Origin of the sequence: Rhodococcus sp. HNM0569 (assembly GCF_012726205.1) — a bacterium.
Taxonomy (GTDB): domain Bacteria; phylum Actinomycetota; class Actinomycetes; order Mycobacteriales; family Mycobacteriaceae; genus Rhodococcus_F.
Window position 1 is genome coordinate 1 of sequence record NZ_JAASAE010000019.1, and the last position, 56,071, is coordinate 56,071.

A 56,071-nucleotide genomic window follows, 5' to 3' on the forward strand; every position below is an offset into this window, starting at 1 on the left:
CCGTCACATCGTGACCACCAGGCCGTGACATCGGGCCCACCGGGCCGTGACATCGTGACCACCAGGCCGTGACATCGCGCCTGCCGAGCGCGGCACCGCGGCCGGGAAGCCGGGAGGTCACGCCCGGTTCCCTACCGCATGTCGGTGGGTCGTCGTACTCTCGGGGAATGAGCGTGGCTCCGTCCCTTGCCGACGACGAGTTCTTGTCCCGCGCAGAACCTTATCGGCGCGAACTACTTGCCCATTGCTACCGCATGATGGGTTCGATCCACGACGCCGAGGACCAGTTGCAGGAAACCCTCTTGCGCGGCTGGAAAGGCTACGGGTCGTACCGTCAGCAGGCGTCACTGCGCACGTGGCTGCACCGCATCGCCACCAACACGTGCCTCACAGCGCTCGAGAGCCGCTCCAAACGGCCGCTGCCGAGTGGCCTCGGGGCACCCGACAGCGACCCCGACGCGGACCTCGTCGAGCGCCACGAGATTCCGTGGCTCGGTCCGGTGCCGTCGCGCATGCTCGAATGGGACGACGACCCGGGTGCCGTCGTGTCGTCACGAGAGACTGTTCGCTTGGCATTCGTCGCTGCGCTGCAACATCTTCCACCACGCCAGCGTGCGGTGCTCATCCTGCGCGACGTGCTGCAGTGGAGGGCGTCCGAGGTAGCCGACGCCGTCGGCTCGTCGGTGCCCGCGGTCAACAGCCTGCTGCAACGCGCGCGCACTCAGCTCGAGCGGGTGGCGCCCACCGAGTCCGACGTCGTCGAACCGAACAGCGACACCGAACGCGCCCAACTCGCACGGTGGGTCGAGGCGTTCGAGTCGTACGATCTCGACGCGATCGTGTCGATGTTCACCGACCGCGCGGTGTGGGAGATGCCGCCGTTCGACGGCTGGTACGTCGGCGGCCCGGCGATCGGGCGGCTCATCGGTGGCAACTGCCCCGCCGAGCGAGCCGGCGACATGCGACTGCTTCCCACGTCGGCCAACGGCCAGCCCGCATTCGGTCTGTACATGATCGATCACAGCTGCACAGGCACCGGCGACACCACCCGCCCCGCCGTACACCGCGCCTTCCAGCTGCAGGTTCTGAATCTCACCGAGCACGGAGTCGATCACGCGGTCGCGTTCTTCGAGCCCGGCCTGTTCGCGCAGTTCGGGCTACCCGAGACCCTGCCACCGACTTCGCCGAACGACGGCTGACGCGCGGCTCGTCAGGCGCCGGGCGAGGTGTCGCGCAGAGAGCGCGCGACCGCATCGTCGTGCTCGACGTAGCCGCGCGCTGCCTCACGCACCTGTTGTTCGAGTTCTTCCGCATAGACGCGGGCGGCGCGCAACAGCCCGGCAGCCGAGGCCGCATTCGGCACCTCGTCGCCGCCCACTGCAAGCGCGCGTACCAAACGGGCGAGCTGCCGCGCACATTCGAGATCGGGGTCCGATTCTCCCACGCCCAGAGGAAGGTTCGCGAGCTCACGAGCCCGCGCTTCGAGATCCTGCAGATCGGCGGCGAGCGTGTGGCACGCGTCCACGACGGCCGCTGCCGCCGCGTCGTCGAACTCGAGAGCTCCTCGCCCCGGATCGTCCCCCAGCGTCATGTCGTTCCCCCTGTCCGTGAGTCCCCCGCCGGACCGTTCCCCCGGCCTGTGCCGTCGAATGTACCTTCCGGGACCGCCCTCGCCTCTATCGGACGCTTGTCCGGTGGTGCGGCCGGCTCCTTCCGTGTAGAAATAGCTCCCGGTGAATCCGTCTCCGCGCTCGGCCGCCCGGCCGGGTCGTGACAGCGCCCCCGTTCAGACCCGAGCGGGTTGCCGGCGCCGGTCGCCACACTCGAACTCCACTCGGCACCCGTGTGCCCGCTCCTGCTCTCCCGGACCCGAAGGATCTTCATGCGCCTGCCCATGTCTCCGCTCGACGCGATGTTCCTCGTGGGCGAATCGCGCCGTCATCCGCTGCACGTGGGCGCGGTCCAGTTGTTCACGCCGCCCGACGGTGCCGACGCACACGACATCCGTGTCCTGCTCACCGACGCGGCTCGCGATCCGAACCAGGTTCTTGCACCGGCACTTTCACGGAGTCCGTACCGGTCACCGCGCACGTGGGGGCAGTGGGCGTGGCGGAGCGACGACGCGGACCCGGACGACCACGTGCGCGCCGAGGCGCTGCCCGGGCCCGGCACACGTCGACAGCTGTTCGAACTGTGCGCGTGGCTGCACAGCGCTCCACTCGACCGCACCCGGCCGCTGTGGGAGATGCACCTGATCGAGGGACTGGCCGACGGCCGGCTGGCGGTGTACACGAAACTGCATCACGCGGTCGCCGACGGCGTCGGGGCGATGCGGATGCTGCGGGGCGCGCTCAGCGAGGACCCGGACGACCGGGCCGTGCCCGCGCCGTGGCAGGCACGGCCCGCGCGACGGCGTACGCCCACGCAGACTCAGGCGCACTTCGACGTCGTGCACGCTGCGCGTGCGGGTTTCGCCGAACTCGCAGGCATGGTGCCCGCGCTCGCGTCGACATTGGGTCGCAGCATTCGCGAGTCGGGTAGCGCGGTGTCGTTCTCGGCTCCGCAGACGATGTTCAACGTGTCGATCGGCAGCGCACGACGGTTCACGGCACGCTCGTGGCCGCTCGAACGGTTACGCCTGGTCGCGAAGGCCTCCGGGACGACGGTCAACGACGTCGTGCTCGCGATGTCGTCGGGCGCGCTGCGCCGGTACCTGCTCACCCGCGGCGCGCTACCCGACCGCCCCCTCGTCGCGATGGTGCCGGTGTCTCTGCGTTCGCAGATCGCGGGCGACGGCAATGCGATCGGCGTCCTGATGTGCAATCTGGCAACACATTCCGACGACGCGCAGACGCGGCTGACCACGATCGCCGACTGCATGAGGGACGGCAAGGACGCGCTCTCGCACATGAGCCCGACGCAGGTGCTCGCGATGAGCGCGCTGGGTGCCGCACCGGTGGGCGCGAGCATGCTGTTCGGTCACAACACCGTTGTACGGCCGCCGTTCAACCTGATCGTCTCGAACGTGACGGGCTCGGACGTGCCGCTGTACTGGAACGGCGCCCGCCTCGACGCGCTGTATCCGATGTCGGTGCCGGTGGACGGGCAGGCGCTGAACATCACCTGCACGAGCCACGACGACGAGCTGTTCTTCGGTGTCACCGCGTGCAGGCGCGCGGTGCCCGATCTACCGTCCGTGATCGGCCATTTCGACACGGAGCTGTCGGCACTCGAACGCGCCGCGGGTGTCTGAGCGTCAGACCGTGGGCACCGCTGCGCGCTGCCGCAGTACGAGCCCGATGCTGCAATTGCCGCCGTCGGGATCCGGGGTGACGTCGACGGCGAAGCGGGCGCCGAGCGCCGTCTCCGCGTTGTCGAGTGCGCGCTGGATCAACCCGCGCTGGATGCCGCGCACCACTTCGGGGTTGCGCCGCGCGGTCTCGACGAGCGGGCACGTACACAGGGTGAGCGTGTGCGTGCCGAACGCGCTCATCGCCGATTGCACCTGGAAGCCGAGCCGTTCGAGCACCGCGATGACATAGGCCGCCGCATCCGGGCCTGCGGCGTCGACGGCCCCGAGCCGGTCGGCCCAGTCGCGTCCGGCATCCTCGGCCTTGCGTTCGCGTTCGGCTTCGGTGCCGCCGAGTTGCGCGGCCATGAGTGCGACGAGGTCGGCGTAGGACGGCTCGCGGATCGCCTCGTAGCCGATACGGGGCCTGCCCACGCCCGCAGCGTCGAGACGACAAGTACGCGCGAGGCCTTCCTCGACGAGTCCGCCGAGGTGGAAGCGCACGGTGGTGACGTGCAGATCGAGCTGCGCCGCCAGGTGCTGGGCGTCGAGCGGGGCGGTGGCGGCGCGCAACAGCTCGAGCACACGATCACGCTGCTTCACTCGCCGCGGCATGGGCCCTCCTGACCACTCCACCCCACCCACCGGTTAGGGTCACCTTATTAAGAGGAACAAAATCCTCTATAGTCGTCGCCATGACTGCGCTGCCCGACGACTCTCCCACGGTACGACCGCCCCGAAAGGGCCTCGGAACTGTGGCTACCCTTGCTTTGTCCGTCACCGCCGCCGCGTCCGTCGTGATCGCGGGGGCCGCCGTGGTGGTCGCGGTCGAGGTGCGCGCGGACGAGCCGGTGGCCGCCGCGTCGAGCACGACCGATTCGTCGACCATCCCGGCCGCGCTGCAGGCCCTCGCCGCCGATCGCGGCGCCGAGGCCGCACCCGTTACCGATCCCGCCGCGCCCGCCGGCCCCGGCGATCCCGCAGCACCTGTTCCCGCGAACCCTGCCGCACCCGGCCCGCTGCCTGCCGAGGGCCTCGCCCCCGGTGCCGCCGCGCCCGCGGTTCCCGGCGTGACGGCTCCGGACGCAGACACCGGGCAGGGCGCACCCGCCGCGCAGTCGATCCCGGCCCCGACCGCGTCCGAACTGACGTCCGTGCTGCACTCGGCGGTCGATCCGTCGCATTCTCCCGCGCAGCGACAGTCGCACGTCGAGCGCGGCGACGAGGCCGGTGCGGTCCTCGACCAGATCAGCACGCGCGCGGGCACGATGATGGCCGTCGTCCACCCGCAGGTGATCGACCCGGTGTCGGTCGACGGCGCCACCGCGTCGGGCCGCCTGCAGGTCACCTTCGCCGGATCGGCAGGCCCCGAGACGCCGCTGCGCTTGTCCTTCACCTACGTCGACGGCGGGTGGAAGCTGTCGGCCCGCAGCGTGTGCGATGTCGCGTCGTTCAACGGGTTCTCGTGTCCCCCGGGCTATGCCCGATAGTGGTGCGACCGACAGCGGCACGGGCGCTACGCCTTCCGGTGGCACGAGCACTGGGCCCGACGGTGGCACGAGCGCTGGGCGCGAAGACGCCGGTCCACCGTGTGACGACTGCCCGCACGGCCACGTCGACGACGAGCGCACACGCGACGAGCGCGAGTGCCCACGCGTACAACTCGGGTGTCTGCAACAGGGTGCGGGTCTGCGCGATCGCGGCGCCGACACCGTCGGGGGCCGACAGCAACTCGGCCATGACGGCGATCCGCACCGAACCCGACGCGACGGCACCGGTGGCGGCGAGGATCGGCGGCGCGACGGACGGCACGGTCACGAACGCGAGCCTGCGGGTGCGGCCGAGTTGCAGTCCGGCGCCCAGTTCGAGCAGATGCGGGTCGATGCCGCGCAGCGCCGCCGTTGTGGCCGCCGCGACGAGCGGCACCATGACCGTCGCGCACACGATCACCGTGATCACCGGATCGCTGCCGAGCCACAACACGAGGCACACGATCAGCACGATCGGCGGGAGCCCTTGCAGCAGAGCACGAACGGGCGCGAGCATGCCGTCGGCGAAGGCGAACCGCGAGGCGGCCGCACCGATCACGATCCCGATCACCAGCGCGGCGAACGTCGCGAGCGCCGCGCGCGCGAGCGTCAGGCTCAATTCCTCGGCGAGCGAGCCGTCCCGCGTGATGCGCCACAGCGCGTCGACGGTGCGGGCCGGGCTCGGCATCACGGCGGGAGACTGACCGCGTGAGAGCAGGTACCACGCCCCGACGAGCGCCGCAAGACACACGACGACGCCGAGCACGAAAGCCGGTGAGCGCTTTTTCCTGCCGAAGTGCTGCGTCATGCCGCGGTGCTGCCGAGATAGAACCCGTCGGGTGGCACCGACCCGCCCACCGACTCCGGCACCGTGTCGAGCAGCGAACCGTACAGCCGCTCCACGTCGGGTCGGGTGTCCTTCGCCGGCAGGTACGTCGGCCGCAGACCGGGCAGCACCTTCGCGACGACGTCCTCGGGCACCGGCACGCGTTCGGCGATCGCCCGGGCGCCGGCAGCAGGATCGGACACGACGCCCATCACCGACGTCACGAACGACGACTGCAGTGCCCCGACGAGGTCGGGGTACTGACGCACGAGTTCGCCGCGCACCACGAAGCCCGCGAACGGGAGCGTCGCAGAACCCGTGTGCTCGACCCAGAGGTCTTGCAGGCTCGCGGCTTTCACTGTCGATGGGGCGGTCTGCGACACGACCGTCGACAGGTGCTCGGGCAGCACCGCGTACTGCATCGAGCCGTCAGCGAGGCCGGTCGCGATCTCGAGGGGCGTCGGGTGGTACGCGAGCGTCACGTCCGGGTTCTCGCCTTCGTAGGTCAGTCCCGCGGCACCCAGCAACTGACGCGTGACGAGGTCGACGACGTCGTTCTCGAACGGCACGTGCACGGTCTGCCCGCGCAGACTCTCCAGAGTCGTGCCCGCCGGGCCCATCAGGTGGACGATGTTGCCGCTCACCGCACCGACGAGCGCGAGGTCGATGCCCTGCGCACACAGGTTGGCGGCGATGTTGATCGGCATCGCGGCGACGTCGTAGCGACCGGTGATGAAGTTGGTACGCAACTCTTCCGGCGTGCTCGCGGTCGTGAGCGAGGTGTCCGTGATGCCGACTGAATCGAGTCGGGTGAGCGGAGCGGCCATCGCGACATTGTTCGCGACCCCCACGTTCAAGCGGTCGGGAACCCCGGAGTGGGCGTCGGATGCGGGAGCGGTGTCCCCGCACCCGGACGCACCGCCGCCGGCCGAATCACACGCCGTCACCGCGGCGCCGATGACGCCGGCCGCGACCGTTACCGCAGCAATACGGAGGAGACCATGACGCGACAGGAGGCGACGGGGAGCGTGCAGGAAGCGGATGTTCACGAAAGTCCTTTGCTCGAGTTCGACGGGGTGACGCTGACCCGCGGGGACAAGGTGATCGCCGAGGACGTCTCGTTCCGGCTGCATCCGGGCGAGATCCTCGTCGTGTCGGGTCCGTCCGGACTCGGCAAGACGACGCTGCTGCACACCGCCGCAGGCCTGCTCACCCCCGCGATCGGCACGGTACGACGGCGAATCGCACGACAGGGCATGGTGTTCCAGGAACCACGCCTGTTGCCGTGGTTGTCGGTGCATCGCAATGTACGACTCGGCGCGCCTGGGCGCGGCGTGTGGTCGCGCACCCCGTCGGCGGCGGTGGAGCACGCGCTCGACAAAGTCGGTCTCGCCGGGACCGCGACGATGCCGCCGTATCGCCTCTCGGGCGGCATGCAGCGCCGCGCCGCGCTCGCCCGTGCGCTGTACGGGAACCCGTCGATGGTGTTCGCCGACGAGCCGTTCGCGCATCTCGACTCGGCGGCGGCGCAGCTCGCCGCGGGCGCGCTCGCGCGGGCGGCGCGGGCCGGGGCCGGAGTGATGACCACCGCGCACGAGGTCGGGGACGGTTTCCCACTCATGGGGAATTACCGTACATTATTCCTCTAAAGGTAAGGCTAACCAGAATCGAGGGCGAACGATGGCGGACACCGACCGGGGCGACGAGCCGCAGAACCTCCCGCTCGCGGGGCGAGACGCGGCCCATCTGCCGGGCCACTGGCTCCTGGCGCGCCTCGGCAAGCGCGTGCTGCGCCCCGGCGGCAAGCAGCTCACCGAGAGGATGCTCACCGATGCGCGGCTGTCCGGCTCCGACGTCGTCGAACTCGCACCCGGCCTGGGGCGCACGGCCCGGTCGATCGTCGAACTCGGCCCACGGAGCTACGTGGGCGTCGAGTCCGACTCGGATGCAAGCGCCTTGACACGCAAGGTGATCGGCGACGCAGGCACCGTCGTCGACGGCGAGGCCGCCGCCACCGGTCTGGGCGACGCGAGCGCCGACGTCGTGATCGGCGAGGCGATGCTCACGATGCAGACGGACAAGCACAAGGCCGAGATCGCTGCCGAGGCGCTGCGCGTCCTCCGCCCCGGCGGCCGATATGCGATCCACGAACTCGCGATCGAACCCGACGACGTGCCCGACGAGATCAAGACCGAGATCCGCAAGGCCCTCGCGCGGTCGATCAAGGTCAACGCGCGCCCACTCACCGCAGCCGAATGGCGGATGCTCTTCGAGGACAACGGCTTCGAGATCGAATCGGTGTCCTTCGCGCCGATGAAGCTCCTCGACCCCAAGCGCATCCTCGCGGACGAGGGTCCGCTCGGCACGCTGCGCTTCGTGCGCAATGTGCTGCGCGATTCCGACGCGCGCGCCCGCGTCCTGACCATGCGCAAGACGTTCACCAAGTATCGCGACCACCTCGTCGCCATCGAGATCATCGCGACGAAGAAGGCGGCATGAGCGATCTGACGTTCGTCGACGGTCTCGACGTCCTGGATCCCACAGACGGCGACGGCCCGCACATCCAACGGCTCGCGGCCGGCTCCGGCGTCACGGTGGTGCGCCTCGGGTTCACCGCAGGTCAGGTGATGGACCGCCACCGCGCCCGGGTGCCGATCATGGTGCAGGGCGTCGTCGGCCGCGTCGAGTTCTCCACCGCGTCGTCGACGCAGACTCTCGTGCCGGGCACCGCGGTGCTCGTCGACGCGGAGGTCGAACACCGGCTGGAGGCTACCGCCGACTCGGTTCTCACACTGCTCGTGCTGCGCTGAATCCGGCTCGCCCTCACCAACTCTCCTTGCGCCGCAACGCGCGGGCCAGCTGAGGCTGGGTCAGGGCGGGCGACTCGAGCGGTGTGCGCTGCCCGTCGGCGCGGATGCCGTCGATCAACATCCCGAACACGCGGCGCCACACCTCCGGGGACACGTCGGTGCCGAAGTCGACCGCGGCCTGGATCGTGAACGACAGCACGCCCAAGTCGGTACTGGAGAAGTCCCGACGCACCGAGCCGTCGGCCTTCGCGTGTTCGACGAGACGCCCCGTCAACTCGTGCACCTCTTCGTCGAGAGCCTCGACGCGGCGGATCATCTCGTCCGGCAGGTGCAGGTGGCCGTGCGCCGACGACGTCCGGCCCGCCGCGAGGAGATCGCGCAGCGCGCGGTCGTCGGCCATCATCTGCGTCGTCACAGCGAGGAAGTGCACGATGCCGTCGAGCGGCCGCGCGAACTCCAGCGCCGTGCGTGCTTCGGCCACGACGTCCTCGAGCCGCGCGTCGAACAGTGTCGCGACCAGTTCCTCCTTGCTCGCGAACCGCCGGTACACGGTGCCGACGCCCACCCCGGCCTCCGCGGCGACGTCGGCGAGTTTCGCGTCGAGCCCGCGTTCGGCGAACACCTTGCGGGCCGCCGCGAGGATGCGGTCGAGGTTGGCCTGGGCGTCGCTGCGCAGCATGTCGCACAGTGTATCGAACCGGAACCAGTCATTCCGCTTGTGCTATCGTCTTCCGGAACCATCGATTCCGCTTCGCTGCCGCTGCACGTCCGCGCTGCGCCGACGCGGCACGCACATCCCGCCCGGAAAGAGGCACCCCTCCGCCGATGACCACTCTCACGTCGACAGCCCCCACCGCCGATCCCGGCCACGCCCGCCGCTGGTGGATCCTCGCGATCCTCGGCATCGCGCAGCTCATGGTGGTGCTCGACGCCACCATCGTGAACATCGCCCTTCCCGTCGCACAGCACGCGCTCGGGTTCGACGACGGCGGGCGCCAATGGGTCGTCACCGCGTACTCGCTCGCATTCGGCAGCCTTCTGCTGATCGGTGGGCGCGTCGGCGACATGTTCGGCCGCAAGAACGCTTTCGTGATCGGCCTCGTCGGCTTCGCGCTCGCGTCCGCAGTCGGCGGCTGGGCGCCGTCGTTCGACGTGCTCGTCGCGGCCCGCGCCTTTCAGGGCATCTTCGCTGCGCTGCTCGCACCCGCCGCGATGTCCCTGCTCACCGTCACGTTCGCGCACACTCCCGACCGCAGCAAGGCATTCGGCATCTTCGGCGCGATCGCCGGTGCGGGCGCCGCGATCGGATTGCTGCTCGGCGGCGTGCTCACCGAATACCTGTCGTGGCGTTGGTGCCTGTACGTCAACGTGGTCTTCGCGGCGGTCTCGCTCGTCGGCGCGCTCGTCCTGCTGCCACGACATGTGAAGGAGGAGCACGGCCAGCGGGCCGACTGGCTCGGCGCGCTCGTCGTCACCGTCGGCCTGTTCTTCCTGGTGTTCGGCTTCTCGCACTCGGAATCGAACGGCTGGGCGGACACCGTCACCATCGCGTCGCTCGTCGTCGGTGTCGTGCTGCTCGTGGTGTTCGTGTTCGTGCAGCGCGCGGTGGCTCAGCCGCTGTTGCCGCTGCGCATCGTGCTCGACCGGCTGCGTGGCACGTCCTATCTCGCGATGCTGATCTCGGCTGTCGGCCTGTTCGGCGCGTCGCTGTTCCTGCCGTTCTACATGCAGCAGACCCTCGGGTTCAGCCCGGTCGTCACGGGTGTCGCCTTCCTGCCCATGTCGATCGCGATCGCCGTCACGGCAGCGGTCACCGGTTCGATCCTCGTGACACGGCTGAGCCCGAAGATCGTCGTCACCGCCGGCATGCTGTTCGGTGCCGCAGGCATGGTGTACCTCACCAGGATCGGGGTCGACACCGGTTACGTCGCGAGCGTTCTCCCCGGCTTGCTGATGCTCGGCGTCGGCCTCGGCCTGGTCTTCGCGAACGGCTTCGGTTTCGCGACCATCGGTGTGCGCAACGAGGATTCGGGAGTCGCGTCCGCAACGGTCAACACCGCACAGCAGATCGGCGGCTCGATCGGCATCGCACTGCTCAGCAGCATGTCCGCCGCCGCGGCGAGCACATTCGCGTCCGATCACGCACCGTCACCCGACGTCGCCGCGGCCGCAGCGGTCGCCGGGTTCCAGACCGCCTTCTGGTGGGGCGCCGGGTTCTTCCTGGTCGGCGCGCTCGTCGCGGCCGTGGGTTACCGGAACCGCATCCCCCAGCAGAACGTCGACGACGCCCCGGTCATGGCTCACTGATGCCGCGCCCGGCGAGCCGGTCGAAGAAGCCGACCACCTCGCCGGGTCGGATGTGGTCGTCCGACACGTGCCCGCCGCGCACACGCACGAGGTCGACCGGCAGGCCCGCGGTGCGCACCGCAGCGACCCAGGGTCCCGTCACGGTGTGCAGGGCCGCGATCCGGTCCTCCGCAGAGGCGAACACCAGGATGGGCGCCCGGCGGTATCGGCGGGCGTCGTGCCGGATCGGATCCCATGCGTGCGTGCGTTCCGCGACATCCGCGCCGTCAGGCGCCAGTTCGTAGGCGCTCGTGAGGCTTTCGCGCCCCGCCTCCCCACGGTCCCAGACGGCCGTGAGCGAGAGAGACGGCGCGATCATCACGACGCCTGCCACCGGGATCTCGCCGAGCCGCAGTGCATTCGCGGCGGCGCCTGCGCCCATCGACTCGCCGAGCAGGAAACGTCGACCGGTGTACCCGTACGCGTCGAGCCACGCGTCGAGTGCGACGAGATCGTCCTGCGCCGTGCGATTCCCCCACGCGTCCCCGTGCATCGCGGGGCTCGCGAGGAGGTAGCCCGCGGCCAGGAGTGCGTCGCGCAGGGCCGCCCGGTCGGGTTCGTCGAGTGACGCCTCGCTACCGCTACGGCCGTGCAAGTAGACGACGATGTCGCCGTGGGCCGTACTGTCGGGCAGTGTGATTCGTGCGCGATCGCCCGTGGGCAGCACGACAGTGTCGAACCGTCGCATACCCGGCGCCGCTCACTCGCGGATGAAGTTGAGGTACGCGCGCGACGGCGTCGGGCCGCGCTGCCCCTGGTACTTCGACCCGACGGTCGCGCTGCCGTAAGGGAATTCGGCCGCACTCGACAGGCTCAGGATGCACAGCTGGCCGATTTTCATGCCCGGCCACAGCGTGATCGGCAGGTTCGCGACGTTCGACAGTTCGAGCGTGATGTGCCCGCTGAAGCCGGGATCGATGAATCCTGCCGTCGAGTGCGTCAGCAGACCCAGCCGGCCCAGCGAGGACTTGCCTTCGAGGCGGCCCGCGAGGTCGTCGGGCAGGGTGCACACCTCGAGTGTCGAGCCGAGCACGAACTCGCCCGGGTGCAACACGAACGGTTCGCCCTCGACAGGCTCGACGAGCGTGGTCAGCTCGTCCTGCTGTTGCGCCGGGTCGATGTGCGTGTAACGGGTGTTGTTGAAGACCCGGAACATGCGGTCCAGCCGGACGTCCACGCTCGACGGCTGGACGAGCGCGGGATCGAACGGTTCGAGGCCCAGGCGTCCGGCGGAGATTGCCGCGCGGATGTCGCGATCGGAGAGAAGCACGCCTAGAGGCTACCGGTGGCCGGTGCGAGCGACAGGAGCAGTTCGGTGCAGGTGTCGACGACGTCACTCTCGTCGAGCTCGACCGTGCCGGTCAGCCACGCCGTGAGCGCCTGTGCGAACCCACCGACGACGAAGTGTGCGACGAGGTCGAGGCCGGGCTGCTCGACGTCGTAGAAGTCGGCGGCCTTGCGCGTGACCAGGCCGGCGAACATCCGGGTGCTCTCGATGCGGCGCTGCGCGAACACCTGCAGCGCGGGTGAGGCCGAGAACATGACGTGACCCAGGCGCGGGTCCGCGGCGACGTCGCGGACGATCGACTCGATGCCCGCGCGCACGGCGGCCTTCTCGTCGTCGACCGGTGCGACCGCGTCCCACGCATTTCCCGCGAGTACCTCGACGACGTGGTCGTAGACGGCGTTCTCTAGCGCACTGCGGTCGGCGAACGACTCGTAGAAGTAGCGCGTGGTCAGACCCGATTTCTTGCACACGCCGCGCACCGAGACGGCCTCGCCGCCGCCGAGCATGTCGAGGCCGGCTTCGATCAGTTGCGCGCGACGCTCGGCGCGACGCTCGTCGCCGCCCTGACCGCCGTAGACGCGGCCGCGTGGCACGGGCTCGGTGTCGGTCATGCAGACATCTTCGCACTCGGGTCTGGACTAGTCACGCCCATCTGAGTACGGTCGTGTTCAGATAAGGGCACAAGCACCGGAGAGGCCACCATGTCCGCAACAACGCCAGACCAGATCCAGCCCGACGAGCGATTCCTTCCCGTCATCGACGGGATCGGGCTCGCCGCGGGTGCAGCCAACGTGATCATGCAGCTGTCGTGGCCCGGCGTCGGGTACGGCGTGTACGAGAGCCGCGTCGAGAGCGGGCGGCTGTTCGATCATCCGATCAAGCGCACCCGCACCACCCTCACCTATCTCGCCGTCGCCGCGCGCGGCACCGACGAGGAGAAGAAGGCCTACCGGCGCGCGGTCGGCCGCTCGCACGCGCAGGTGCATTCCACCGAGGACAGCCCGGTCGAGTACAACGCGTTCGATCCCGAACTGCAGCGGTGGGTGGCCGCGTGCCTCTACCGCGGTTTTGAGGACGTCTACACCTTCCTGCACGGGCCGTTGCCCGCCGGCGAACTCGCCCGTTCGTACCAGCTCGGCGCCACCTTCGGCACGACGCTGCAGATGAAGCGCGACATGTGGCCCGAGGACCGCGAGGCGTTCGAGGTGTACTGGAAGGAGTCGCTCGCGAAGGTGTCGATCGACGACACGATCCGCGAGCACCTCACGGCGATCGCCCGTGGCGAATTCCTCGGTCCCGCGCTGGCACGCGTCGTCGAACCGGTCAACATGTTCTTCACGAAAGGCTTTCTGCCGCAGGAATTCCTCGACGAAATGCATTTCGACTGGACGCCCGCGCAGCAGCGCCGCTTCGAACGGGTGATGAAGGCCATCGGCGCCGTCAGCCGGCGCCTGCCGGTGGTGGTGCGCGAACTCCCCTACCGCTACCTGCTGCGCGATCTGCGATGGCGCATGCGCACCGGTCGTCCGCTGGTGTGAGCGGTTGCGGCATCTGCTAGTGTTCTCGCCGCAGGGTATCGAGTATGCCTACGGGCGCTCGATATCATGCGCGCCGATGTAGTTCAATGGTAGAACATCAGCTTCCCAAGCTGAATACGCGGGTTCGATTCCCGTCATCGGCTCAGCCACGCCGAACGGGCGGTTTCCCGGCCATCGCGCGAGAGCGCAGCCGCGAAACCGCCCGTTCGTTTGCGGATCAGGACGCGAGGAATGCGTCGATCTGGTTGATCGCCGACGACGCACCTTCCACGACACCCATGTCGAGCACCTGCTGCAGTCCCTCGGCAGAGTCGTACGTGCTGACGTAGGTGGCGCGGGTGCCGCCGTCGTGCTCGGTGAACGTGTAGAGGTTCTTCGACACCGGCAGTTCACGATTCGGCGTGAAGTCGTCGTGCGCGAAACCGTCGAGGAACGAGAAGCTCTCGGGCTCGTCGACCGCGGTCACCTCCCAGTACCCGGCGAACTTCTCGCCCTCCGGGCTGGTCATGTAGTACGTGACCATGCCGCCGGGCGTCAGATTGTGTTCGACGAAGGTGGCGGGATAGGTGGGCGGACCCCACACCTTCTCGAGCTGACGCGGGTCTGCGTAGATCTGCCACACACGCTGCACCGGCGCCGCGAAATCGGCGGTGATGGTGAGGGTTCGGTTGTCGAGATCGTGCTGAACGTCGCTGACAGGCATTGCTCAGTCCTCCATGGTCGGGCTGGTGATGAGTTCGTCGATACGAGCGATGCGGCCACGCCACACCTGTTCCAACTCGGTGAGCATGGACGCCACCGAGCGCACTGCAGCAACATCGCCACGAGCGAGTTGCTCCCGACCACTGCGCCTCTTGGTCAGCAGGCCGGCCTTCTCGAGCACGGAGACGTGTTTCTGCACCGCGGCGAAGCTCATGTCGTACCTCTCCGCGAGTGTGGAAACCGAATGCTCACCAGCCAGGACGCGGCGCATGATGTCGCGCCGGGTGCGGTCGGCGAGCGCGTGGAACAGGGCATCCGCCCGGTCCTCGTCGTCTCCGCTCACCTCTCCAACATACAACCAATCGGTTGTATGTTGTCAAGACTTTCGCGCAATCGGAACCGGGCGGATCAGAAGTCGAACACCGACCAGCAGAGGGCGTTCCGTTGCCGCTGGTCGTCGAGGACCAGCGCACGGACCTCCGCAGGAAGTCGGTCGCGCTGCCAGCGACATTCACAACGACCCGCCGCGTCGCCCTCCGCAGCGCGCACCGCCTTGATCGCGTACGCGGCAGCACCGAGATCGTGCGCAGCGACATGCGCGACGACCCCGGCCTGGCCCGCGGCGTATGCGGCGAACCGCGGCGCACCACGCAGATCCCGCGCAGCGCCCATCGCGTGCCCGCCCGCTGCGCGTGCGTCCATCATCTTCATCTCACCGCGCACCCACGTGCGCGCGGCCTCGATCGCGGCCCGCGGACGGGTGTCGTCGGGGCACGCCGACTCGAAGAGGGGCAGGACGTGCTCGGCGCACCTTGCCGCCCACAGCGCGAGAAGGTGATGGTGGTCGTCGGTGAGCGTGCCTCCGCGGCGGATCGTCGTGAGCCGAGGGTCGCGCACCGGGGGAAGAATCACAGCGGCTCCCTTCGCGCGATCGATGCACGACCATCGAATCGCAGGACCGCGCGGGGAGCAAAGCTCGGTCAGCCGCCGAATCGGGCGACGAGCCGCCCGACCACCTCGTTACGACGCAGACGCTCCAGGCCCGAACCGATTTCGTCGAAACCGATCTCGGTGTATTCCGGTGCGATCTCACCCGCGAGCAGCAGGTCGAACACCTCCTCGATGTCCTGGACCGTCCCACCGAGCGATCCGACGAGCTTCTTACCGAGGATCGACGGCGTGTTCACGGTGAAGGTCGGCAGGCCGAGGCCGACCTGGACGACCGTGCCGCCGCGCCGGACCGCGTCGATCCCCATCTGCGTGGTGTCGAATCCGGCGTAGTCCACCACGAGATCGAAATCCTGACCCGCCCACTCACCGGCGTCGCGCACGACGTCGACGACTCCCGCGCCGCGCGCGAGGTCCCACACCGACTCCTTCGTCTCGGCCACGTGCACCTCGGCACCCGCGAGAACTGCTGCACGCGTGCCGATCTGACCGAGACCGCCGTAGCCGATCACGCCGACCTTCATGCCCGGCCCGGCCTTACCCTCCTTGACGATCGCGTGATACGACGTCATGCCCGCGTCGGTCGCGAGGGCCGCGAGCGAGAGGTCGAGGCCGTCCGGCACCCGCGCGAGATCGGCCGCGTCGGCCACGAGCTTGTCCGCGAACCCGCCCGGGGCGAACATGCCGAGCGGCGGCCGCACACCGGACGAGCAGACGCCGACGACGTCACCGACGCGCCAGCCGTCGACGCCGTCGCCGATCGCACTGATCACGCCGGCGTTCTCGTGCCCCTGCGTCATCGGCAGGAAGGGCATCGTGCCCTCGCCCACTTCCATGTACATGAGGTCGCTGTGGCACAGCCCGGCCGCCTCGACGTCGATCACCACCTCGCCCGGGCCCGGCGTGGGCTCCGGAACCTCGTTGAGCGCGATCGGCTTTCCCGCGCCTTCGAACTGCCAGGCCTTCATGACTGCACTCCTCCACCGTCGTCGGCTTCTTTCGCCGACGGTACGTACTTAATCGGTTAAGCGGTAACCTGACGGGATGACCCGGCACGCACGCATCCGGATCCGCGACGTCGCCGATGCCGCGGGAGTGTCCACCGCGACCGTGAGCTACGTGCTGAACGAGACCCCGGGACAGACGATCACCGACGCGACCCGCGACCGCGTCCGGCAGGCCGCACTGCGCCTCGGGTACACGCCGCACGGCGTCGCGCGCACACTGCGCGAGGGCCGCTCGCGGATCGTGCTGCTCGAGGTCGGCTCACTCACCGCCGGCACGAGCCTCGACGACTTCGTCTCGGGCATGGCCGACGAACTCCGTCGCCACGACCACGTCCTGCTCGTCACTCCCGGTGGTGCCGATGCCTCGGTGCTCGCGGCCGTGTCCCCGCGCGCGGTCGTCGACCTCACCACGGTCGCGACCGGCAGCGAACACGACGACCCCATCTCGGGCCGGACGCAGGGCTCGCACGTCGGGCTCGCATTCCACGCGGTCACCCAGTTGCGGCACCTGGCCGAGCGTGGTCACCGTCGTATCGCGTTCGCGCTGCCGTCGTACGACGGCGGCGCGCTCGCGAACACGCGGCTCGCTCACGCGCGCCGCGCCGCGGCCGAACTCGGGCTACCGCCGCTCGAGGTGCTGCACGCGGCCGATTCCGTCCGTCGCCTGATCGAGGACACCGACGTCACCGCGGTCGCCGCGTTCGACGACGACACCGCCCTGGCGGTACTCGCCGCAATGCGCGCGGACGGCTACCACGCACCCGACGACCTCGCCGTCCTCGGCTTCGACGAGACCCGCCACGCGGCGCTGTGCGAGCCGCGCCTCAGCACGGTCCGCATCGACGCGTCGGCCTACGGAAAGCGCGCCGCCCGAATCTCTCTCGACCTCGACCCTGGCACGTGGGAGCAGCCACCGTCCGAGGTGGTCGTCGGCGCGACGACGTGAACGGGGCGGTCTGTAACCTGCCGTGCGAAGCCCCTACCCACGAAGGAGCCCCATGCGTCTACGCGACACCCCCACCGTCGAGGTTTCCGAACGTCTCGCGTGCAGCCCCGAACGGGCGTGGCAGCTCGTCACCGACATCGAACTGCCCACGCGCGTCGACGGCGAACTGCAACGCGCGGAGTGGCTCGACGGCGCCACCGGCGTCGCGCTCGGCGCCCGCTTCCGCGGATACAACGCGAGCGACCAGATGGGCGAGTGGCAGACCGAACCCGAGGTCGTCGAGGTCGAGGACGGCCGCCGCTGGGTGTGGCGCATCGGCTCCGCCGAGGCCTTCATCGCACTCTGGGGCTTCGAGGTGGACCCGTCGAAGAGCGGTGCGGTGGTCCGGCAGTGGGCCAAGCTCGGCACCGGGACGTCTCCGCTGACCGCCGCGATCGCGCAGTATCCGGAACGCGAAGCCGCCATCATCGGCCACCGCATGGGTGTCTGGCGCGACGGCATGGCCGCCAACCTCGCCGCGCTACGGGAGCTCGCCGAGGCCTGACGGCGGCACCGGCCGCGACGTCCAGCCGGCCGGCCACGGTGCGGCGCGGAACTCCGCGGGTTCACGGAGCCGCTGGTCCGTCCCTCGGCACCCGCCGAAAGACGTGCCGATCGCCACGTGCCCGTCGCGGGCACGGACCGACAGCGAGCCGTCGACGATCGACAGGATCCACTGGTCCATGTCTTCGAGCAGCGCGTCGGACCCGCCGTCGCACGCGTCGCATCCACAGTCCGGCACGGTCGCCAGACACACCGCCGGGTCGCCCGCGGCGACCGTGACCGTCACGAGGTCGTCGCTGCCGCTCGGCGCGTGCGTCACCACCACCAACGGCACCGCCCCGGGCGCCGTCGGCGTCAGCACGACGGCATCGCCGCCCGGCGACAGCGGAGGGAGCGACCAGTTCGGTGCCGCGCCCTCGCGCACCCAGCCCCGGGCGCGGAGCACCGTCGTCCAGGCTCGCGCTCGCGCCGACACGATCTCGTATTTCTCTGGATGGGTGCAGCGGCTGTACTCGTCCTCGGCCGGCTCCGCGCCCCGGTGCGGATCGGGCCACCCGGGCGTGCCCGCCGCGGCGAACACCGCGTCGACGTCCTCGAGCAGCGCGCACATCTCGTCGGAGAGCACCGCGATGCCCTCGCCGCCACCCCTGTCCTGCAGCCGGCGAATCCCGTCGTTGTACTCGTCCCACCACGATGCCCCCACACCGCGGACGCTACTCCCCCGCCTGCCCGTCACGACGAGCACGCGCTCGCACACGTTCGGTACGGTTTTCCCAGTCGACCCGCGACCGCGCGTCGTCGGAGCGGGTCTGCGCACCCGGAGTGTGGGAGGTTCCCCGTGGCTGGAGGTCTCGTCGCCCTGTTGGACGACGTCGCGGCGATCGCGAAGGTGGCGGCGGCCTCGATCGACGACGTCGGCGCCGCGGCAGGCCGCGCGAGCGTCAAGGCAGCGGGCGTGGTGGTCGACGACACCGCCGTCACCCCCCGCTACGTGCACGGGTTCTCCCCGAAGCGGGAGTTGCCGATCATCCGCAAGATCGCCCTGGGATCGATCCGCAACAAGCTGCTGATCATCCTGCCGGTCGCGATGATCCTCAGCGAGTTCCTGCCGCAGGCGCTGCCGTATCTGCTGATCGCGGGCGGCCTGTTCCTGTGCTTCGAGGGCGCCGAGAAGGTCTACGAAGCGATCACCGGCGGGCACCACGAGGACGAGGCGGCCGCCGAAGGGCAGAGCGGTCCCGAACGCGAGAAGGCCATGGTCAGCGGCGCGATCCGCACCGACCTCATCCTGTCCGCCGAGATCATGGTGATCTCGCTGTCCTCGGTCGAGAACGAGCCGTTCTTCACGCGACTGCTGGTGTTGATCGTCGTCGCGATCGTCATCACCGCGCTCGTGTACGGCGTCGTCGCGCTGATCGTGAAGATGGACGACATGGGCCTCGCATTGGCCGGCCGCAAGTCCGCATTCAGCCGACGCGTCGGCCGCGGCCTGGTCGCCGCGATGCCGAAGGTGATGTCGGTGCTCACCGTCGTCGGCATCGCCGCGATGCTGTGGGTCGGCGGCCACATTCTGCTCGTCAACGTCGGCGAGGCAGGCTTCCACTGGCCCGCCGACCGCCTGCACGATCTCGAGCACTGGTTCGGCGAACTCGTCCACGGCGGCGTCGGCGGTGTGCTGTCGTGGACGGCGGGCACCGTGACGTCCGCACTCGTCGGCCTGGCGCTCGGTGCGCTCGTCGTGCTGATCGTGCATCTGCTGCCGAAGCGGAAGAAGGACAGCACAGCGCACTGAGGGCCCGTGTGAGTCCGCCGCCGGCCCGACCCGCGCACCGATGAGTTCGGCCGGGTCGCCCGGTCGGTACTCCGAAGAGACTTACGCGAGTGGGAGGTAGAGCAGTGGCCCAGCTGTTGAAGGTGCAGAATTTCACCGTGTCGCGCGACGGGTACGGCGCGGGCGAGAACCAGAGCCTCGAGCACCCGTTCGGGCACGCCGACCCGGGCGAGATGTCCGCGTGGGCGGCCGCCACGGCGAGCTGGCCGGGGCGCACGGATTCCGGCGGCAGCCGCGGCCTCGACGACTACCTGACGCGGGACTTCCACCACGGCATCGGCGCCGAGATCATGGGCCGCAACAAGTTCGGCCCGCAGCGGGGCCCGTGGGAAGACGACGAGTGGCGCGGCTGGTGGGGCGACGAGCCGCCGTTCCACACGCCGGTGTTCGTGATGACCCATCACCTGCGCCCGTCCTTCACGCTCGGCGACACCACCTTCCACTTCGTCGACGACGACCCCGCGACGGTGCTCGAGCGTGCCCGCGCGGCCGCGGACGGCAAGGACGTCCGGCTCGGTGGCGGCGCGACCGTCGTCCGGGAGTTCCTCGATGCCGACCTGGTCGACACCCTGCACGTCGCGGTCTCACCGCACATCGAACTCGGTGGCGGCTCACGCCTGTGGGAATCGCCCGACGAGCTGCGCGACCGATTCCACGTGGACGTGGTGCCCAGCCCGAGTGGAGTGGTGCATCACCTGTTCTGGCGGAAGTGAGCGCCGGGACCGCGTCGCAGCGTCTCGCACCACGGTGGCCCGCCTCGATCCCCGGCAGGAACGCCGGGCTACAGTGGCCGGTGCGCGTCACGGGAAGCCGGTGCGAATCCGGCGCTGCCCCGCAACTGTGAGGTCGATTCGACCGTAGCCAGATACCGCCGCGCGAATCAGTTCTCGGCACGGTCACGCGGGATGACCACCCGAGCGTCGGACGTCGCTGCGCTGTGCGCGCGTCGCGCCGGCCCTCGACGTCTCCTGTGCCCGCGCCACGTCGCGACGGGAGACGAATCCATGACCACATCCGTGCCGGTGTTCGGGCGCCGCGCGTTCCTCGGCGGCACGCTCGGCCTCGCCGGTGCCTTCGCGCTGGGTGCGTGCGGCTCCGGCAGCGCGTCCTCGACCGGTCGCTTCACCGCGATGTACGAGGGTGCGGGCGCGAGCGAAACCATCGACCCGGGCACCGGGACGATGTTCGTCGACGAAGCGCGCGTCAAGCACCTCTACGACGGCCTGTTCGAGGTCGACTCGCACATGCAGCCGATACCTCGACTCGCGACGGGCGCCGAGCCGAACGCCGACGGCACCGTGTGGCGCATCGGCCTGCGCGAAGCCACCTGGCACGACGGCAGCCCTCTCGTCGCGGACGACGTCCTCTACACCCTCGCGCGCATCCTCGGCAGGCAGAGCGAGGCGCAGCCGTTCGTCGCCGCGACGACACTGTCGTCGGTCGACCTCGCCAACTCGCGCGCACTCGACCCGCACACCGTCGAGCTGCAGCTGAAGTACCCGTCGTTCGAGCTGCCGAGTCAGCTCACCGCGTACGGCACCCGGATCGTCAAGCACGGCGCCACCGACTTCAGCCGTCCGGTGGGCACGGGCCCGTTCCGCTTCGAGTCCTTCACACCCGGTCGCGAGTTCGTTGCCACCCGGTACGACGACTACTGGGACGGCGCGGCGAACATCGAGACGCTCCGCATCCTGAGCGCGGGCCAGGATGCGCGGCTCGCGGCCGTACGCACCGGGCAGGCCGATTTCGTCGACAACCTGTCCCCCTCCGCGGGCCGCACCCTCGAGTCGGACGGCGATGTCACCGTGCACAGCACGGCGAACAGCGGCATCCTCTACTTCGCGATGAAGACCGACCGTCCGCCTTTCGACAATGCCGACGTGCGGCGCGCGATGATGCTCCTGGTCGACCGCGACGAACTGGTGAAGGTCGCGCTGCAGGGCTCGGGCGAGGTGTCCGACGACATCTTCGGCCGCGGCTACGCGTACTACCCCGACGACCTGCCGCCGCACCGGTACGACCCGGACGAGGCGAAGTCATTGCTGCGTAAGGCCGGAGCATCCGACCTGTCGTTCGAGTTGTACGTCGCACCGGTCGCGAGCGGATTCGTGGAAGCAGCGCAACTGTTCGCGCGGCAGGCGCAGGCGATCGGCGTGACCGTCAGGGTGACCCAGGGTTCGAAGGACACGTACTACACCGACGCACTCACCAAGGGCCACATGACCATGGGCCAGTCGGGCCCGCTGTCGATCCCCTACCACTTCGCGTCACGTCTGCTGAGTACCGCGCCGAAGAACTTCACGCAGTGGGCGGATCCCGCATTCGACGACCTCTACGCACGCTCGCAGCGCGAGCGTTCCACCGAGACCCGCACGGCGATGTATCGCGAGTTGCACGAGATCCTTCACGACCGGGGTGGTTTCGTCTTCTGGGCGACGACACCGTGGCTCACCGCCTACCGATCGGGCGTCGACAACGCGCCCGCCGGGGTCCCGAATGCCTTCGACTGGGCGCGCTTCGACGAGGTGACGGCGTGAACGGACGTCCCACGCAGGCACAGGCCACCGCATGGCTCGACCGATGGGATCGGCAGCAGGGTCACTACATGCCCGATCGGGAGGAGCGGTTCGACGTCGTGCTCGACGTGCTCGACGAGGTGCTCGGGCGGCCGGACCCGCTCGTGGTCGATCTCGGCATCGGCCCGGGGTCGCTCGCGCATCGGCTGGTCGACCGCATCCCGGCTGCACGGGTCGTCGGTGTCGACGCGGACCCGCTGCTGCTCGAGCTGGGCTCGATCGCGCGGCCCGACAGCCGGATTCGCACCGTTCTCGCCGACCTGCGCGAGCCCGGCTGGTTCGCGCGACTCGACCTCGACCGAGCCCCGGACGCGTACGTCAGTTCGACGGCACTGCACTGGATGGACGCCGGGCCGCTGCGCACAGTGTTCGCCGAGTGCGCCCGCACGATCGCTCCTGGCGGCGTGCTCGTCGATGCCGACCACCTGTACGAGGGTGCGGCGGCGCCCGGGCTCGACGACCTCCTGCGTGCGCTCACCGCGCGGCGGGCGCAGCGGCGCGGCACCCGGCAGGCGGAGGACTGGCAGGCGTGGTGGGACGCCGTCGACGCCGCACCGGAACTCGCGGAACTGGTGCGCGAACGGGCAGGCGGCTTCGAGCACGTGGTCACCGACCGGCCGTCGGTGCACGACTACGTCGCATTCGCGCGCGAGGGCGGTTTCGCCGAGGCAGGCATCGTGTGGCAGGTCGGCGACGATCGGATCGTCGTCGCCACCGCTCCCCGGTGACGCGGCCGAATCAGACTGGGCCGCAATGACGATCGGACGTTTCGCCGCACGCCGCGCGGGAATCGCCGTGGCGCAGATCGGGATGCTGCTGGCGCTGGTGTTCGTGCTGTCGCTGTGGCTGCCGGGCGATGCCGCCGACGTCCAGGTGGGCGACTTCACGAGCGCCGAACAACGGGACGAGACGCGGCACCTGCTCGGTCTCGACGTCGCTCCGCTCGAGCGATTCGTGTCGTGGTGCACGCACGCCGCCACCGGTGATTTCGGCATGTCGTTCACACAGGGCAGGCCGGTCACGGAGGTGATCGCCGAGTCGTTCGCCACGTCGGCCGTACTCGCGGTGGTCACGACACTGCTGCTCCTGCCCGTCGCGGGCGGTGCGGGTTTCCTCGCCGGACTGAACCCGGACACGCTGTGGGACAGAACCGTCACGACCGTGAGCATCGCGTTCGACTCGATTCCCGATTTCGTGCTCGCGATCGTCCTCGTGTCGTACGTCGCGGTCGAGGCCGGGCTGTTCCCGCCGACCTTCGCGGGCATGAGCGTCGCCGACGTGGTCGCCGCCCCCGCGGTCCTGGTGCTGCCGCTGTTCGTCATGACCTGCCGTGTCGCCGCTCCGCTCGTCCGACTCGTGCGGGCAGGCGTGATCGACGAGATGTCGGCGCCGTACATCGTGCAGGCACGCCACCTCGGAGTGCCACGCCGGTCGTTGTTGCTGCGGCACGTCGCGCCGAATGCGCTCGGCCCCGCGATGCAGGATCTCGGCCGTACGAGCGACAGTCTGCTGTCGGGCGTGCTCGTCGTCGAGGCCGTGTTCGTGGTCCCCGGTGTGGCGACGACGCTCATCGACGCGATCGGCAACCGCGACCAGCCTGTCGTGCTCGCGATCGTGCTGCTCACCGGGCTCGTGACGATCGCCGTCAATGCCGCGATCGACGTGCTGGGGCATCGCATGGTGCCGCGTCAGGTGCGCACGTGAAGCGCCGGGTACGACGCGGCGCGGCTGCCGTGCTCGTCGCGATACCGCTGGTCGTCGCCCTGTGCGGGCCGTGGCTCGCGTCGTCGGCGCCGTCGACGAGCCAGCCTCCGTTCGGCCCGTCGACATGGTCGCCTTTCGGCACCGACCGGCTCGGCCGCGACGTGCTCGCGGCGGCACTCGAAGGCGGGCGACCACTCGTGGTGACGACGGTGGTCACCGTGCTCGTCGCATATCTCGTGGGAGCGATCGCCGGGCTCGCCGCCGCGGCGACGACGCGGCACTGGGTCGAGGATCTCGTGATGCGACCGCTCGACGTGGTGCTGTGCCTGCCGTCGCTGCTGGTCGTCCTGGTGGTCGCGCTGCGCACGGACGGATCACGGGTGGCGATCGCCGTCGCGGTCGGTGCCACGCTGGTGCCACCGATCGCCCGGTTCGTGCGTATGGCGGCGCGCGGTGTCGTGCAGAGTCCCGCGATGGAGACCCTGCGTCTCCAGGGCGTCGGCGCGACGCGGCGCTACGCGGGTCATGCGCGGCGTCGACTCGCGCGCCCGGTCGCGGCGGACGTCGGAGTGCGTCTCGTGGCCGCGCTCTACGTGCTCGCGTCGGCCAACTTCCTCGGCATCGGCTTCGACACGACTTCGACCGACTGGGCGGTGTCGGTCGCCGCGAACAAGGACGGGCTGTTCGTCGCGCCGTGGTCGGTTGCACTGCCCGCGGGCCTCGTCGTCTCGCTCGTCCTCGGCGTCAACCTGCTTCTCGACGAACAACTCTCGATGCGCCGGCGTCTGCGCTCCACACCGGATCCCGCGGCGGTGCCGTCGTGACGGCGCCGCGCGTGCGGGTTCGCGACCTTGCGGTGCACGCGGGCGGCGCGCCGCTCGTCTCCGGCGTCGACCTCGATCTCCATGCGGGGCGCGTCGTCACACTCGTCGGACCGTCGGGCGCGGGCAAGACCACCATCGCCGCGGCCGTCGCGGGCGTGTCGGCGCCGCACCTCACCGTGTCGGGTTCGATCGAGATCGCGCCCGGCTGCCGCGTCGCGCACCTGCCTCAGGACGCGGCGCTCACCCTCAATCCTGCCCGTCGGGTGGGCACGGCCCTCGGAGAACTCGCTGCGCTGCACGGTGATCCACCCCGTGGGTACCGGGCGCGGAAGGCCTGGCGTGCTCGCCAGGTCGACGATCTGTTGTCGCGCGCAGCGTTTCCCGTCGACGAGCGGCACAGACGGATGTGGCCGCGACGGTTCCCGTTCGAGTTCTCCGGCGGGCAACGGACGCGCCTCGCGCTTGCCCAGGTGCTCGCGGCGCGGCCGGACGTCCTGGTGCTCGACGAGCCGTCGACCGGGCTCGACACGGTCAGTCGCCGACTGCTCGTCGATGCACTGGCCGACGTGCGCGCCCGAGGGATGGCACTCCTGCTCGTGACGCACGACGATGTCGTCGCCCACGAGCTGGGTGACGAGATCCTCGGTGTGCGCGACGGCCGGTTCGTGCCGTACCCCCGTCCCGACGACCTCTCCGGCGGGCCGCGACCCTCGGTGCCGGTCGAGGATGCGGTGCTCACCGTCGATGCGGTCACCATCCGGATGTCCCGTTCCACTGTGCTGCAGGGTGTTTCGTTGTCGGCACGACGCAGTGAGCTGGTCGCCCTCGTCGGCCCGTCGGGCTCCGGCAAGACCACGCTCGCGCGCGCGGTCACCGGCCTCGCGCCGTTGTCGCACGGCCGTATCACTCTGGACGGCAGAGCGTTACCTCGTTTGTCCCGTCGCCCACGCGCGACGCTCGCGGACGTGCAATACGTATGTCAGGAGGTGCGTGCGTCGTTCGAGCCGGACCGCCCCGTCGTGGACCAGGTGCTGCGCACGGCGGTGCAGTTGCGCGGCCTGTCGACGGCGGCGGCGAGGACCGAGGCTCGTGCGATCCTGCGGCGACTCGACATCGACGGAGAGCAGGCGTCGCGGCTGCCGGACGCGCTTTCGGGTGGACAGTTGCGTCGTGTCGCGCTGGCCCGCGCGAGCATCGCACGGCCGCGCGTGCTGCTGTGCGACGAGGTGACGACCGGCCTCGAGCGACCGCTTGCCGAGTTGATCCTGGACGAAATCGACGTGTTGCGCCGCGAAATCGGCACCGCGGTCGTCCTGATCGGGCACGACCTTCGTGCGTTGACCGGACGCGCCGACCGGCTGATCGTGCTCGGTCGCGGGGAGGTGACCGACGATCTCGAAACCGGCGACTGGGCACACGGCTCGCCCGGCCTGCACCGACTGCTCGCCGCCGACGGACTCTCGTTCGAACCGGCACCGTCGGGAGAGCCCGCCGCGGTGCACTCTCGGTCGTGAGCCGGTCACCGAGTGGGGACGAGCTCGGCACACCACTCGCCGGTTGTGTGGTCGACGACGAAGCTGGGGCCGGAACAGGTCGGCACGGCACTCGCGTCGGTCAGCCGCGCGGTTCCGTACGGGCCCGCGACCGCGGTCCCCGCATCTCCGTGACTCGACTGCGCCACCGCGTGCGGACCGACGGAGACGGCTGTCTGTGCGGCGCCGCCGCGGGCGGAGGCATCGTCAACGGTGCCGCCGAAGAACGCGAAGGCGGACGCCGCGCTGCCTGCGGTGGCGCTGCTCGTGGCGTCGCCGCCGAACAGGGACACCGACGTCGACGCCGCCCACTCGCCCGCTGCCGACGCGTCGGCCCGACCACCGAACGCCGCGGACGTCGATGCGGCCCCGTCGACCGCGGTGGCGGCCGCATCGCCGCCGACACCGTACGACCCGGCCGCGCTCTCCTGCGCTGCCGCAGCGCTCGCATCGCCGAACAGACCGTGTGCGGCTGCCGCCGACGATCCAGCCGCGTCGGCCACGGCGGCACCCCACGTGCCGTAGGCGTTGGCGGCGGAGCTGTCGTCGGCGCGCGCGAGGCAGTCCGATGCGCCGGACTGGCTCTGTACGGTGTCGTTCCACGCCTGGCATCCCACCGGGCCCGCCGATGCGGGACCGGCAACCACGGCCGAGGCGCCGAGCGCCGTGCCGAATCCGAGAATCCCGGCAACAATCACCTTCAGCATGGGCGGGCCGACCTTCCGCTAGTCCTTCGCGGCGCCGTCGAACGGTGTCGCCTCCTCGACGATATCCAGGAAGGCGCCGAGGGCGGACAGGTTTCGCCAGGTCGACGACCCGCAGGCCCCCCGGCTACCGGCGAGTAGCCTCGGGGGCACCACAGTCGAGTCGAGGAGCATGATGTCGAACAGCTATCCCGGTATCGCGTTCCGGGGGCCGACCGCCGAACGCCAGCGCGTCGCCGGCAGTTACTCGACGTACGGCGTGCAGGCGGAGAACTCCGACGCCGACGGCGCGCCCACCCCGCTCGATGTGCGCGAGAAGTCGTTCGTCGCCGGCGTCGACAGCTTCTTTCTCGCCACCGTCACGCCGACGGGCTGGCCGTACATCCAGCATCGCGGCGGTCCGCGAGGGTTCCTGCACGTCCTCGACTCGCACACGATCGGGTTCGCCGACTTCGCGGGCAACCGCCAGTACGTCACCGCGGGCAACATCGACGGCGACGACCGGGTGGCCCTGTTCCTGGTCGACTATCCCCTTCGTCGACGGCTCAAGATCTTCGGACGCGCGCGGCAGTGCACACCGGACGACGACCCCCGGCTCGCCGAGCAACTGCTGTCGCTCGGCGACCGAGTGATCCGCAGCCGGATCGACCGCCTGGTCACGATCGAGGTGCACGGCTTCGACTGGAACTGCACCAGCCACATCACGCCCCGCTACGACAAGCAGCGGCTCGACGAAGCGCTCGCTCTCGAACGCGAGGAGATCGCGGCGCTACGCGAGAGTATCGCCGAGCTCGAGGCCGAGAACGCACGGCTGCACTCCGAACTCGGCCGCCGCGCCCCGGACGCCGATTCTTCGCGATGAGGACCGGTCGTCGCCGGTCGTCAGCTCAGCACGAACGCTCCACCGGTCGGGCCACTCGACCGTTCCGGTGAGCCGCCACCGATGTCGCGGCCGATCCACACGTCCGGCGTGAGCTGGCGGTACTCGTGAATGCTGATCGGTACCCCGCCGAAGTCCCGTTCGAAGTTCGCGGTCCAGGCAGGCCCACCGTCGATGCGGGACGTGCCGGGTTCGAACGGCCCGCCTGCGTCGTCACCCCACACGTAGTTCTTGTGCACCCACGGATCGCCCGCGGGCGTGGTCGTGAAGGTGAGCGACTTGCCGAGCTCGTTCTGCGCAGTGGAGAGGGCCTGCGCGTTGTCGTAGCCGACGACCCGTCCGCCCAACTGGAAGACCGGAAGCAGCGTGATGGTCTTGGTTCCGGTGGGCGCCTCGCCGACCGGCGCGCTCTCGAACAGCGCCATGATCTCTTCGCTCGAGCAGTGGTACTTCAGCGCCTCGACCGTCGCGTCGCGGTTTCCCTCGTCGACGATGCACCCCGGGGAACTGCCGTCGGCCCCGCTGGGCGGCGGCCCCGCCGCCGCGGACGGTGCGGCCGCCAAGCCCACCGCGAGCAGTGTTCCGGCTACCGCCGATGCCCCGATTCGTCTGGTAGTCATGCGGTAAGTGAACAACCATTCGGGCGCCCGGCACAAGTCGCGGGCCGCCCGGACTCTCCCTCCCATGTGTGTCGTTCCCCGGCGTCGGATGCCCTCGACACCGAATACTGGCACCATGACCGAACCAGACACCCAGGCCGATCAGGACGCAGTGCGGGCCGTGGTTGCCGCGGTCGAACGAGCGCAGCGGGATGAGGACGTCGCCGGATTCGTCGCCCTCTTCCACCCCGACGCCGTGTGGACCACCGGTGCGGGCGTCTTCCTCGACGGCCGCGACGAGATCGAGGCGTTCACCCGCAAGACCCTGCCCGGAGCGACGGCGAACGGCTATGCGACGTACGAGGTCTTCTTCATCCGGTTCTTCCGGCACGACGTCGCGGTCGTGAAAGTGCGCCAACGCTATTGGTCGAACGACGGAGTGCTCCAGTCCGAGGGGTCACCCATGTACGGCATGACCAAGAACGACGAGGACCCGTGGCTCCTCACGTTCTGCCAGAACACTCCCGTCGTCGCGCACTGAGCTCACGGTCGACCGGGGTCACCGTGTTGCCGGGCTCACGCCAGAATGTCGGTGGCGCGGTGGTATTCACCTGCGCCGTCGAGCAGAACGACAGTGCTGTCCGAGTTCTCGGAGCGCAGCGGGAGAATCGCCTGGTACTCGGGTGAGCGGTACCACGCGCGCAGCGCTGCGGGCGACGGGAACTCGACGACGATCGCGTCACCCTCCCAGTCGCCTTCGACCGGCGTGGCCTTGCTTCCGTGCACCAGGAAACGACCCCCGTGCGCCGCGAGCGTCGCGTCGATGCGTTCGAGGTACTCCCGGATCTCGGCACCCATGTGCACATCCCGCAGGATCGCGAGGCCGTAGCCCTTGACTCCCGTCGGTACGGGATCGAGGAAGCCGAGAACACTGGTGAACCTGCCGTTCTCGTCGCTCTCGACGACGTCGAAGCCGAGTGCGGCGGGTGGCTCACCCGGTACACCGAGCGCCCATCCGAACCGCGCCTGGTCGTGATGGGCGTCGACGGGTCCTGCAAGGGTGAACACCATGCCGGGGAACTGCTGCTGCACCGCACCGATCATCGCGCCGATCTCGGCGTGGCCGGCAGCGGAGGCCAGCGGATCGCAGTAGCGTGCGTCGTCCGTGAACACCTCCCGGACGATGTCCGCGCGGCGGTTCGGATCCGTCTCGTTCCACGCCGCGATGTAGCGCGTCACCACGGTGTCGACGGGGTCGAGCCGGATGCCGCTGCCGTTCGGGGAGCCGATGGTCATGACCGTTCCTTTCGTCGGGAGTGGCGGATCGCCACTGCCGTCGACGATTCCCTCCCCGCCGGCCCGCGTCGATTACCTCCGAGGTAATGCCTCGACGTCGCCGCCGGCGCTAGTGTCGGGGTCATGACAGACGTCGCCACCGAACCTGTCGGCCATCTGCTTCGCGGATGGCGCGAGCGCAGGCGGCTCACCCAACTCGCCCTCGCGAACGTCGCCGAGGTGTCGACGCGGCACCTGAGCTTCGTCGAGAGCGGCCGCTCGCGGCCGACGGCGGACATGGTGCTGCGTCTCGCCGAACACCTGGATGTTCCGCTGCGCGAACGTAATACGTTGCTGCTCGCGGCCGGTCACGCGCCGAGCTATCCGTCGCGGGCACTCACCGACACGCCGATGGCGGCCGTGAGCGACGCGATCGACCGGATCCTGGACGCGCATCTGCCTTTCCCCGCCGTCGTGGTGGACCGGGAGTGGGACATGATCGCCGGCAACGACGCCGTGGCCTTGCTGACCGAGGGGGCAGCGCCGCACCTCCTCGAGCCGCCGGTCAACGTGCTGCGGCTGAGCCTGCACCCCGACGGACTCGCACCGCGCATCGTCAACCTGGCCCAGTGGCGCACCCATCTCCTGGACCGACTGCGCCGCGAGATCGCAGTGACGGCCGACGCGTCCACCGCGGCGCTGCTCGACGAGCTCACCGGATATCCCGGCGGCGAGGACGACACACACGACCCGTCCGCACTCCTCGTCCCGCTCACGATCACGGCGGGCGACACCGTGCTGTCGCTGTTCAGTACCACCACGGTCTTCGGCACGCCCCGCGATGTCACGGTCTCCGAGATCGCGATCGAGTCGTTCCATCCCTCGGACGATGCGACACGCGACTTCTTCGCCGCCGCCGCGGGGCGCTGACTCACACTGTGGCCGCACGCGCGTCGAGGTAGGCACGCCAGCTGCCGAACCGTGTGATGTCCTCGGCACCGTCGAGTGCATCGGCGGCGCAACCGAATCCGACGACCCACTGCCCGTCCGCGAGTTCGACGCGGCCGAGGTTCATCGGCGCCGGGAGCGCCGCGAGGAACCGGCCGAGCGCACCATGCGAGAGCTGCCACAACTCACCGGCGACGGATGCCCCGTCGGCGGCGACGCGGGCGAGCCCAGGTTTCGGGGGTGTCGTGTCGAGAGCACCGAGTCGATAGTGCGGGGCGGTGCGGGCGGCACCCGCCCACCGCGCGCCCAGCGCACGCAGTTCCGGTTCGAGCGGCTGGCCCCGCAGGTGCGCACCGACCACGAACAGCTCGACGCACGACACTCCCGCCGCGACGGGCCACGGGACCGTCGGCCGGGGCAGCGGCGGCGCCGCCTCTTCGACGGCCACCGAGACGGACGGAACCGTCACGCGCCTCGCGAGGTCGAGTGCGACCGCGTCGTGGAAAGCCGGGGCCAGCACCGTCACGCCGAACTGCGCGACGCCTGCCTCGCCCTCGTCGACCGTCCCGGACGGCACCGCGACGGCGCACAGGTCGAACAGATTGCAGAAGTTCGTGTACGTGCCGACGCGGGAATTCACGCCGACCGGCTCGTCGGCGACCTCTGCGATCGTCGGCTGGAACGGTGCGGTCGGCACGAGCAGCGCATCGTATCCACCGAGGACGGCGGCGCATGCGTCGCGCAGTTGCTGCAACCGGGCGACGTCCCGCACGTAGTCCGAGCCGGACACGCGACCCGCCGCGGACACGATGGCAGCAACCGTAGGATCGACGTCACCGGGATGCTCGTCGACGAACTCGCCGACAGCAGCGTGCCTTTCGGCCACCAACGCGCCGTCGTACAGCAACCGCGCTGCGGCGAGGAAGGGTGTGAAGTCGACAGCCGCGACATCGCAGCCCGCAGCGCGCAACCGTGCCTCCGCGGCACGGAAGGCCCCGGCCCAACCGGGCGCCATCGCGGGTAGCTCCGCCGGCACCGCGACGCGGGCCTTCTCGGGCGCCGCGAGCGGCACGTCGGCGGGCCACGGCCGCGTGCCGTCGCCGCCTGCCATCACTCCCATCGCCGCGTCGGCGGTGTCGAGGTCGCGGGCCATGATCGTGACGGCGTCCCACGACCGGCACGCGGGCACGACGCCGTCGGTCGACACGACGCCGAGAGTCGGCTTGATCCCGACGATCCCCTGATAGGCGGCGGGCACGCGGCCCGAGCCCGCCGTGTCGGTGCCGATCGCGAGGTCGGCGGCACCGGACGCGACCGCGACCGCCGAGCCCGAACTCGATCCACCCGACACGTGCGTCTCGCGCCGCACGTCGCGCACGCCGCCGTACGGGCTGCGCTGCCCGACGAGCCCGGTCGCGAACTGGTCGAGATTCGTGGTGCCGACGACGACGGCACCCTGCGCGACGAGCCGCCGCACGGCCGTCGCGTCCTGACCGGCCGGATCCGATGCGAAGGCGGGACAGCCGGCCGTCGTGGGGAATCCGGCGACGTCGACGTTGTTCTTGACCGCGAGGCGCAGGCCCGTGAGCGGCCCCCGCGCGCGGGCCAGGTCGGCGGCGACGGCGTCCTCGCCGCGGCGGTGCACGAACGCCTCGGGGCGGTGGCGGTAGGCCGCACCGCGGCCGGTCACGACGCCACCGGCCCGAGCACGACGAGCGCGTCGCCGGGATGGACCTGCGTGGCAGGCTCGGCGCGCACACTCGTGACGACGCCACTCGCAGGCGCGACCACCGGCGCTTCCATCTTCATCGCTTCGAGCACCACGAGCGTCTGCCCTTCTTCCACGACGTCCCCCACTGCCACGTCGACCTTCCACACGTTCGCGACGAACGGCGCGTCGACTCGCTGACCACCGTCGGGTACCTCGACCTCCGCGACGTCGGCGACCACCGCATCGGCCGCCGCGGCCGCACGATCGAACTCACCCGCGATCTCCCATGCCCGACGCTCCTCGTCGAACGCCGCGCTCTGCCCGGCCCGGAACTGCGCGATCGACTCCGCATTGTCGTCGAGGAAACGCTGATGCTCGGCGAGCGAGAACGTGTCGTCGACGACGTCGAGCTCGCTGCGTCCGGCCGCCAGATCGGCACGGAGATCCAGCAGTTCGTCGGGCGAGACGGGATACCAGCTGATCCGGTCGAAGAACCGCAGCAGCCACGGATCGGTTCCGGGCACGGGATGCGTCCGCCACACCTGCGTCGTACGCCCGACGAACTGGTAGCCGCCCGGGCCCTCCATGCCGTAGATGCACAGGTAGGCGCCGCCGATGCCGACCGAGTTCTCCGCCGTCCACGTGCGCGCCGGGTTGTACTTCGTCGTCACGAGCCGGTGCCGAGGGTCGAGCGGCGTCGCGACCGGTGCCCCGAGATAGACGTCGCCGAGCCCCAACACGAGGTACGACGCGTCGAAGACGGTGCGGAATACATCGTCGACGCTGTCCAAACCGTTGATGCGCCGGATGAATTCGATATTCCACGGGCACCATGGCGCGTCGTCGCGCACCCCGGCCATGTACCTCTCGATCGCCTCGCGGGTCGCCGGATCGTCCCAGCTGAGCGGCAACCGAACACGCCTGCTGGGGACGACGAGCTCGGTGACCGCGGGCAGCGTGGCCTCGAGCTCGACGAGCAGCCCGAGGGCCCGCGCCGTCGGCAGGACATCGGGATCCACGTGCACCTGCAACGACCGGATACCCGGAGTCAGGTCGAGGATGCCGGGCGTCCGCAGCTCGACGAGCGCCGTGTAGAGCGCGTGCACCCGTGCGCGCAGGCCGAGATCGAGCACGATGTCGCCGTACTCGACGAGAATCGAGTCGTCGCCCTGACGGCGGTAGGTGACGGCGGGGTCACCGTCGAGACGGCGGAGCACGCCGTCGTCACCGTCGCGCCCGGATACGATCGAGTACGGCGTCAGCGCGCGTGCGGCGGGTACGGCGCGGGCCTGCACCGGCACGAACGACACGGTGTCGCCGGGCCGCAGCTGACCGAGCTTCCACCGCTCCGCGGAGACCACCGTGACCGGGCACACGAATCCACCGAGGCTGGGGCCGTCCGGACCGAGGAGAATCGGGGTGTCGCCGGTGAAGTCGAGCGCGCCCACCGAGTACGGGTTGTCGTGGATGTTCGACGGGTGCAGCCCGGCCTCACCGCCGTCGCGCCGCGCCCACTCCGGCTTCGGGCCGACGAGCCGCACGCCGGTGCGAGCCGAGTTGAAGTGCACCTCGTAGCGCGCGGCGTAGAGCTGGTCGATGTCCGCGCGAGTGAAGAATTCGGGTGCGCCGTGCGGCCCTTCGGTGACCGCGAGTTCCCAGTGCGTGCCGAACTGCGGCCGCGCGGCAGCATCGACCGCTCGACGCGAACTCGGTTCCGCGTGCCGGGCGCGCAGCACGTCGCCCGGACGCAATGCACGGCCGCCGTGCCCACCGAACTTGCCGAGCGTGAACGTCGCAGTACTGCCGAGGTATTCGGGAACGTCGAGCCCGCCTTCGACCGCCAGGTAGGTGCGCAACCCGACTTCGGCGTCACCGATGTCGAGAGTGCTCCCGGCAGGCACGCGCACCGGCTCCCACTGCGGCACCGGCATTCCGTCGACGGTGACCGGGGTGGGCGCACCCGTGACGCACACCCACGTCTCGTGCGTGAAGCGCAGTGCCGGGCCACCGGACGTGCATTCGAGGCCCGCCGCGGCGGTGTCGTTCCCGAGTGCGTCGTTCGCGAGCCGCAACGACCGGTCGTCCATCGCGCCGGACGGCGGGACACCGACCTTCCAGAAACCGAGTCTGCCGTCGGCGTCCTGCACGGTGGTCATCAACCCGGCGCGCAGCACCGTGATCCGCGGCTCCGGGTCGCCGACGCCCGCGAGCGTCGCGGTGGTGTGCGTGGCCGCGACGAACTCGGGCGATGCCACCGCGGCACGCAGCATGCCGAGGTTGACCTCGATGCCGTCGAGCCGGGTGTCGCCGAGCGCTGCGGTCATTCGCGTCAGGGCGGTGGCACGATCCGGTGCGTGGGCGACGACCTTCGCGAGCAGCGGGTCGTACGCGGTGGGAACGTCGGTGCCGGTCCGCGCCCACGCGTCGACGCGGATACCGTCGCCGTCCGGATACCGGACACGCGTGAGAATGCCTGCGCTCGGCCGGAAATCGGCGGCCGGATCCTCGGCGTACACGCGGGCTTCGACCGCGTGCCCACGGACGGGCACCGTGCCCGTGTCGCGGTACGGATCGAGGACGCTCGTATCCCCCGCGGACAATCGCAGCATCCACGCGACGAGATCGACCCCGGTGACCGCCTCGGTGACGGGGTGCTCGACCTGCAGCCGCGCGTTGACCTCGAGGAAGGACGCTTCTTCGCGCTCCGCGTCGTACACGAATTCGACGGTGCCGGCCGAGCGGTAGCGCGCTGCGGCCGCCAGCATGCGCGAGGATGCGTGCAGGTGCGCGCGCACGTGGTCCGGCAGCGCGGGTGCGGGCGCTTCTTCGAGCACCTTCTGGTTGCGCCTTTGCAGTGAGCAGTCGCGATCGCCGAGCACGACGACACCGCCCTCGCCGTCGCCGAAGATCTGGACCTCGACGTGCCGTGCATGCTCGACGTAGCGCTCGGCGAACACGCCTGCCGAACCGAAACTACGCAGCGCGAGCCCGGCGACCCGCTCGTACGCGTCACGGACCTCGTCGGAGGTACGGCACACCGTCATACCGATGCCGCCACCGCCGCCGGTCGCCTTGAGCATGACCGGAAGGCCGATGCGGTCGACCTCGCGCACCGCATGGTCGGCATCCTCGAGCAGCCCGGTTCCGGCGAACACCGGCACCCCGGCGTCGACCGCGGCGGTGCGGGCGGTGTGCTTGTCGCCGAATGTGCGCAGCTGCTGTGGCGTCGGGCCTGCGAACGCGATACCACTGCCTTCGACCGCGGCGGCGAAATCGGCGTCCTCGGACAGGAAACCGTAGCCAGGATGGATCACGTCCGCTCCGCACTCCTTGGCAGCCGACAGGATCGCTTCGGTGTTCAGATAGGACTCGGACGGCGGCGTCGGCCCGATCCACACCGCGTCGTCGGCGAGCCGCACGTGCGCGGCGGAGCGGTCCGCCTCCGAGAAGACGGCGACCGTTCGGTAGCCGAGCTCATGCGCGGAACGAAGGATGCGGCAGGCGATCTCGCCTCGATTGGCGACCAGCAAGGTCTTGCGTCGATCAGACACCGGAGTACACCACCATTTCGGCTCGGCTGGGTTCGAAACCGTTGCACGGGTTGTTGATCTGCGGGCAGTTGGACACGATCACGAGGGTGTCCTTCTCGGCCCTCAGCGACGCGGACAGGCCGGGCGCCGAGATTCCGTCGACGATCCCGAGCGTGCCGTCCTGTTCGACCGGGACGTTCATGAACCAGTTGACGTTCGACACCTGATCCCGCTTGCCCATGCCGTACCGGCCGAGTTCGATCAGGAAGTTGTCGGCACACGCGTGTTGTGCGTAGGTGTGATGGCCGTAGCGCAAGGTGTTCGATTCGCGTGAGCACGCGCCACCGAGGGTGTCGTGCCGCCCCACGTCGTCGGCCACCACCGTGAGCAGCGGATCGTACTCGTTGTCGCGCAGAACACTTCCCGTTGTCAGATAGACGCTCTCCTGCGCCTGGAGGGTCGCCTGAGCACTGTAGGCACGGCTGGTGTCGTCGGCCGCGTAGGCGAGGAAGTCGACTGCCTGGTTCGCGTCGAGGTCGACGATCGACAACACCTCGCCCTTCCGTAAGACGCGGCTCCACGGCGCGCGCGGTGCGACTGTTTCTCGACTGGTCTCGGTGCCGAAAATCGTCATCGGAGTCCCCTACTCGTTCGGTAGTCCACGGTGTTCTCGTATGCGCGACGCGCTTCCGGCGACGCCGACCACTGGGCGTCGGCGGGTCCGGTGGTGCGATCGCGCCACGCGACGATGTCGAGTGCGCTCGACGTGTAGGCGGGGCGAGGGTCCATCGGGTGGGCGGTGTTCGCGATCAGCACGATCACCGGGAGCTCGGTCCGCAGGGTCACGCTCGCGCCCGCACCGGCCGAGCCCAGCCAGCCGGGACGGCCGTCCACGTCCACCCGGATTCCCTGGAACAGCGACAGGCACGGCGGCAGGTCGCGGCGGCCGAGCCCGTTCTTCGCTGCGGCCGCGGCCAGCAGTTCGCGGCCCGCGGGACTCGGCCCCTGCAGTTCGCCGTCGCCGTACCGCTGTTCGTTTCGGGCGCGCGTCGACGTTCCGTAGAGCGTGTCGTGCCGGCCGGAGCCGTCGTGCACGAGCGTCGCCAGCACACGGCCCTGATCGCTCAGCAGGACGTACCCGGTGCCCGGATAGACCTGCCACTGGACCTTCCCGGTGTCGGCGACGTTGAGACGCTCCCACGGCATGTCGGCGTTGTAGAGGACGACCGACGCGCACGCGTCTCCCTCGACGTCGGTGAGCCGGAGCGCGGTGCCCGGCGCGAGCACTCGGTGCGCGTAGCCGCCTCCGGGCACCAGGTCGGCCCACACGACGTCGTCTGCGGGGACGCCCGAGGGGGCGGAGGTCGTGGCCGCCGCGGGGACCGTCGGGGCGGCGAGTCCGGTTGCGGCGCGGGCCAGTTCTTCCTGTGCGCGGGCGTGGGCCCGTGCACCTTCCGTCGTGCTCGTCTCCGCGTGGTCGACGCTCATCGTGTCCTCCCGGCTATTTTCTGTCGGTCAATCGAAAGTGAACCGGCCGGCCGTGTCACGCGCGTCTCGCCGACGTAAAACGTGCGTTAACCGGGCCGACGGGCACCCGCGGCGGCCCGCTCGAGCCGGTCGCACGTACGATCGCCTCGTGGCAGGTCGCGGACGTCCCCGAGCATCCGGTCCGTCCAGCACCGGGCTGACGACGGAGCAGGAGATCCTGCAGGCGGCCGGAAAGCTGTTCTGCACCGAGGGCTACGGCAGCGTCAGTACCTATCGCATCGCACGCGCCGCGCGAATCTCCCAGGCGACGATGTACCACTACTTCGCGGGCAAGCACGAGATTCTGTCGACGCTGCTGCTCGAGACCGTGCAGCCGTCGGTCGCCTTCGCCGAGCATCTCGTGACCAGCGACGCCCCCGCCCCGGCACGACTGTGGGCGCTGTGTGCCTTCGACACCCGACTGCTCGTGTCCGGGCCGGAGAACCTCGGCGCGCTGTACCTGCTGCCCGAGCTGTCCGACGAGCGGTTCGCCGCATTCCACGCGGAGCGGACGCGCCTGCGCGCCGTCTACCGCACGCTCGTGCGCGCGTGCCCCGACGTCGGCGACGCCGTCGCGCAGGATCTCGCCGACCTCGTGTTCGGCCTCGTGGAGAGCGCGATCCTGCGCCGCCGCCAAGACCTCGACGGCGTGGGCGGCACGAGCATCGACGACGGGTTCGCGACGCGCACTGCAGACGCGGCCCTGCGTGTTGTCGGCCTCGGTCCGGCCGCCGGGATGGAAGCCGCGCGAGCCGGTCAGGCACTTGCCGCCGCAGCGCCTTCCTGAGCTCGACTCGCCAATATCGTTGTCACACAGCATGGTTATACGTCGAAGGCGACGTAATGAGCTCTTTACTGCGGCGTAACCACCGCCGTTCACATCGGCGGTAATTTTCTGTCGCATGACAGTTATTCGGGTGGAGCCGACATCTTCGGCGGTGTCCGTCGGCGCCGGATCGCTGGCGGGCATGGAGTTGAACCGCACGCTGCTCGCCGCCGACGGCGAACTCGACGACACGAGCACCGTCACCTGGGTCCAGGGGGCGCAGTGGTACTGCGACGTGCGCCGGCCCGCAGATTTCGTCGCGCCCACCGCCGGATGCCTGGCCGACCTCGACCGCGCCGATCTGCACGCCCTCGCCCGTCAGCAGGGTTTCGCCGGCCGTCTCGTCGACGGGCACGTCGCGGGCACCCGCGGGAGCCATGTCGTGTGGTCCCACGAGGTCGATCTGCACCCCGACACACCAGCCGACGCCGGGGTCCTCGAACTCGCCGGCCCCGACATCGTGCACGAGCGCGGGGTGCACGCCGACTACCTCGAGCACTGGCGGATCGTCGGACGCGGCGAAGCCCGCGAGTGGCAACTCGTCGACCCTCACACCGGCGCCCGGGGCGTGCTGGTCGTCGTCGGGAACCGATTCGGGTGGGCCCGCGGGCGCGCCGACGGATTCCGCGGCGCCCTCACCGACGCGATCGACGCCGCCGTGAGCGACGACGACGCCCGTGCGCTGTTCGACTGCGAGGTGTGCATCGGCACCGTGAGGGGCCCCGCCGGCGCGGCGTGGACGGTCACGATGTCGACTCTGCCGTTCCGTGAAGGCGCGCAACTCGGCCCGCTGCTCGGCGAATCGACGGTGACGGTCACCGATTTCGACCCGAACGGACAGGAAGTCCGCCGTAACTGGGCCGTCTGCGACTCCCAGTCGACCAGGAGCACACCATGACCGACACGTCCGCCGCACACGCCGCGTTCACCGCGGTACCCGTGATCGACGTCTCCCGCCTACGTTCGCCCGACCCACGGGCGCGTGCGACATGCGCCGAGGAACTCGGCCGCGCCGCCCGGGACGTCGGCTTCGCACAGATCGTCGGGCACGGTGTCGCCGACGACACGTTCACCGCGATGTACGACGCCGCACAGCGATTCTTCGCACTTCCCCCCGAACGCAAGATGCACGCCTACATCGGGCGATCCACCAACCACCGCGGCTACGTCCCTCCCGGCGAGGAGGTCTTCGCGGGCGGCACGCCCGACGCGAAGGAAGCGTTCGACCTGTCGATCGACCTGCCCGCCGACGACCCCCGATATCTCGCCGGGAACCCGCTGCTCGGGCCCAACCAGTGGCCCGACCTGCACGGCTTCGCCGAACCGGTCCGCCGCTACTACGACGCGGTCTTCGACCTCGGCAGGCACGTATTGCGCGCCTTCGCGCTCGCGCTCGGCGAACCGGAGGACCTCTTCGACCGCTGGGTCACGACTCCGCCGTCCCAGCTGCGGCTCGTCCACTACCCCTACGACGCTTCCGCACACGATCGGCCGGGCATCGGCGCACACACCGACTACGAGGTGTTCACTGCTGCGGCCGACCGCACCCGGACTCGAGGTGATGAACGGTGCAGGCGAGTGGATCGACGTACCGTTCCGCGACGACGCGCTGGTCCTCAATACCGGTGACCTCCTGGAAATCTGGACCAACGGCGAGTTCGTCGCGACCTCGCACCGCGTCCGCAAGGTTGCCCAGGAGCGGTACTCGTATCCGTTGTTCTTCAATGTCGACTACGACACCACTGTCGCACCGATGGACCGGTTCACGCGCAACGGCGGCGCGCGTTATCCGTCCGTCGTCGCGGGTGAGCACCTGTTCGCGCAGACCGCACAGAGTTTCGACTATCTGCGGCGCCGCGTCGCCGACGGCAGCGTCGCATTGCCATCCGGGGCACGGCCGTTGTACTCGCTCGGCCGTGAGGCCGAACTCGGCGCCCGCTGACGCGCGTCGCTCGCCGGGCTCACCGCCGCGCCCGGCGTTCCCCCCACACCGACCGAACCTCCCCACGCCGACCGAACCTTTGGAGCAACATGATCATCACCGGTGTCGCGGTCTGTATCGCGGTGGTACTCGCCGCCGGCTTCTACTCGACGCGTCGGGTGCGGGGCGAAGCGGGCAACTTCCTGCTCGCCGGGCGCACCCTCGGCGCTCCCATCGTCACCGTCCTGCTCATGTCACAGGTCGTCGACTCGAATGCGACCCTCGGAAGTGCCGACCTGGCAGCAAATTTCGGCTTCTGGGCCGGGGCTGCGATGCCCTTGGGCATCGCGCTCAGTGTGCTGCTGGTCGGCGTGTTCTTCGCACGCAAGTTGCGCGCCACCGAGATCGTCACGCTGCCCGAGTTCTTCGCCCGCCGGTTCGGGCGAGGCACCGAGATCACCGCATCCGTGCTCACCGTCGCGAGCTTCGGCATCCTGCTCGCGGGCAATCTGGTCGCACTCGGCTTCCTGCTCGAATACTTCGTCGGAATCGACTACACGTGGGCCGTGCTCGCGCTCGTCCCGTTCGTCCTCGCCTACACGATGGCCGGTGGGATGTTCGCGAGTGTGTACACGGGCGTCGTGCAGTTCGCGATCCTGGCGGTCGGTATCGTCTCGCTCACCGCGTGGGTCGCGTTCGGCCCCGGCTTCTCGGCGCCGGAGGGTCTCGGCGTGACCGGCCTCGGGCAGTTGACGAGTGCCGCGGAGGGAGCGGCGATCAACTGGGCGACCATCGTCGCACTCGGCCTCGGCAATCTCGTCGCGATCGACCTGATGCAGCGGGTGTTCTCGGCACGCTCTCCGGAAGTCGCTCAGCGCGCGTGCTTTTCCGCAGCCGGCACTATCGTGTTGCTGTGCGTGCCGCTGTCCCTCGTCGCGGTCGCGGCGGTCACCATCGTCGGCGACGACGCGGCGCACGGCCCGATTCTCTACGTCCTGCTCGGCGAGTACGCCCCGACGTGGCTCGGCATCGTCGTGATCTCGGGGCTCGTGATCGCCTCACTCACCACGGTCAGCGGAATTCTGCTGTCCACCGCGACCGTTGCCGTACGCAATGTTCTGCGTGTGGGTGGCGACAATCCCTCGGTGTCCGGGGACGTCATGAAGGCGACGCGGCTCGCGATGCTCCCGATGGCTGCGCTCGGGGCGCTCGTCGCGCTGCGCGTGCCGCAGACCGGGATCCTGCTGACCCTCACCTTCGACCTGTTGCTCGCGAGCATCGTCACGCCGTTCATCCTCGGCTTGTACTGGAAGTGGGGCGACGGCCGCGCGGTGGCCGCGTCCGTCGCGGTGGGGATCACGGTGCGCATCGGGTTCTTCGTGCTGACCCCCACCATCTACGGGGTCGAGAACACCTTGCTGTACATCCCGAACGACCTCGTGAGCGCGAGCGTCGACGGCTGGACGACCTTCGTCGCGGCGCTCGCGTCCCTCCTCGCGTACGTCACCGTAGCCGTCGTGACGAGGCCACGCACCGCGCCGGTGCCGCGCGTGGGTGCGGCCGCCGACACGACCGCACCCACGCCCCCGGTGCACGCGACGGCGGATGCCGTCGGCTGATCACGGTTACTCGACCGCGACCGGCGACAGCTCGTACCTCGGCCACGCATCGAGGTCGGTGAGTAGTTGCCGGTCGTGCGTCGACACCACCACGGCCGCGGCCGTGGCGCCCAGCGCGTCGGTCAACTCGTCGACCAGTGCGGCCGACAGGTGGTTGGTCGGTTCGTCGAGCAGCAGGACGTGCGGCCGCGTCGCGAGGACGAGCGCCAGTTCGAGCCGTCGCTGCTGCCCCATCGACAGCTCGCCGACGCGCTTGGCCGCCTCGGTGTCGCGCACGAGTCCGAGCGACGACAGCGGCACCGCCCGCGATTGCGGCAGGATCCCGGACACGACCGCCTGTGCGACGCGGCGTTCGTAGAGCTCCGCTGCCCGCTCGTCGACGGGCAGCGACGATTCCTGTGCCAGATGCCCGACGCGGGTGCCGGAGCTGCGGTGGACCGTCCCGGAACTCGGCGGGAAGCCCGCGAGTACGTTCAGGAGTGTCGATTTTCCGGCACCGTTCGGCCCCACCACCACGAGCCGCGATCGCCCGGTCACCGACAACGACACCGGAGCGGGAAGCCTTCCGTCGACGGTGATGTCGTGTGCCGTCAGCAGTTCGCTGCCGCGTCGCGTGGGCAACTCGGGAAAGCGCAGCAGCTGCGGCGGCTCCGGCACCGTGACGGCGTGCGCGTCGAGATCCGCCTGGCGACGGTGCACGCTCTGCACGAGACCCGCGGCTCGCGTCGCCCGCTGGTGCTTGCCGGTGCCCTTGTCGGGCCGCCAACCGGTGACCAGCCGGTCCCGCGCCGACTGCAGATCATCCTGCAGCCGAGCATGTTCCGACTGTTGGCGCGCGTACTGCTGTTCCCAGCGTTCACGTTCGGCGCGGCGGCCGTCGAGATACCCGGCGTAGCCGCCGCCGTACACGCGGGGCCGGCCGTCCGACGTCGGATCGAGATCGACGACGGTGTCTGCGACGTCACGCAGCAGCGTGCGATCGTGACTGACGAGCACGACACCCCCTGCCCGCGAACGTAATCGATCGGTCAGAAAATCGAGTCCGCCACGGTCCAGATGATTGGTCGGCTCGTCGAGCAACAGGAAGTCGTGCTCGGCACCGAGCAGGCACGCGAGCCGCACACGGTAACGCTGCCCGACCGACAGCTCACGAAGCGGCCGCGCGCGGTCGGTCTCGGCCCCGAGTGCGTCGAGCGCCTGGTCGACGCGACGCTCGGCGTCCCACGCGTCGAGGGTGGTGGCGGCGTCGAGCGCGCACGCATACCGTTCGTCGGCGTGCGGTTCGCCCTGCGCCAGGGCATCTGCGGCCGAATCGAGTTCGGACAGCGCACGCAGCGCGTCGGCGATCGCATCGCCGACGGCGTCACCGACGGTGCGCCCGTCGTCGGCGGGCATCTCCTGCTCGGCCACACCGAGGGTGCCGAACCGCCGGACCACACCCGCGTCCGGCGTGAGCGAGCCGGCGACGACGTGCAACAACGTCGACTTGCCGCGACCGTTCTCGCCGACGAGCGCGATCCGGGAATGCGGGGTGACCGTGAGGTCGACGTCACGCAGGACGACGGTGGCGCCGCGGGTGACCTCGACGCCGGTGAGGGTGATCTGGGCGCGCGAGCGCGCGGGAAGAGACGTGGACATGGATTTCCTTCGACATGACGGCGGGAAGTGGAAAGCACGAGGCGCCGGCATCGCGGGGTCGTCCCCGGGATCCGGTCGCTCGGTCAGCCGTCAGAGGAAATACAAATGCACGACACCAGGCTACCGATACGCGCTGTGCGCGTCACGTGAGTTCACGCACGCAATCCTCACACCTCGAACCGATAGCCCATCCCTGCCTCGGTGAGCAGATGCGTCGGATTCGCAGGGTCCCGCTCGAGTTTTCGCCGTAGCTGGGCGAGATACACGCGCAGGTAGTGGTTTTCGGACACGTACTGCGACCCCCACACCTCGGTGAGCAGTTCGCGGCGGCCGACGAGTTTGCCGCTGTTGCGGACCAGCATCTCGAGGATGGCCCATTCGGTGGGCGTGAGATGCACGGTGGCTCCATCGCGAGTCACGCGCTTGGCCGCAAGATCGACGGCGAACGTGTCGGTGGCGACGACAGCGTCGACCGGTGCGCGGTCGACGCCCCGTCGCACCGCCGCGCGCACGCGGGCGAGGAACTCGTCCATGCCGAACGGTTTGGTGACGTAGTCGTCGGCGCCGGTGTCGAGTGCGGCCACCTTGTCGGCCGAGTCGGTGCGCGCCGACAGCACGATCACGGGCGCACGATTCCATCCCTGCAGCCCTGCCAAAACCTCGATGCCGTCGATGTCCGGCAATCCGAGGTCGAGGACGATCACGTCGGGGCGTGCTTCCGCAGCAGCGCGCAAGGCGCTTGTCCCGTCGGCCGCCGTCGTCACCTGGTAGCCGCGTGCAGTGAGGTTGATACGTAACGCGCGCAACAGCTGCGGTTCGTCGTCGACGACCAGGATGCGCGTCACGGCTGCTCCTTTCCGGGCACGGCGAGCGTAACCTCCATCGTCGTACCGCCTCCCGCGGTCTGCCGTGTGGCGACGGCGCCACCCATCGCCTCCACGAAACCGCCGACCACGATCAGCCCCAGCCCGGCCCCGGTGGTGTTGTCGCGGTCTCCGGTCGAGAACGCCCGTGTACTTCGAGGCGCGTCCGGATCCATGCCCGGGCCGTGGTCGGCGACAGTGATCGTGACGCGGTCACCGGCGACGGTGGCGGCAGCGATCGTGACGAGGCTGCCCGGCGCGTACTTGAGTGCGTTGTCGACGAGGTTGGCCAGCGCACGCTCGAGCAATCCGCCGTCGGCGAGCACGACGACATCGACATCCGCCACCTTGACGTTGTCCCGCACGAGCCCGCGCAGTCGCGGACCGCCCGCAGAAACGCCCAGGAGCACACGGTGCACGATCTCCTCGACATAGACCGGCCCCAGGGTCGGACTCACGACGCCCGCGGTGATCCTCGAGTAGTCGAGCAGGTTCTCGACGAGCGCGGTGAGCTGGTCCGTCGATTCCTCGACGGTGGCGAGTAGTTCGGTGGTGTCCTCGGGCGAGAACTCCACGTCGGTGCTGCGCAGACTCGACACGGCCGCCTTCGCGGCCGCAAGGGGCGTCCGCAGGTCGTGGCTCACGGCGGACAGCAGCAGCCGCCGCAACCGATCCGTCTCCGCGAGGGCCGACGCAGTCGCGGCGTCGCGCGCGAGGGCCTGCTGCCGGATCAGTGCCACAGCTTGCGCGGCCACGGCATTGAGCACGGTGCGCTCATGCGCGGGGAGCGGCGGCCCCTCCAGCAGCAGCGCGTAGACATCGTCGACGACGCACGACGTGTCCGAAGCCTCCGGTGAGACCGGAGGCTTCGGCCCTGCGTGTGCGACGACCTCGACGGCGCGGCCGTCTCGACGCGCGACCGCGACGGCGCGTTGACCGTAGGTTTCGCGCACGTTCTCGAGCAGTGCCGACACATCGGCCCCGCGCAGCACCGCGCCCGCGAACAGCGTCAGCAACTCCGCCTGTCTGGCGGCGATGCGCACCTCCCGCGCGCGGCGCGCCGCGTCGTCCACGAGTGCCGCAACCGCCACCGCGACGACGAGCAGCACGACGGTCGTGACGAAGTTGGTCGGTTCGGCGATTGTGAGGCTGTACCGAGGGTCTGTGAAGAAAAAGTTGAGCAGCAGTCCGGCAAACAACGCAGCCACCACAGCGGGCCCTATGCCGCCGAACAATGCGACCGCGAGTACGACGACGAAGAACAGCGCGCCCTGACTGTCGGTGTCGAGCACACGATTGGCCAGGGAGATCAAGGCCGCGCCGAGGACAGGCACCAAGAATGCCGCCGACCAGGACAGCGTCCGGTGGTGACGACGACCGAACAGCGCAAGCCGCGGCGCAGACGACGTGTGCTCGTGGGTCACCATATGCACATCGACGCTGCCTGCGCGACGTACGATCGCGGCCGCGACGCCCTCGTCGAACATCCGCGCGACTCGACTGCGTCGGGACGTCCCCACGACGAGCTGCGTCGCGTTAGTCGCGCGCGCAAACTCGAGCAGCGTGTTCGGTACATCGTCGCCTACCACGTTGTGCACACTCGCACCGACCGCGCCCGCGAGTTCGCGAATGCGGGTCATCCGCGCGAGTGGGATTCCGGCGAGCCCGTCACCTCGCACGATGTGCACCACCAGCAGCTCGGCGCTCGACTTCGCCGCGGTGCGGCTCGCACGGCGGATCAGCGTCTCCGTTTCGGCTCCACCGGTGACTGCAACGACTACGCGTTCGCGTGCCTCCCACATGTCGTGGATAGCGTTGTCGTCTCGGTATTTTGCGAGTGCGATGTCGACGTGATCGGCAAGCCACAGCAGTGCGATCTCGCGGAGCGCGGTGAGATTGCCCTGCCGGAAGTAGTTGTTGGTGGCCGCGTCGATCCGTTCGGCCGGGTACACATTGCCGTGCGCGAGGCGGCTCCTCAGCGCTTCGGGTGTCGAGTCGACCAATTGGATCTGTTCGGCCGAACGCACGAACTCGTCGGGCACCGTCTCCTGCTGCAGCACTCCGGTGATCTGCTCGACGACGTCGCCCAGCGACTCGAGGTGCTGGATGTTGAGCGTCGACAGCACGTCGATGCCGGCGTCGAGCAACTCCACGACGTCCTGCCACCGCTTGGCATGCCTGCCGCCGGGCGCATTGGTGTGGGCGAGTTCGTCGACGAGGACGACCTGAGGCCGGCGCGCGAGCACCACATCGAGGTCCATGTCCTCGAGTACCGCCCCACGATGCTCGGCACGCCGCGGCGGCACACGGTCGAGGCCGTCGAGTTGCTCGGCGGTACGTGCCCGCCCGTGCGTGTCGACGACCCCGACCACGACATCGGTGCCCCGATCGAGGCGCCTGCGCGCTTCGCCGAGCATCGCATAGGTCTTTCCCACTCCCGGGGCGGCTCCCAGATAGATCCGCAACCGCCCCCGACGTCCTGCGGGCTCGTTCATTCCCCCATCATCCGTCCGTGTTGCCTCACTGGCATGTAGGAGCGGTCAACCCGAGTGCGACATTCAGTTCCGGCACGTTGACCCGCGCGGCGCCGAGGAATCCGGCGGTGGCACCGTCGGTGTGGCGGTGAACGAGGTCGAGCACATGCTGCTCGGACAGCCCGTTGACCTCGGCGACTCGCGCGACCTGCAACTGCGCGTACTCGGGCGAGATGTGGGGGTCGATACCCGAACCCGAGCCAGTGACGGCATCGGTGGGCACCAACGAGGGGTCGACCTGCTCGCGTGCGGCGACTGCGGCCCTACGCTGGGCGACGAATTTCGCGAGCGTGTCACTGCTCGGGCCGAGGTTGGACGGCAGCGCGGCCGCCGGATCGGACACCGCGAACGCGTCGTCGGCGGCGGCCGCACCGGTCACGCGGGTGTGGAAGTAGGGATCGGGTTGCCCGGCCTCGACCTGCGGGTCGACCCCGATCAGCGAGCTGCCGATCACACACCCGTTGGCATCGGCGAGAGCCGACCCCTCGGACTGCTCGTGGACCGCGCGCCCGGCGAGCCATACGACGGCCGGATACCCGATGCCGAGTACGACGGTCAACGCGGCCAGCACCACGACAGCGGGCCGGAGCTGCGCCAGCAGACCGCGTCGAAGAGTGACGAGAGACATTGGATTCACCCGATTCCCGGAATGAGCCGAACGACGAGATCGATGAGCCAGATCCCGAGGAACGGTGTGACGACACCGCCGAGACCGTAGACGAGCAGGTTCTTGCCGAGCAGTGTGCTCGCGGTGGACGGCTGGAACCGGACGCCGCGCAGCGCAAGCGGGGTGAGGGCGACGATCACGAGAGCGTTGAAGACGACTGCCGACAGGATCGCTGATTGCGGTGTCGCCAAACCCATCACGTTGAGTGCCGACAGCTGCGGGTACACACCGGCAAACAGCGCGGGCAAGATCGCAAAGTACTTCGCGAGGTCGTTCGCGAGCGAGAACGTCGTCAGCGCCCCGCGGGTGACGAGCAACTGTTTGCCGATCTCGACGATGTCGATGAGCTTGGTCGGGTCAGAGTCGAGGTCGACCATGTTGCCGGCCTCCTTCGCGGCCGACGTACCCGTGTTCATCGCGACACCGACGTCGGCCTGCGCGAGCGCGGGGGCGTCGTTTGTGCCGTCCCCGGTCATGGCAACGAGTCGGCCGCCGGCCTGTTCGCGGCGGATCAGTTCGAGCTTGTCCTCAGGGGTGGCCTGGGCCAGCACGTCGTCGACACCGGCCTGCATCGCGATCGCCGCAGCGGTGCGCGGATTGTCGCCGGTCACCATGACCGTCCGGATGCCCATCGCGCGAAGCTGCGAGAACCGCTCGGCGATACCCGGTTTGACGACGTCCGACAGCTCGACGACGCCGAGGACGCGTGCCGCGCTGCCGTCGGATTCTGCGACGAGTAGCGGTGTGCCGCCCGCCTCTGCCACCCGGTCCACGACGGTGAGGATCTCCGTATCGACCACACCGCCGTCCACACTGCTCACCCACGCAGCGACCGCATCGGACGCACCTTTGCGGATGCTGCGGGCATCGGCATCGACACCACTCATCCGCGTGTGCGCGCTGAACGGCACCGTCGCGACCCGCGTCACGCCGAGCGGTGCACTCGCATACCGATCGACGCACAGGGCCGCGATGCTGCGGCCTTCCGGAGTGTCGTCGGCCATGCTGGCCAGGTGCGCCGCGGCAGCGAACTCCGACTCGTCGACCCCCGGTGCCGGGTGCAGCGCCGTCGCACGTCGGTTGCCGAACGTGATAGTGCCGGTCTTGTCCAACAGCAGCGTGTCGATATCGCCCGCCGCCTCGACGGCGCGGCCGGACCGCGCGAGTACATTGCGTTGCACAAGCCGGTCCATACCGGCGATGCCGATCGCCGACAACAACGCCCCGATGGTCGTCGGAATCAGGCACACCAGCAACGCGATCAAGTGCACGGGATGCTGTTCGCTGCCGGAGAACGCACTCATCGGACCAATCGCCACCACGGCGACGACGAAGACGATCGTGAGCGACGCCAGCAGGATATCGAGCGCGATCTCGTTGGGCGTCTTACGCCGCGACGAACCTTCGACAAGTGCGATCATGCGGTCGACGAACGTCGCGCCCGGCGGCGCGGTGATCCGCACGACGATCCGGTCGGATAATACGATCGTGCCACCGGTAACTGCACATCGGTCGCCGCCGGACTCGCGGACGACGGGCGCCGATTCGCCGGTGATCGCCGACTCGTCGACGGTTGCAATGCCCTCGACGACGTCACCGTCGCCCGGAATGGTCTCGCCCGCTTCGACGACTACGAGGTCACCGACCTTCAAGCCCGTCGCGGCAACGCTGCTCTCGCCGACCGAATCTCCGAGCAGACGGGCGGACAAGCCCTGTTTGGCCTGCCGCAGGGTGGCCGCCTGCGCCTTGCCGCGATCCTCGGCGACCGATTCGGCGAGACCCGCAAACAGTACCGTGAACCACAACCACGCACACACCAGCCACGTGAACACGCTTGGATCGACCACCGCATAGACCGTGGTGACCACGGACCCCAGGAGGACCACGAACATCACCGGGTTGCGGGCCACATGGCGGGGATCGAGCTTACGGAACGCGCCTGGCAGCGCCGAGATCAGCTGCCGCGGCCGGAACGAGCTCACCGACACGTGTCGCGTCGGCGCCGCGTTGTCGATGTCGCCGGGGGCGTCGGGGAGGGTGGAGACGACCATGTCACTCCTGTGCTGAAGTTTCTTTGCGAGGGTGCTCATTGCAGGGCCTCCGCGAGCGGGCCGAGCGCGAGCGCGGGGAAGAAAGTGAGTGCGGCGACGAGAACGGCCGTACCGGTCAGCAGACCGCCGAAAGCGACACCGGTCGTGGGCAGCGTCCCGGCCGTCGACGGCACGCGACGCTGCGACGCGAGCGCCCCTGCGAGCGCAAGCACGAACACGATCGGCAGGTAGCGGCCGAAGAGCATGGCCATGCCGAGTGCCGACTGGAACCAGTCGCCAGTGACCGTGAGGCCGCCGAACGCACTGCCGTTGTTGTTGGCGGCGGACGCGAACGCATACAGCACCTCTGTGAAACCGTGGATCGCGGCGGGTGTACCCGGGTCTCCGGTGTTGCCGAGAACGTCCGACGTCGACGACAACACGAAGGTCACCGCCGCACCGACGAGGACGATTACCGGCATCACGAGAACCGACAGCGCGGCAAGAGTGATCTCGCGCCGTCCCATCTTCTTGCCGAGGAACTGTGGTGTGCGGCCTACGAGTAGGCCACCCACGAACACCGCAACGATTGCGAGCATCAAAATGCCGTAGAGGCCGGACCCGACTCCGCCGGGGGCAATCTCGCCGAGCAGCATGTTGAGCAGGACCGCGCCGCCACCGAGAGGGGACATGCTGTCGTGCGCGGAGTTGACCGCGCCGGTGCTGGTACCAGTCGTACTCACCGCGAACAGCACCGAGCCACCGAGACCGAACCGGATCTCCTTGCCCTCCACCATCTCACCCGCGGCGACGGAAGCTATTCCCCTGAGGCCGGATTCAGCCGAATAAGTGATCGCGAGCACCGCCCCGTACAGCAGTGTCATGACTCCGAGGATCGTGAGGCCCTGCTTGCGCGAACCGATCAAGGTTCCGAAGGTGCGCGTGAGGCATACGGGAATGAGCAGGATCGCCAGAATCTGCACAACATTGCTGATCGGTGTCGGGTTCTCGAACGGGTGCGCCGAGTTCGCGGCCAGAATTCCACCACCGTTTGTGCCGAGCAGTTTGATCGCCTCTTGCGACGCAACCGGCGCGAGCGCGTTGGTGACCGACGCACCATCGAGACCCGTCGCGTCGAACCCGTACTTGAAGGACTGCACGACGCCCTGGGACAGGAAGATCAGCGCCACCACGATCGATAGTGGCAGCAGGATTCGGAGACAGCCGCGCGTCAGATCGACCCAGAAATTGCCGATCTCGCCCGACCTGCGCGCACGTACGAAGCCGCGGATGAGCGCGATGGCCACCGCCATGCCCACCGCGGCCGAGACGAAGTTCTGCACCGCGAGGCCGGCAGCCTGGGTGACATGACTCATCGTCGTCTCGGGGACGTACGACTGCCAGTTGGTATTGGTCGCGAACGACACTGCGGTGTTGAACGCGACGGCTGGGCTCACCGACTCCATGCCCCCGGACAGCGGCAGCACGCCCTGAATGCGTTGCAGGGCATAGAGGAACACGACCGAGACGAAGGAGAGCCCCAGCGCACTGGTTGCATAACCGAACCATGTCTGGTCGCGGGTGGCGTCGATGCGCCCCAGCCGGTAGATCAACGATTCGATGCGGAGATCCGGGCTTCGCCGATCCCCATCGGTGGCGTAGACGCGGGCCATGTAGTCGCCGAGCGGAACATAGGCGACGGCGAGGACGCCGACGACCAGGGCCAGTTGCAGCCCCGCCGCGAGAGCCGGGTCGATCACTGTCCGAACCTCTCGGGATCGACCAGCGCGACGACGAGATAGACCACGACCGCCACCGCGAGCGCCACAAGCCCACCGCTCACGATGCCTGCTGCTGTCACTGCTCTCGCCCTCCGCGGACCAGTGCGCCGGCGACCAGCCCGCACAACGCGAATCCACCCACTGTCAACACCGGGTACAGCACCTCGACCACCTCGGTCTCTCCCTCCACGCCGTCCGAGCTCGTGTGTCGAGCCCGTCGTGGAGCCTGCGCGCGAAAAGCAACCGGGGCGAAGATCCTTACGGGATCTTGACGTCCGTCCGCACGGATTCTCACGCTTTCTTGAGGTGCCGGCGTCACACCGACCACAGCTGTGCCGTCGTAGGTGTAGGCGTATGTGTCTTCTCGGCGACAGGAGGAGGATCGTGAAATCACTGATCGTGTGCGTGTCTGTCTCGCACGGCAACACCACGAAGGTCGCGGACGTGATGAGCGAGGTGCTGTCGGCGCCTGTCGTCACGCCGGACGAGATCGATCCAGCCGACGTCGTGGGCTACGACGTCGTCGGATTCGGGTCGGGCATCTTCAACATGTCCTTCCATCCGGAGTTACGCGCGTTTGTCAGCGCGCTGCCATCGCATCAGGCGGGGGCAGCGTTCCTGTTCTCGTCGAGCGGTTTTCCGGAACCGCCGTTCCGCCGCTACACGCGCCCACTTCGGCAGACGCTCAGGCAGAAGGGGTTCGACACGCTCGATCCGTTCTCGTGCCGCGGGTTCGACACCTACCTGCCGTTGAAGCTGGTGGGCGGCGTCCGTAAAGGACGACCCGATGCCGACGACCTACTCGCAGCGCGCACGTACGCCGAACAGGTACGCACGAAGGTCGGAACGGAGTAGGTCAGCCTGTCACCAAGCGCGACAGTTGGGTCAGCGAGTCGAGGCGAAGATCCGCGAGGTGTGCCTCGGGGGCTCTCGAGTGCAGGTAGCCCCACGGGCCCCGTCGGAGCAACGCCGTGCGCATTCCTACCGCGCGTGCAGGCAGCACGTCGTTGTCGAGACGGTCTCCCACGTACAACACGGCCGGCGCGGGGCAGTGTGCAGACACGAGCACACGTTCGAAGAACTCGACCGAGGGCTTGGCGACGCCCCATCGTGTCGACGACGCCAGGAAGTCGGCAGTGAAGCCGAGTGCCAGCAACTGATCCTCCGCGCCTTCGGGCTGGTTTCCCGCGATACCTACGGTCAGCCCGGCGGTTCGGACGGCTGCAAGACATTCGAGCGCGTCGGGGTACAAGTCATCTCGCTCCACGACGACGGTGGTGTCGGGCCGCTCGCAGCCGAGGATGTCCCATATCTGGCGATGGTCCTCGCCCCGCGCAATCAGCGAGCCGAGGACGGCCGTGAGTGTGAAGGGCGTGACACCGGCACGACGGGCAAGCTCCGCCCACAAGCGGGTCTCGTCGACGAGAGTCTCGCCCACGTCGAAGACCACGCAGCGGAGGTCGTCTGGAAGTCGTCCACGCACGCGTGCCAGCGTCGCACATCACCTTGTTCTACGCGAGTAGTGGTGTCGAATTGCGGTGTGCCGGTAGTGGTTCACACGGTCCGAGTGGTGTGGGTGGTGGAGTGAACCACGGCATCTTGTCGTCGTCGTGGATCTCGACTCTCCATTTGCTGTGATGCAGGAATCGATGATGATGCCCGCACAGCAGCACGAGGTTGTCGAGATCGGTGGGTCCACCGTCGATCCACGGCACGATGTGGTGTGCTTCGGTCCACCCGGTCGGGGCACCGCAGCCGGGGAACGCGCAGCCACGATCCCGCACCCGCAGTGCCCGGCGCTGCGACGGTGTGACCAGGCGGGTGGTGCGGCCCATCGCGAGCGGCACACCCGCGTCGTCGACGACGACCGGTGTGACGTCGGAATCACACGCAGTCTTACGGGCAGCCGCGAGGGACAAGGTTCCACCCCACGGCGTCCACGGCACACGCGGCCCGTCCACACCGAGGCCGGAGGCGCCGTCGATGGCAGGCCCCTGGTTCTCCCGCAGGTCCCGCTCCGGGATCACCACCGTCAGGTGCGGCCGTTCGCCGGCCTCGTCACCCGTGAGCCCCGCGCCGAGGAACCGGCGTGCCACCTCCGTCAAAGCATCAGCGCGCCGCTGCGACGGCGGCCGCGGGTCCCGGGTGCCGTCCTCGGCAGGACGTGGCGCCGACAGCTTCGACAACGCCGCCTGCAGCAACTCACCCGACTCGGCATCCAAGTCGCCCCGCAGCAGGTAGCGGCCGTGCAGGGTACGCGAGAGGTCGAACCGATTGAGATCGGCACGTTCGCTGTGCGGTGCCTCGTCGGTCTCGAACGTCGCCTCGAGGGTCGCCTTCACCCGCTGCATCCCGCGGACCGTACCCCGAACTCCCGACGCCAGGAAGAACGCCTCGCGGCACTCCCGCTTCGCTTCGACNCGGTGCCTCGTCGGTCTCGAACGTCGCCTCGAGGGTCGCCTTCACCCGCTGCATCCCGCGGACCGTACCCCGAACTCCCGACGCCAGGAAGAACGCCTCGCGGCACTCCCGCTTCGCTTCGACGAAAGCCTCCGGCTCCTCGACAGCGTTCGGAAAACCACCGGGAAGGTGTTCGAGGAAGTCGCACATGATCTGCGCATGCTTCGCCGACACCTCCACCGAGGCAACCGTTTCTGCGATCTCCGGCTCCTGCACCAACGACCCTGCCAGAGCGACGATCCCCCGCGCCTCACCGATCTCCAACAGGGTGTGCGCCGCCAACCACGCCGCACCATCGCGATACCCGGCCTCGACCGCCACCCGGCGGACCTCGACCTCCCCCATCATCGCGACACGCGTCGCCTGTAATTCGGCGATCGCGCGCGAAACATCGATGACCCCCGCGAGCAACTCGCCGTCACTCAACTGCCACGGCTCACCGCCAGATGCGTCTACTACTGATTCCCCCGGCCCCATGAACGAAGCCTAGTTCGAACACAGTTTCGAAGTCAACGGTTTCCCACAACAATCTTCGAAGCAATGACCGAACGAACCATGCTGCCGCCCAACACAACCCCCGCCGCACGGCAGGGCGGCCGACGTCAGCCCGACTCAGTTGCCCCCACCGGGTGCGAGCTGCCCGGCCGGTACTGCAGGCCCACCCGGCCGCCACTCGAGCGTGCCGTGCTGGAAGTCCTGCGCCCAGCCGCCCTCGATCTCGTGTTCGTTGGCAGTCGGGAAGCCGAATCGACCGCCTTCGGCACCACTGTCGACCCATGCTTGACGGATCTCGCCCCATACCGTGAACGCGGTGGGCCCGGTGTCGGGATGCCAGTAGATGTCGGAGTTGCCCTGGAAGTGGTTGAACCTGCCGATGCCGTCCTGCGCATCGGATTCGTCGGTGGTCGGGTAACCGTGGTTACCGGTCTCCCACCCCTGACGTGCCCATTCGGCGCCGATCGCGCCGCCGATCTCGTGTGCATTGGTGGCGGGCGACCAGTAGATCGACGCGTCGTTGGTGAACGACGTGCGCTTGCCGACACCGTCGGGGTTGGTCAGTTCGTTCGACGTCGGGAGTCCGAGCGCCCCGTCGGGTCCACCGAGTTCGTTGTACTTGTCCAGGATGCGACCGCACACCATGAACCAGCTGTCGAGCTCGGGATTCCAGTAGTCGGCGCATCCCGGTAGTGCCTGCGCCTGCGGATCGCCGCTCGACTGCTTGGGCGGCTGCGGCACGACGTCGTTCGGGCCGTCCGACTCGGGCCGCACCGGCATCGTTTCGCTCGGTTGCCCGGCGTCGTTGCCGGGGTCGGTCGGTTGCGCGAGGGCCGCGCCACCGGAGAGGGCGACCGTAGCGGCGGTGGCGGCACCCACGACGAGTGCCGACCGGACGGCGCGCCGCGAACGAATGCGCCGGGAACGGACGTGACCGGAATCGAGGATGTGTCGCGTGTGCATGAGGAACCCTTCGAGAGTGGTGGTTGGTTGAAAATGCAACCCCCGCATCGCATTTGTCAGGCGCGACGGCGGTACGAGCATGCCGTCACCGTTCGTGCGTGATCCTCGATACGTGTATCGCGCACGGCTGTCACGTGTTACGTGCCGCAAGGACCACACGACGCTCGAATCCTGCTGATACACCACATGACTGGACGACCTGCGACGACGCAGCGCACTTGAACACCCGTCCTGGCGCGCCACAGCGAATGACACTCGTGAAGCCCGGGCCGAGCCGACGGCGGTACGCTTCCCGTCACCAACGGCGGACGGACGAGGTGACAGATGAGCGATCCCGACGAGCGGCTCGACTGGCGCAAGCTCGGCTCGGTCGAGCTGACGCCGATCCTGTCGGCCTCCCTCGACGTGTTCTACGAGTACGGCTATCACGGCACGACGGTCCGTGAGGTCGCGCGCCGGGTGGGTGTCACGGTGCCCGCGCTCTACTACCACCACGACAGCAAGGAAGGCCTGCTGATCGCCCTGCTCGAACTGTCGACGGCGGACGTCCTCGCCCGCGTACGTGCCGCGGACGCCGACGGCGGCGACGACGCGGTGCTGCGGCTCGCGAACGTGATCGAGGCGATCGTGCTGCGCATGACGACGCGGCCGCGCCTCGCCGCGCTGGAAGGCGAGGTGCGCTATCTCAGCGGCGAGAACCGCCGGCGCTACCGCGCGGTGCGCAAGGGCATCGAGGACGTCGTGCTGCAGATCGTGCGCGACGGCTCGGCACGCGGCGTCTTCGACGTCGACGACCCCGCCGAGTCGACGCGCGCGATCCTCGGCATGTGCCAGTCGATCCCCCGCTGGTACCACGCGGAA

54 protein-coding genes, 1 tRNA gene, 2 pseudogenes and 1 riboswitch (1 of these 58 cut by a window edge) are annotated in these 56,071 nt (G+C 69.3%); of the genes and pseudogenes, 27 read left to right on the forward strand and 30 right to left on the reverse strand.

Annotated elements, in window-relative coordinates; genetic code table 11:
- Positions 1-167 precede the first annotated feature (167 nt).
- Complete coding sequence (locus HCA44_RS18775; RefSeq protein WP_169650853.1) at positions 168-1,199, forward strand: sigma-70 family RNA polymerase sigma factor; 1,032 nt, start codon at positions 168-170, stop codon at positions 1,197-1,199.
- Between the two features lie 11 nt (positions 1,200-1,210).
- Here HCA44_RS18775 and HCA44_RS18780 read toward each other — a convergent pair whose 3' ends face one another.
- The gene (locus HCA44_RS18780) at positions 1,211-1,591 is read right to left on the reverse strand and encodes a hypothetical protein (protein WP_169650854.1); all 381 of its coding nucleotides are present in this window, start codon (positions 1,589-1,591) and stop codon (positions 1,211-1,213) included.
- Between the two features lie 291 nt (positions 1,592-1,882).
- Between HCA44_RS18780 and HCA44_RS18785 the strand changes: the two genes are divergently transcribed.
- Complete coding sequence (locus tag HCA44_RS18785; RefSeq protein WP_169650855.1) at positions 1,883-3,253, forward strand: wax ester/triacylglycerol synthase family O-acyltransferase; 1,371 nt, start codon at positions 1,883-1,885, stop codon at positions 3,251-3,253.
- A gap of 3 nt (positions 3,254-3,256) precedes the next feature.
- Here HCA44_RS18785 and HCA44_RS18790 read toward each other — a convergent pair whose 3' ends face one another.
- Positions 3,257-3,904 (reverse strand): helix-turn-helix domain-containing protein, encoded by a 648-nt coding sequence (locus HCA44_RS18790; RefSeq protein ID WP_206038366.1) that lies wholly within the window; start codon positions 3,902-3,904, stop codon positions 3,257-3,259.
- A 140-nt stretch (positions 3,905-4,044) separates the two neighbouring features.
- Here HCA44_RS18790 and HCA44_RS18795 point away from each other — a divergent pair, with 140 nt between their 5' ends.
- Complete coding sequence (locus tag HCA44_RS18795; RefSeq protein WP_169650856.1) at positions 4,045-4,779, forward strand: hypothetical protein; 735 nt, start codon at positions 4,045-4,047, stop codon at positions 4,777-4,779.
- Here the strand turns inward: HCA44_RS18795 and HCA44_RS18800 are convergent.
- Positions 4,742-5,626: an ABC transporter permease subunit gene (locus HCA44_RS18800; RefSeq protein ID WP_169650857.1), complete on the reverse strand. Its 885-nt coding sequence runs from the start codon at positions 5,624-5,626 to the stop codon at positions 4,742-4,744. The two genes, HCA44_RS18795 and HCA44_RS18800, sit on opposite strands and share 38 nt — an antisense overlap.
- Positions 5,623-6,471 carry an MqnA/MqnD/SBP family protein gene (locus HCA44_RS18805; RefSeq protein ID WP_169650858.1) on the reverse strand — a complete coding sequence of 283 codons (849 nt, stop codon included), beginning with the start codon at positions 6,469-6,471 and terminating at the stop codon, positions 5,623-5,625. The genes HCA44_RS18800 and HCA44_RS18805 overlap by 4 nt, the downstream gene beginning before the upstream one ends.
- A 174-nt stretch (positions 6,472-6,645) precedes the next feature.
- Between HCA44_RS18805 and HCA44_RS18810 the strand changes: the two genes are divergently transcribed.
- The 3 genes from HCA44_RS18810 to HCA44_RS18820 are packed head-to-tail and all read left to right on the forward strand — an operon-like array spanning position 6,646 to position 8,454.
- Positions 6,646-7,293, forward strand: a complete 648-nt coding sequence (locus HCA44_RS18810; RefSeq protein WP_169650859.1) for an ATP-binding cassette domain-containing protein — start codon at positions 6,646-6,648, stop codon at positions 7,291-7,293.
- A gap of 31 nt (positions 7,294-7,324) precedes the next feature.
- The gene (locus HCA44_RS18815; protein WP_169650860.1) at positions 7,325-8,143 is read left to right on the forward strand and encodes a class I SAM-dependent methyltransferase; all 819 of its coding nucleotides are present in this window, start codon (positions 7,325-7,327) and stop codon (positions 8,141-8,143) included.
- Positions 8,140-8,454 carry a cupin gene (locus HCA44_RS18820; RefSeq protein WP_169650861.1) on the forward strand — a complete coding sequence of 105 codons (315 nt, stop codon included), beginning with the start codon at positions 8,140-8,142 and terminating at the stop codon, positions 8,452-8,454. Before HCA44_RS18815 ends, HCA44_RS18820 begins: the two co-directional genes overlap by 4 nt.
- 13 nt (positions 8,455-8,467) lie before the next feature.
- Here the strand turns inward: HCA44_RS18820 and HCA44_RS18825 are convergent, their stop codons facing one another.
- A complete protein-coding gene (locus tag HCA44_RS18825) occupies positions 8,468-9,133 on the reverse strand; it encodes a TetR/AcrR family transcriptional regulator (RefSeq protein WP_169650862.1) in 666 nt (221 codons plus the stop codon).
- Positions 9,134-9,279: 146 nt separating this feature from the next.
- Here HCA44_RS18825 and HCA44_RS18830 point away from each other — a divergent pair, with 146 nt between their 5' ends.
- Entirely contained in the window at positions 9,280-10,761 is a 1,482-nt protein-coding gene (locus HCA44_RS18830) for an MFS transporter (protein ID WP_169650863.1), read from the forward strand.
- Here HCA44_RS18830 and HCA44_RS18835 read toward each other — a convergent pair.
- The 3 genes from HCA44_RS18835 to HCA44_RS18845 are packed head-to-tail and all read right to left on the reverse strand — an operon-like array spanning position 10,748 to position 12,699.
- The gene (locus HCA44_RS18835; RefSeq protein ID WP_169650864.1) at positions 10,748-11,488 is read right to left on the reverse strand and encodes an alpha/beta hydrolase; all 741 of its coding nucleotides are present in this window, start codon (positions 11,486-11,488) and stop codon (positions 10,748-10,750) included. The genes HCA44_RS18830 and HCA44_RS18835 overlap by 14 nt on opposite strands.
- Before the next feature lie 12 nt (positions 11,489-11,500).
- Entirely contained in the window at positions 11,501-12,070 is a 570-nt protein-coding gene (gene dcd / locus HCA44_RS18840) for a dCTP deaminase (protein ID WP_169650865.1), read from the reverse strand.
- A 2-nt stretch (positions 12,071-12,072) separates the two neighbouring features.
- A complete protein-coding gene (locus HCA44_RS18845) occupies positions 12,073-12,699 on the reverse strand; it encodes a TetR/AcrR family transcriptional regulator (RefSeq protein ID WP_206038367.1) in 627 nt (208 codons plus the stop codon).
- Positions 12,700-12,789: 90 nt separating this feature from the next.
- Between HCA44_RS18845 and HCA44_RS18850 the strand changes: the two genes are divergently transcribed.
- Complete coding sequence (locus HCA44_RS18850) at positions 12,790-13,626, forward strand: oxygenase MpaB family protein (RefSeq protein WP_169650866.1); 837 nt, start codon at positions 12,790-12,792, stop codon at positions 13,624-13,626.
- 72 nt (positions 13,627-13,698) lie between these two features.
- Positions 13,699-13,769 (forward strand) — tRNA-Gly (locus HCA44_RS18855).
- A 74-nt stretch (positions 13,770-13,843) separates the two neighbouring features.
- Here HCA44_RS18855 and HCA44_RS18860 read toward each other — a convergent pair.
- The 4 genes from HCA44_RS18860 to HCA44_RS18875 all read right to left on the reverse strand — a co-directional run bounded on the left by HCA44_RS18860 (position 13,844) and on the right by HCA44_RS18875 (position 16,244).
- Complete coding sequence (locus tag HCA44_RS18860) at positions 13,844-14,329, reverse strand: SRPBCC domain-containing protein (RefSeq protein ID WP_169650867.1); 486 nt, start codon at positions 14,327-14,329, stop codon at positions 13,844-13,846.
- Positions 14,330-14,332: 3 nt separating this feature from the next.
- Positions 14,333-14,671 carry a metalloregulator ArsR/SmtB family transcription factor gene (locus HCA44_RS18865; protein ID WP_169650868.1) on the reverse strand — a complete coding sequence of 113 codons (339 nt, stop codon included), beginning with the start codon at positions 14,669-14,671 and terminating at the stop codon, positions 14,333-14,335.
- Positions 14,672-14,736: 65 nt separating this feature from the next.
- On the reverse strand, positions 14,737-15,240 hold the full coding sequence (locus tag HCA44_RS18870; protein ID WP_169650869.1) for a putative immunity protein: 504 nt from the start codon (positions 15,238-15,240) through the stop codon (positions 14,737-14,739).
- 68 nt (positions 15,241-15,308) lie between these two features.
- Positions 15,309-16,244 (reverse strand): zinc-binding dehydrogenase, encoded by a 936-nt coding sequence (locus HCA44_RS18875; RefSeq protein ID WP_169650870.1) that lies wholly within the window; start codon positions 16,242-16,244, stop codon positions 15,309-15,311.
- Positions 16,245-16,320: 76 nt separating this feature from the next.
- Here HCA44_RS18875 and HCA44_RS18880 point away from each other — a divergent pair, with 76 nt between their 5' ends.
- Both HCA44_RS18880 and HCA44_RS18885 read left to right on the forward strand, forming a co-directional pair.
- The gene (locus HCA44_RS18880) at positions 16,321-17,229 is read left to right on the forward strand and encodes a LacI family DNA-binding transcriptional regulator (protein WP_169650871.1); all 909 of its coding nucleotides are present in this window, start codon (positions 16,321-16,323) and stop codon (positions 17,227-17,229) included.
- A gap of 52 nt (positions 17,230-17,281) precedes the next feature.
- Positions 17,282-17,773: an SRPBCC family protein gene (locus tag HCA44_RS18885; RefSeq protein WP_169650872.1), complete on the forward strand. Its 492-nt coding sequence runs from the start codon at positions 17,282-17,284 to the stop codon at positions 17,771-17,773.
- On the opposite strand, the gene HCA44_RS18890 is transcribed toward HCA44_RS18885, so the two are convergent.
- Positions 17,750-18,475, reverse strand: coding sequence for a DUF6226 family protein (locus HCA44_RS18890; RefSeq protein WP_169650873.1), 726 nt, complete (start codon positions 18,473-18,475; stop codon positions 17,750-17,752). The two genes, HCA44_RS18885 and HCA44_RS18890, sit on opposite strands and share 24 nt — an antisense overlap.
- A gap of 135 nt (positions 18,476-18,610) precedes the next feature.
- Here HCA44_RS18890 and HCA44_RS18895 point away from each other — a divergent pair, with 135 nt between their 5' ends.
- The 7 genes from HCA44_RS18895 (at position 18,611) to HCA44_RS21310 (ending at position 26,221) form a co-directional block, all read left to right on the forward strand.
- Positions 18,611-19,564 carry a DUF808 domain-containing protein gene (locus HCA44_RS18895; protein WP_169650874.1) on the forward strand — a complete coding sequence of 318 codons (954 nt, stop codon included), beginning with the start codon at positions 18,611-18,613 and terminating at the stop codon, positions 19,562-19,564.
- Positions 19,565-19,668: 104 nt separating this feature from the next.
- Positions 19,669-20,316, forward strand: coding sequence for a dihydrofolate reductase family protein (locus tag HCA44_RS18900; RefSeq protein ID WP_169650875.1), 648 nt, complete (start codon positions 19,669-19,671; stop codon positions 20,314-20,316).
- Positions 20,317-20,355: 39 nt separating this feature from the next.
- A riboswitch (cobalamin riboswitch) is annotated at positions 20,356-20,495 on the forward strand.
- 112 nt (positions 20,496-20,607) lie between these two features.
- Positions 20,608-22,140: an ABC transporter substrate-binding protein gene (locus tag HCA44_RS18905; protein ID WP_169650876.1), complete on the forward strand. Its 1,533-nt coding sequence runs from the start codon at positions 20,608-20,610 to the stop codon at positions 22,138-22,140.
- Positions 22,137-22,907 (forward strand): class I SAM-dependent methyltransferase, encoded by a 771-nt coding sequence (locus tag HCA44_RS18910; RefSeq protein ID WP_346764796.1) that lies wholly within the window; start codon positions 22,137-22,139, stop codon positions 22,905-22,907. The genes HCA44_RS18905 and HCA44_RS18910 overlap by 4 nt, the downstream gene beginning before the upstream one ends.
- A 25-nt stretch (positions 22,908-22,932) precedes the next feature.
- Positions 22,933-23,883 carry an ABC transporter permease gene (locus HCA44_RS18915; RefSeq protein WP_169650877.1) on the forward strand — a complete coding sequence of 317 codons (951 nt, stop codon included), beginning with the start codon at positions 22,933-22,935 and terminating at the stop codon, positions 23,881-23,883.
- Entirely contained in the window at positions 23,880-24,707 is an 828-nt protein-coding gene (locus HCA44_RS18920) for an ABC transporter permease subunit (protein WP_346764797.1), read from the forward strand. Before HCA44_RS18915 ends, HCA44_RS18920 begins: the two co-directional genes overlap by 4 nt.
- Positions 24,704-26,221 carry an ATP-binding cassette domain-containing protein gene (locus HCA44_RS21310; protein WP_169650878.1) on the forward strand — a complete coding sequence of 506 codons (1,518 nt, stop codon included), beginning with the start codon at positions 24,704-24,706 and terminating at the stop codon, positions 26,219-26,221. The genes HCA44_RS18920 and HCA44_RS21310 overlap by 4 nt, the downstream gene beginning before the upstream one ends.
- Positions 26,222-26,226: 5 nt before the next feature.
- Here the strand turns inward: HCA44_RS21310 and HCA44_RS18930 are convergent, their stop codons facing one another.
- A complete protein-coding gene (locus tag HCA44_RS18930) occupies positions 26,227-26,946 on the reverse strand; it encodes a hypothetical protein (protein WP_169650879.1) in 720 nt (239 codons plus the stop codon).
- 169 nt (positions 26,947-27,115) lie between these two features.
- Between HCA44_RS18930 and HCA44_RS18935 the strand changes: the two genes are divergently transcribed.
- Complete coding sequence (locus HCA44_RS18935; RefSeq protein WP_169650880.1) at positions 27,116-27,805, forward strand: pyridoxamine 5'-phosphate oxidase family protein; 690 nt, start codon at positions 27,116-27,118, stop codon at positions 27,803-27,805.
- 20 nt (positions 27,806-27,825) lie between these two features.
- On the opposite strand, the gene HCA44_RS18940 is transcribed toward HCA44_RS18935, so the two are convergent.
- Entirely contained in the window at positions 27,826-28,443 is a 618-nt protein-coding gene (locus tag HCA44_RS18940; protein ID WP_240945651.1) for a hypothetical protein, read from the reverse strand.
- Positions 28,444-28,558: 115 nt separating this feature from the next.
- Between HCA44_RS18940 and HCA44_RS18945 the strand changes: the two genes are divergently transcribed.
- On the forward strand, positions 28,559-28,963 hold the full coding sequence (locus HCA44_RS18945) for an SgcJ/EcaC family oxidoreductase (protein WP_169650881.1): 405 nt from the start codon (positions 28,559-28,561) through the stop codon (positions 28,961-28,963).
- Between the two features lie 35 nt (positions 28,964-28,998).
- Here the strand turns inward: HCA44_RS18945 and HCA44_RS21315 are convergent, their stop codons facing one another.
- Positions 28,999-29,718 carry a DUF1330 domain-containing protein gene (locus HCA44_RS21315; RefSeq protein WP_346764798.1) on the reverse strand — a complete coding sequence of 240 codons (720 nt, stop codon included), beginning with the start codon at positions 29,716-29,718 and terminating at the stop codon, positions 28,999-29,001.
- A gap of 123 nt (positions 29,719-29,841) precedes the next feature.
- On the opposite strand from HCA44_RS21315, the gene HCA44_RS18960 reads away from it, so the two are divergent.
- Positions 29,842-30,627, forward strand: a complete 786-nt coding sequence (locus HCA44_RS18960) for a helix-turn-helix transcriptional regulator (protein WP_169650882.1) — start codon at positions 29,842-29,844, stop codon at positions 30,625-30,627.
- A gap of 1 nt (position 30,628) precedes the next feature.
- Here the strand turns inward: HCA44_RS18960 and atzF are convergent, their stop codons facing one another.
- Genes atzF through HCA44_RS18980 form a run of 4 tightly spaced genes read right to left on the reverse strand, consistent with a single transcriptional unit; the run spans position 30,629 to position 37,374 of the window.
- Positions 30,629-32,335 carry an allophanate hydrolase gene (gene atzF / locus HCA44_RS18965; protein WP_169650883.1) on the reverse strand — a complete coding sequence of 569 codons (1,707 nt, stop codon included), beginning with the start codon at positions 32,333-32,335 and terminating at the stop codon, positions 30,629-30,631.
- Positions 32,332-35,907 carry an urea carboxylase gene (uca, locus tag HCA44_RS18970; protein WP_169650884.1) on the reverse strand — a complete coding sequence of 1,192 codons (3,576 nt, stop codon included), beginning with the start codon at positions 35,905-35,907 and terminating at the stop codon, positions 32,332-32,334. The genes atzF and uca overlap by 4 nt, the downstream gene beginning before the upstream one ends.
- Positions 35,900-36,520 (reverse strand): urea amidolyase associated protein UAAP2, encoded by a 621-nt coding sequence (locus HCA44_RS18975; protein WP_169650885.1) that lies wholly within the window; start codon positions 36,518-36,520, stop codon positions 35,900-35,902. The genes uca and HCA44_RS18975 overlap by 8 nt, the downstream gene beginning before the upstream one ends.
- A complete protein-coding gene (locus HCA44_RS18980) occupies positions 36,517-37,374 on the reverse strand; it encodes an urea amidolyase associated protein UAAP1 (RefSeq protein ID WP_169650886.1) in 858 nt (285 codons plus the stop codon). The genes HCA44_RS18975 and HCA44_RS18980 overlap by 4 nt, the downstream gene beginning before the upstream one ends.
- A 148-nt stretch (positions 37,375-37,522) precedes the next feature.
- On the opposite strand from HCA44_RS18980, the gene HCA44_RS18985 reads away from it, so the two are divergent.
- The 4 genes and pseudogenes from HCA44_RS18985 to HCA44_RS19000 all read left to right on the forward strand — a co-directional run bounded on the left by HCA44_RS18985 (position 37,523) and on the right by HCA44_RS19000 (position 41,779).
- Entirely contained in the window at positions 37,523-38,200 is a 678-nt protein-coding gene (locus HCA44_RS18985) for a TetR/AcrR family transcriptional regulator (protein ID WP_169650887.1), read from the forward strand.
- Between the two features lie 130 nt (positions 38,201-38,330).
- The gene (locus HCA44_RS18990) at positions 38,331-39,137 is read left to right on the forward strand and encodes a hypothetical protein (protein WP_169650888.1); all 807 of its coding nucleotides are present in this window, start codon (positions 38,331-38,333) and stop codon (positions 39,135-39,137) included.
- Positions 39,134-40,181, forward strand: a pseudogene (locus HCA44_RS18995) (2-oxoglutarate and iron-dependent oxygenase domain-containing protein). The gene HCA44_RS18990 and the pseudogene HCA44_RS18995 overlap by 4 nt, the downstream one beginning before the upstream one ends.
- 89 nt (positions 40,182-40,270) lie before the next feature.
- Positions 40,271-41,779, forward strand: coding sequence for a sodium:solute symporter family protein (locus HCA44_RS19000; RefSeq protein ID WP_169650889.1), 1,509 nt, complete (start codon positions 40,271-40,273; stop codon positions 41,777-41,779).
- A 6-nt stretch (positions 41,780-41,785) separates the two neighbouring features.
- Here HCA44_RS19000 and HCA44_RS19005 read toward each other — a convergent pair whose 3' ends face one another.
- The 7 genes from HCA44_RS19005 to HCA44_RS21135 all read right to left on the reverse strand — a co-directional run bounded on the left by HCA44_RS19005 (position 41,786) and on the right by HCA44_RS21135 (position 51,372).
- Positions 41,786-43,417 carry an ABC-F family ATP-binding cassette domain-containing protein gene (locus HCA44_RS19005; RefSeq protein ID WP_169650890.1) on the reverse strand — a complete coding sequence of 544 codons (1,632 nt, stop codon included), beginning with the start codon at positions 43,415-43,417 and terminating at the stop codon, positions 41,786-41,788.
- Between the two features lie 167 nt (positions 43,418-43,584).
- Positions 43,585-44,262, reverse strand: coding sequence for a response regulator (locus HCA44_RS19010; protein ID WP_169650891.1), 678 nt, complete (start codon positions 44,260-44,262; stop codon positions 43,585-43,587).
- Positions 44,259-46,775: a DUF4118 domain-containing protein gene (locus HCA44_RS19015; protein WP_169650892.1), complete on the reverse strand. Its 2,517-nt coding sequence runs from the start codon at positions 46,773-46,775 to the stop codon at positions 44,259-44,261. The genes HCA44_RS19010 and HCA44_RS19015 overlap by 4 nt, the downstream gene beginning before the upstream one ends.
- Positions 46,776-46,800: 25 nt before the next feature.
- Entirely contained in the window at positions 46,801-47,442 is a 642-nt protein-coding gene (locus tag HCA44_RS19020) for a potassium-transporting ATPase subunit C (RefSeq protein ID WP_169650893.1), read from the reverse strand.
- A 5-nt stretch (positions 47,443-47,447) separates the two neighbouring features.
- Positions 47,448-49,532: a potassium-transporting ATPase subunit KdpB gene (gene kdpB, locus HCA44_RS19025; protein WP_169650894.1), complete on the reverse strand. Its 2,085-nt coding sequence runs from the start codon at positions 49,530-49,532 to the stop codon at positions 47,448-47,450.
- 35 nt (positions 49,533-49,567) lie between these two features.
- Complete coding sequence (gene kdpA / locus HCA44_RS19030; RefSeq protein WP_169650912.1) at positions 49,568-51,268, reverse strand: potassium-transporting ATPase subunit KdpA; 1,701 nt, start codon at positions 51,266-51,268, stop codon at positions 49,568-49,570.
- Positions 51,268-51,372, reverse strand: a complete 105-nt coding sequence (locus HCA44_RS21135; RefSeq protein ID WP_169650895.1) for a potassium-transporting ATPase subunit F — start codon at positions 51,370-51,372, stop codon at positions 51,268-51,270. The genes kdpA and HCA44_RS21135 overlap by 1 nt, the downstream gene beginning before the upstream one ends.
- Before the next feature lie 304 nt (positions 51,373-51,676).
- Here HCA44_RS21135 and HCA44_RS19040 point away from each other — a divergent pair, with 304 nt between their 5' ends.
- Positions 51,677-52,147, forward strand: coding sequence for a flavodoxin family protein (locus HCA44_RS19040; RefSeq protein ID WP_169650896.1), 471 nt, complete (start codon positions 51,677-51,679; stop codon positions 52,145-52,147).
- A 1-nt stretch (position 52,148) separates the two neighbouring features.
- On the opposite strand, the gene HCA44_RS19045 is transcribed toward HCA44_RS19040, so the two are convergent.
- The 3 genes and pseudogenes from HCA44_RS19045 to HCA44_RS19060 form a co-directional block, all read right to left on the reverse strand.
- Positions 52,149-52,775 (reverse strand): HAD family hydrolase, encoded by a 627-nt coding sequence (locus HCA44_RS19045; protein ID WP_169650897.1) that lies wholly within the window; start codon positions 52,773-52,775, stop codon positions 52,149-52,151.
- Positions 52,776-52,803: 28 nt separating this feature from the next.
- Positions 52,804-53,712: pseudogene (locus HCA44_RS19050) on the reverse strand (DUF222 domain-containing protein); the annotation flags it as partial.
- Positions 53,713-54,364: 652 nt separating this feature from the next.
- The gene (locus HCA44_RS19060) at positions 54,365-55,210 is read right to left on the reverse strand and encodes a hypothetical protein (protein ID WP_169650899.1); all 846 of its coding nucleotides are present in this window, start codon (positions 55,208-55,210) and stop codon (positions 54,365-54,367) included.
- Between the two features lie 324 nt (positions 55,211-55,534).
- Between HCA44_RS19060 and HCA44_RS19065 the strand changes: the two genes are divergently transcribed.
- On the forward strand, positions 55,535-56,071 hold the 5' portion of the coding sequence (locus HCA44_RS19065; RefSeq protein WP_169650900.1) for a TetR/AcrR family transcriptional regulator. It continues 96 nt past the right edge of the window; the window shows 537 of its 633 coding nt (coding positions 1-537); the start codon lies at positions 55,535-55,537; its stop codon lies off the right edge, out of view.

Bases quoted from the DNA above. Each gene is read 5' to 3' on its own strand.
- HCA44_RS18775 (WP_169650853.1), top strand. From the start codon at position 168: ATGAGCGTGGCTCCGTCCCTTGCCGACGACGAGTTCTTGTCCCGCGCA.
- HCA44_RS18780 (WP_169650854.1), bottom strand. From the start codon at position 1,591: ATGACGCTGGGGGACGATCCGGGGCGAGGAGCTCTCGAGTTCGACGAC.
- HCA44_RS18785 (WP_169650855.1), top strand. From the start codon at position 1,883: ATGCGCCTGCCCATGTCTCCGCTCGACGCGATGTTCCTCGTGGGCGAA.
- HCA44_RS18790 (WP_206038366.1), bottom strand. From the start codon at position 3,904: ATGCCGCGGCGAGTGAAGCAGCGTGATCGTGTGCTCGAGCTGTTGCGC.
- HCA44_RS18800 (WP_169650857.1), bottom strand. From the start codon at position 5,626: ATGACGCAGCACTTCGGCAGGAAAAAGCGCTCACCGGCTTTCGTGCTC.
- HCA44_RS18805 (WP_169650858.1), bottom strand. From the start codon at position 6,471: ATGGCCGCTCCGCTCACCCGACTCGATTCAGTCGGCATCACGGACACC.
- HCA44_RS18810 (WP_169650859.1), top strand. From the start codon at position 6,646: ATGACGCGACAGGAGGCGACGGGGAGCGTGCAGGAAGCGGATGTTCAC.
- HCA44_RS18815 (WP_169650860.1), top strand. From the start codon at position 7,325: ATGGCGGACACCGACCGGGGCGACGAGCCGCAGAACCTCCCGCTCGCG.
- HCA44_RS18820 (WP_169650861.1), top strand. From the start codon at position 8,140: ATGAGCGATCTGACGTTCGTCGACGGTCTCGACGTCCTGGATCCCACA.
- HCA44_RS18825 (WP_169650862.1), bottom strand. From the start codon at position 9,133: ATGCTGCGCAGCGACGCCCAGGCCAACCTCGACCGCATCCTCGCGGCG.
- HCA44_RS18830 (WP_169650863.1), top strand. From the start codon at position 9,280: ATGACCACTCTCACGTCGACAGCCCCCACCGCCGATCCCGGCCACGCC.
- HCA44_RS18835 (WP_169650864.1), bottom strand. From the start codon at position 11,488: ATGCGACGGTTCGACACTGTCGTGCTGCCCACGGGCGATCGCGCACGA.
- HCA44_RS18845 (WP_206038367.1), bottom strand. From the start codon at position 12,699: ATGACCGACACCGAGCCCGTGCCACGCGGCCGCGTCTACGGCGGTCAG.
- HCA44_RS18850 (WP_169650866.1), top strand. From the start codon at position 12,790: ATGTCCGCAACAACGCCAGACCAGATCCAGCCCGACGAGCGATTCCTT.
- HCA44_RS18860 (WP_169650867.1), bottom strand. From the start codon at position 14,329: ATGCCTGTCAGCGACGTTCAGCACGATCTCGACAACCGAACCCTCACC.
- HCA44_RS18875 (WP_169650870.1), bottom strand. From the start codon at position 16,244: ATGAAGGCCTGGCAGTTCGAAGGCGCGGGAAAGCCGATCGCGCTCAAC.
- HCA44_RS18880 (WP_169650871.1), top strand. From the start codon at position 16,321: ATGACCCGGCACGCACGCATCCGGATCCGCGACGTCGCCGATGCCGCG.
- HCA44_RS18885 (WP_169650872.1), top strand. From the start codon at position 17,282: ATGCGTCTACGCGACACCCCCACCGTCGAGGTTTCCGAACGTCTCGCG.
- HCA44_RS18905 (WP_169650876.1), top strand. From the start codon at position 20,608: ATGACCACATCCGTGCCGGTGTTCGGGCGCCGCGCGTTCCTCGGCGGC.
- HCA44_RS18915 (WP_169650877.1), top strand. From the start codon at position 22,933: ATGACGATCGGACGTTTCGCCGCACGCCGCGCGGGAATCGCCGTGGCG.
- HCA44_RS18930 (WP_169650879.1), bottom strand. From the start codon at position 26,946: ATGCTGAAGGTGATTGTTGCCGGGATTCTCGGATTCGGCACGGCGCTC.
- HCA44_RS18935 (WP_169650880.1), top strand. From the start codon at position 27,116: ATGATGTCGAACAGCTATCCCGGTATCGCGTTCCGGGGGCCGACCGCC.
- HCA44_RS18940 (WP_240945651.1), bottom strand. From the start codon at position 28,443: ATGACTACCAGACGAATCGGGGCATCGGCGGTAGCCGGAACACTGCTC.
- HCA44_RS18945 (WP_169650881.1), top strand. From the start codon at position 28,559: ATGACCGAACCAGACACCCAGGCCGATCAGGACGCAGTGCGGGCCGTG.
- HCA44_RS21315 (WP_346764798.1), bottom strand. From the start codon at position 29,718: ATGACCATCGGCTCCCCGAACGGCAGCGGCATCCGGCTCGACCCCGTC.
- HCA44_RS18960 (WP_169650882.1), top strand. From the start codon at position 29,842: ATGACAGACGTCGCCACCGAACCTGTCGGCCATCTGCTTCGCGGATGG.
- HCA44_RS18975 (WP_169650885.1), bottom strand. From the start codon at position 36,520: ATGACGATTTTCGGCACCGAGACCAGTCGAGAAACAGTCGCACCGCGC.
- HCA44_RS18980 (WP_169650886.1), bottom strand. From the start codon at position 37,374: ATGAGCGTCGACCACGCGGAGACGAGCACGACGGAAGGTGCACGGGCC.
- HCA44_RS19000 (WP_169650889.1), top strand. From the start codon at position 40,271: ATGATCATCACCGGTGTCGCGGTCTGTATCGCGGTGGTACTCGCCGCC.
- HCA44_RS19005 (WP_169650890.1), bottom strand. From the start codon at position 43,417: ATGTCCACGTCTCTTCCCGCGCGCTCGCGCGCCCAGATCACCCTCACC.
- HCA44_RS19015 (WP_169650892.1), bottom strand. From the start codon at position 46,775: ATGAACGAGCCCGCAGGACGTCGGGGGCGGTTGCGGATCTATCTGGGA.
- HCA44_RS19020 (WP_169650893.1), bottom strand. From the start codon at position 47,442: ATGTCTCTCGTCACTCTTCGACGCGGTCTGCTGGCGCAGCTCCGGCCC.
- kdpB (WP_169650894.1), bottom strand. From the start codon at position 49,532: ATGGTCGTCTCCACCCTCCCCGACGCCCCCGGCGACATCGACAACGCG.
- HCA44_RS19060 (WP_169650899.1), bottom strand. From the start codon at position 55,210: ATGCACACGCGACACATCCTCGATTCCGGTCACGTCCGTTCCCGGCGC.